At 38.8% G+C, this 57,671-nt stretch carries 37 protein-coding genes and 2 pseudogenes; 17 read left to right on the top strand and 22 right to left on the bottom strand.

Annotation, left to right across the window (positions count from 1 at the left end; translation table 11 throughout):
* Positions 1-302: 302 nt before the first annotated feature.
* A complete protein-coding gene (locus ACFIMA_RS02255; RefSeq protein ID WP_375632065.1) occupies positions 303-1,205 on the top strand; it encodes a polyprenyl synthetase family protein in 903 nt (300 codons plus the stop codon).
* Between the two features lie 1,668 nt (positions 1,206-2,873).
* On the opposite strand, the gene ACFIMA_RS02250 is transcribed toward ACFIMA_RS02255, so the two are convergent.
* The 3 genes from ACFIMA_RS02250 to ispG form a co-directional block, all read right to left on the bottom strand.
* Positions 2,874-3,473 (bottom strand): hypothetical protein, encoded by a 600-nt coding sequence (locus ACFIMA_RS02250; RefSeq protein ID WP_375632066.1) that lies wholly within the window; start codon positions 3,471-3,473, stop codon positions 2,874-2,876.
* Between the two features lie 791 nt (positions 3,474-4,264).
* The gene (locus ACFIMA_RS02245; protein WP_375693096.1) at positions 4,265-5,341 is read right to left on the bottom strand and encodes an MFS transporter; all 1,077 of its coding nucleotides are present in this window, start codon (positions 5,339-5,341) and stop codon (positions 4,265-4,267) included.
* A gap of 574 nt (positions 5,342-5,915) precedes the next feature.
* On the bottom strand, positions 5,916-7,157 hold the full coding sequence (ispG, locus tag ACFIMA_RS02240) for a flavodoxin-dependent (E)-4-hydroxy-3-methylbut-2-enyl-diphosphate synthase (protein ID WP_375632068.1): 1,242 nt from the start codon (positions 7,155-7,157) through the stop codon (positions 5,916-5,918).
* Positions 7,158-8,007: 850 nt separating this feature from the next.
* Here ispG and ACFIMA_RS02235 point away from each other — a divergent pair.
* Positions 8,008-8,292, top strand: a complete 285-nt coding sequence (locus ACFIMA_RS02235; RefSeq protein ID WP_375611728.1) for a hypothetical protein — start codon at positions 8,008-8,010, stop codon at positions 8,290-8,292.
* Positions 8,293-8,761: 469 nt separating this feature from the next.
* On the opposite strand, the gene ACFIMA_RS02230 is transcribed toward ACFIMA_RS02235, so the two are convergent.
* From ACFIMA_RS02230 to ACFIMA_RS02195, 8 genes are all read right to left on the bottom strand, one after another.
* Positions 8,762-9,769 (bottom strand): HlyD family secretion protein, encoded by a 1,008-nt coding sequence (locus ACFIMA_RS02230; RefSeq protein ID WP_375611727.1) that lies wholly within the window; start codon positions 9,767-9,769, stop codon positions 8,762-8,764.
* Positions 9,770-9,802: 33 nt separating this feature from the next.
* Entirely contained in the window at positions 9,803-11,431 is a 1,629-nt protein-coding gene (locus tag ACFIMA_RS02225; protein ID WP_375632069.1) for an MFS transporter, read from the bottom strand.
* Between the two features lie 22 nt (positions 11,432-11,453).
* Positions 11,454-11,870: an ATP synthase F1 subunit epsilon gene (gene atpC, locus ACFIMA_RS02220; protein WP_375611725.1), complete on the bottom strand. Its 417-nt coding sequence runs from the start codon at positions 11,868-11,870 to the stop codon at positions 11,454-11,456.
* 108 nt (positions 11,871-11,978) lie between these two features.
* Positions 11,979-13,604: a F0F1 ATP synthase subunit beta gene (gene atpD / locus ACFIMA_RS02215; RefSeq protein ID WP_375613176.1), complete on the bottom strand. Its 1,626-nt coding sequence runs from the start codon at positions 13,602-13,604 to the stop codon at positions 11,979-11,981.
* 19 nt (positions 13,605-13,623) lie between these two features.
* Complete coding sequence (locus ACFIMA_RS02210; protein ID WP_375693055.1) at positions 13,624-14,535, bottom strand: F0F1 ATP synthase subunit gamma; 912 nt, start codon at positions 14,533-14,535, stop codon at positions 13,624-13,626.
* A gap of 20 nt (positions 14,536-14,555) precedes the next feature.
* On the bottom strand, positions 14,556-16,091 hold the full coding sequence (gene atpA, locus ACFIMA_RS02205; protein ID WP_273790513.1) for a F0F1 ATP synthase subunit alpha: 1,536 nt from the start codon (positions 16,089-16,091) through the stop codon (positions 14,556-14,558).
* Positions 16,091-16,672: an ATP synthase F1 subunit delta gene (gene atpH, locus ACFIMA_RS02200; RefSeq protein ID WP_375613174.1), complete on the bottom strand. Its 582-nt coding sequence runs from the start codon at positions 16,670-16,672 to the stop codon at positions 16,091-16,093. The genes atpA and atpH overlap by 1 nt, the downstream gene beginning before the upstream one ends.
* Before the next feature lie 1,028 nt (positions 16,673-17,700).
* On the bottom strand, positions 17,701-19,896 hold the full coding sequence (locus ACFIMA_RS02195; protein ID WP_375693054.1) for a primosomal protein N': 2,196 nt from the start codon (positions 19,894-19,896) through the stop codon (positions 17,701-17,703).
* A gap of 1,150 nt (positions 19,897-21,046) precedes the next feature.
* Between ACFIMA_RS02195 and fsa the strand changes: the two genes are divergently transcribed.
* Positions 21,047-21,700, top strand: a complete 654-nt coding sequence (gene fsa / locus ACFIMA_RS02190) for a fructose-6-phosphate aldolase (RefSeq protein ID WP_375613172.1) — start codon at positions 21,047-21,049, stop codon at positions 21,698-21,700.
* On the opposite strand, the gene lptE is transcribed toward fsa, so the two are convergent.
* Entirely contained in the window at positions 21,697-22,305 is a 609-nt protein-coding gene (gene lptE / locus ACFIMA_RS02185) for an LPS assembly lipoprotein LptE (protein WP_375671754.1), read from the bottom strand. The genes fsa and lptE overlap by 4 nt on opposite strands.
* The gene (gene leuS, locus ACFIMA_RS02180; protein WP_375693095.1) at positions 22,292-24,934 is read right to left on the bottom strand and encodes a leucine--tRNA ligase; all 2,643 of its coding nucleotides are present in this window, start codon (positions 24,932-24,934) and stop codon (positions 22,292-22,294) included. Before leuS ends, lptE begins: the two co-directional genes overlap by 14 nt.
* Positions 24,935-25,099: 165 nt before the next feature.
* On the opposite strand from leuS, the gene ACFIMA_RS02175 reads away from it, so the two are divergent.
* From ACFIMA_RS02175 to ACFIMA_RS02155, 5 genes are all read left to right on the top strand, one after another.
* Positions 25,100-25,789, top strand: coding sequence for a YggS family pyridoxal phosphate-dependent enzyme (locus ACFIMA_RS02175; RefSeq protein ID WP_375693053.1), 690 nt, complete (start codon positions 25,100-25,102; stop codon positions 25,787-25,789).
* 1,782 nt (positions 25,790-27,571) lie between these two features.
* Positions 27,572-29,515, top strand: a complete 1,944-nt coding sequence (gene acs, locus ACFIMA_RS02170; RefSeq protein ID WP_375693052.1) for an acetate--CoA ligase — start codon at positions 27,572-27,574, stop codon at positions 29,513-29,515.
* A gap of 533 nt (positions 29,516-30,048) precedes the next feature.
* Complete coding sequence (gene ftsE / locus ACFIMA_RS02165) at positions 30,049-30,708, top strand: cell division ATP-binding protein FtsE (protein ID WP_273723097.1); 660 nt, start codon at positions 30,049-30,051, stop codon at positions 30,706-30,708.
* Complete coding sequence (locus tag ACFIMA_RS02160) at positions 30,701-31,654, top strand: cell division protein FtsX (RefSeq protein ID WP_375613168.1); 954 nt, start codon at positions 30,701-30,703, stop codon at positions 31,652-31,654. The genes ftsE and ACFIMA_RS02160 overlap by 8 nt, the downstream gene beginning before the upstream one ends.
* Positions 31,655-31,658: 4 nt before the next feature.
* Positions 31,659-32,327, top strand: a complete 669-nt coding sequence (locus tag ACFIMA_RS02155; protein ID WP_375677816.1) for a YdcF family protein — start codon at positions 31,659-31,661, stop codon at positions 32,325-32,327.
* Positions 32,328-33,663: 1,336 nt separating this feature from the next.
* Here the strand turns inward: ACFIMA_RS02155 and ACFIMA_RS02150 are convergent.
* Positions 33,664-38,622: a DEAD/DEAH box helicase gene (locus ACFIMA_RS02150; protein WP_375693051.1), complete on the bottom strand. Its 4,959-nt coding sequence runs from the start codon at positions 38,620-38,622 to the stop codon at positions 33,664-33,666.
* 729 nt (positions 38,623-39,351) lie between these two features.
* Here ACFIMA_RS02150 and ACFIMA_RS02145 point away from each other — a divergent pair.
* Positions 39,352-39,536 (top strand): annotated as a pseudogene (locus ACFIMA_RS02145) (integrase); the annotation flags it as partial.
* Positions 39,537-40,724: 1,188 nt separating this feature from the next.
* On the opposite strand, the gene ACFIMA_RS02140 reads toward ACFIMA_RS02145, so the two are convergent.
* The 7 genes and pseudogenes from ACFIMA_RS02140 to ACFIMA_RS02110 all read right to left on the bottom strand — a co-directional run bounded on the left by ACFIMA_RS02140 (position 40,725) and on the right by ACFIMA_RS02110 (position 50,483).
* The gene (locus ACFIMA_RS02140; RefSeq protein ID WP_375632079.1) at positions 40,725-42,713 is read right to left on the bottom strand and encodes a MacB family efflux pump subunit; all 1,989 of its coding nucleotides are present in this window, start codon (positions 42,711-42,713) and stop codon (positions 40,725-40,727) included.
* 3 nt (positions 42,714-42,716) lie between these two features.
* Positions 42,717-43,943, bottom strand: a complete 1,227-nt coding sequence (locus tag ACFIMA_RS02135; RefSeq protein WP_375678124.1) for an efflux RND transporter periplasmic adaptor subunit — start codon at positions 43,941-43,943, stop codon at positions 42,717-42,719.
* Positions 43,940-45,421 carry an efflux transporter outer membrane subunit gene (locus tag ACFIMA_RS02130; protein ID WP_375613163.1) on the bottom strand — a complete coding sequence of 494 codons (1,482 nt, stop codon included), beginning with the start codon at positions 45,419-45,421 and terminating at the stop codon, positions 43,940-43,942. The genes ACFIMA_RS02135 and ACFIMA_RS02130 overlap by 4 nt, the downstream gene beginning before the upstream one ends.
* A 61-nt stretch (positions 45,422-45,482) precedes the next feature.
* Positions 45,483-46,298, bottom strand: a complete 816-nt coding sequence (locus ACFIMA_RS02125) for an exodeoxyribonuclease III (protein WP_375611707.1) — start codon at positions 46,296-46,298, stop codon at positions 45,483-45,485.
* A gap of 33 nt (positions 46,299-46,331) precedes the next feature.
* A complete protein-coding gene (locus ACFIMA_RS02120) occupies positions 46,332-46,940 on the bottom strand; it encodes an outer membrane lipoprotein carrier protein LolA (RefSeq protein WP_375652470.1) in 609 nt (202 codons plus the stop codon).
* A gap of 121 nt (positions 46,941-47,061) precedes the next feature.
* Positions 47,062-47,318: pseudogene (locus ACFIMA_RS02115) on the bottom strand (DNA translocase FtsK); the annotation flags it as partial.
* Positions 47,319-48,041: 723 nt separating this feature from the next.
* A complete protein-coding gene (locus ACFIMA_RS02110; protein ID WP_375649746.1) occupies positions 48,042-50,483 on the bottom strand; it encodes a DNA translocase FtsK 4TM domain-containing protein in 2,442 nt (813 codons plus the stop codon).
* A 731-nt stretch (positions 50,484-51,214) separates the two neighbouring features.
* Here ACFIMA_RS02110 and ACFIMA_RS02105 point away from each other — a divergent pair.
* Entirely contained in the window at positions 51,215-52,492 is a 1,278-nt protein-coding gene (locus ACFIMA_RS02105) for a ubiquinone biosynthesis hydroxylase (protein WP_375613161.1), read from the top strand.
* 1,581 nt (positions 52,493-54,073) lie between these two features.
* On the opposite strand, the gene ACFIMA_RS02100 is transcribed toward ACFIMA_RS02105, so the two are convergent.
* Positions 54,074-54,361, bottom strand: a complete 288-nt coding sequence (locus ACFIMA_RS02100; RefSeq protein WP_015857007.1) for an H-NS family nucleoid-associated regulatory protein — start codon at positions 54,359-54,361, stop codon at positions 54,074-54,076.
* 128 nt (positions 54,362-54,489) lie between these two features.
* Between ACFIMA_RS02100 and ACFIMA_RS02095 the strand changes: the two genes are divergently transcribed.
* The 7 genes from ACFIMA_RS02095 to ACFIMA_RS02065 form a co-directional block, all read left to right on the top strand.
* Positions 54,490-55,104, top strand: coding sequence for a hypothetical protein (locus ACFIMA_RS02095; RefSeq protein WP_375693050.1), 615 nt, complete (start codon positions 54,490-54,492; stop codon positions 55,102-55,104).
* Positions 55,104-55,733 carry a TrwN protein gene (locus ACFIMA_RS02090; protein WP_375613159.1) on the top strand — a complete coding sequence of 210 codons (630 nt, stop codon included), beginning with the start codon at positions 55,104-55,106 and terminating at the stop codon, positions 55,731-55,733. Before ACFIMA_RS02095 ends, ACFIMA_RS02090 begins: the two co-directional genes overlap by 1 nt.
* A gap of 117 nt (positions 55,734-55,850) precedes the next feature.
* Positions 55,851-56,150 (top strand): KorA family transcriptional regulator, encoded by a 300-nt coding sequence (korA, locus tag ACFIMA_RS02085; RefSeq protein WP_015857010.1) that lies wholly within the window; start codon positions 55,851-55,853, stop codon positions 56,148-56,150.
* Positions 56,113-56,433, top strand: a complete 321-nt coding sequence (gene trwL, locus ACFIMA_RS02080) for a VirB2 family type IV secretion system major pilin TrwL (RefSeq protein WP_375693728.1) — start codon at positions 56,113-56,115, stop codon at positions 56,431-56,433. Before korA ends, trwL (ACFIMA_RS02080) begins: the two co-directional genes overlap by 38 nt.
* Positions 56,434-56,567: 134 nt before the next feature.
* Positions 56,568-56,885, top strand: a complete 318-nt coding sequence (gene trwL / locus ACFIMA_RS02075) for a VirB2 family type IV secretion system major pilin TrwL (RefSeq protein ID WP_375613156.1) — start codon at positions 56,568-56,570, stop codon at positions 56,883-56,885.
* Between the two features lie 145 nt (positions 56,886-57,030).
* A complete protein-coding gene (trwL, locus tag ACFIMA_RS02070; RefSeq protein ID WP_375613155.1) occupies positions 57,031-57,345 on the top strand; it encodes a VirB2 family type IV secretion system major pilin TrwL in 315 nt (104 codons plus the stop codon).
* A gap of 109 nt (positions 57,346-57,454) precedes the next feature.
* The coding region (locus ACFIMA_RS02065; RefSeq protein ID WP_375613154.1) for a TrbC/VirB2 family protein at positions 57,455-57,671 on the top strand (217 nt) is incomplete at its 3' end.

Raw genomic sequence — 57,671 nt, 5'->3', positions numbered from 1 at the left:
ATGATCCTCCTCTTACCAAAAATGACCTTCCTGTTATCAAAAATGGTGTCACAATAATCAAATGAATATCAAAAACATTGCAAAATTTAAGAATTTTATACACCAATGAAAGCTTTTTTATAAGCCCTTCATTCAATTTTTATTTGGTTTAAAAAGGGATTTGCGCATACAGTAGAGATACAGATAAAAAGAGAAGTTGATTTTTAATAAAAAACGACGCCAATTTATGAAAACAAGAAAAAGCAACAACCTTTCTCTTTAAACTTCATAATTTCATTTTTGTAAAAACAAAGGAAGCAAGAATGCACGAATTTACCACCCTTCTTGCAAAACATGGAAATACCGTTGAAAAGCGGCTTGATACCCTGTTAAGTGATCAAATCCAAACTGGTGAAATTTCACGCCCTAAAAATTTAATCAAAGCCATGCGCTATGGTGTGCTGAACGGTGGAAAACGCTTGCGTCCTTTTCTTGTAATTCAAAGTGCTGCACTTTTTGATGTCCCTGTAGAACATTCTCTTGATGTTGCGTGTGCCTTAGAATGTATCCATTGTTATTCGCTCATTCATGATGATCTTCCCGCTATGGATAACGATATACTCCGGCGTGGAAAACCCACTGTCCATGTAGCATTTGATGAAGCAACAGCAATTCTAGCAGGCAATGCCCTCTTAACATTTGCCTTTGAAATCATTGCCCATAAAGCTAGTAATCTATCTACAGATATTAGAATCAAGCTGATCACGTCTCTTGCACAATCGGCAGGACTTGGCGGTATGTTAGGTGGACAAATGCTGGACCTTGAAGCTGAAAAAAGACCGCAAGAAAGTACTGACATCATCACTCTACAACACATGAAAACAGCAGCCCTGATAAGCTTTGCTTGCCAAGCAGGTGCCATCATTGGCAATGCATCTAAAGAATTAACTGAAAAACTTACTGATTTTGGGACCTATCTTGGTTTAGCCTTTCAATTAACCGATGACCTTCTTGATGTCACTGCCAACACGCAAACCCTAGGAAAAACGGCTGGGAAAGATGAAACGGCACAAAAAGCCACTTTTGTTCATCTTTACGGCATTAAAGAAACCCAAAAAAAGCGAGATACACTCATCAGTAAAGCAGAAGCATTCTTACATCCTTTTGGCGCTAAAGCACTCCCCCTCCAACAAGCAGCACACTTTAGTGCAATACGCCAAAATTAAACTTCATCCACCCTATTGTACATAGTGTACACCGTCATATTTATTGAATGCATAATAGACTTTTCCAAGAAACATTACCATTAATCTCCATTATAGTCCTTATCATGAAATGGGTGCGACAAATCTTAAGAGGAATTTCATTAAAACAAGCCGCGTAAATTTATAACACAAATGCATTCTAGGTATCCTATTTTGCATGAAAAATGCCTTTCATTAAAGACTAAAAGAAACAAAATGTAAAACAATGCGTAATCACCATGTTTTAAAAGATATTACAGTGGATGCTTTAAAGCCGAATAAAAAACAACCGGAAAGAGGAAAACTCGTTTTCTCCTTTATGTCTTTAATCTTCTAACGATAAGGCAAAAATAAACAGAATAAGTATAAAACCAGGCATTTTATAAACCCGCAAAAAACAATAAGAGAAGTACAATGCCCTCAGTAGAGAGTCGTAATTTTTATGCCTTTCCACGCTATCTTGTTATAGAAGATCAAATATGGTTACATTCTGTAAATTCAGTCGTGTATTGCTTGCTCTCTAAAAACACTTTTACAAAAATGCTCGTTGTTTAGTTTAAGCATTATTTTTTTGAAGCTCGTATTTAAAATATCAGAAAAAAATGAATATAATGGCTATTTTGATTTTTATGCCACCCTCAAAGAACAAAGTCTTTTAATCCAATCTGCTCTGTAAACAGTCTAGTGTCCTACCGAGTAGGTTTCTCTCGTTTTCCACGCATGCGATTCACTTAAACTAAAGACGCAATAAACAAGACTTAAGAATATTCACCATGCAATTTTTAAAATATTTAATGTATCAAACAAGATACCTTCACCACCCCTCAAATGACAGTATGTTACGGCATAACAGGATAAATAAAGCCATTAATTTCAATAGAACGAAAGACCAAAAAAATATTATTACCGATCTCTCTTTTCTTAGCAAGAAATATATAATACATTGATTTATAATGATAATTTGCGGTTTTTAACTTGAATAAGAACCCTGAATACCGTAAGATTCTCTCATTTCAAATCTGTGTATATTGAATCAATAAAAATCACTTGCTTGCACATCACAAGCGGGAAAAGCCGTGTGGGGCAAAACATCAAAGAAAAGACTAAAAAATGCCTCTTATGAACCGTCTTAAAAACCAAGGGCAGTCCGCAACATTAGGGGCTAGCAAAGTGAATAATTGTGTCGGCATGCTCCTTCAAAAGCAGAAACATTTTTATTTACAAAAGTGTGTAATAACTTCAATTGAATAATAATCATGATCACTGTACAACTTTAATTCATCACGCTCTTTATCTCGTTTATTCAATTCATCACATAAAAAGAGAATTGATAAGATTAAACAGAGAATGATCATTGCAACAGAAAGATAAAAAAGGCCTTATTTTTAATATAATAGCGCAATTTAATTTATGATAAGTACTTTTTTCAAGCTAAGTGTAAATTTCCTCCTTTAAGTGAAATTTTCTTATTAAGATGAAAAGCATCATTGTAAGTGAACCTATGCCTGTTGTAAAAGCTGGAAAATATGTCCACCTTTTGAAGCCATAATAAAAAAACATGCAACATGGCCAAGAAAATGCCGCGATTATCAAGAGTATTATAGCCATTTAATATCCTTTGAGAGAATTTTTCTCATTATCCATTCAATGTCATTTGTAAATTCTTCTTGGTTTCATCATGTCATATATCGTGTTTAGCTCTATGCAAAAACGCGCTATTTGTTTAGTGTTGTCACCATGACCAGCTCTCATACTAGACACAAGGTCAATAATTTGTGTTGTTGGGCTGATGCCATTTCCGCTGGAAGAATTAAGAAATTTTTTCGCGTAATCAATCATGGGGTCGGTAGAATTCATAGACATATTATAGGCCCAAATAAAATCGCTTTCTCTCCAGTTATAGTCATTACGCAAACTGCTTATGACATTGAGTAACATATCTGCTGATATCCATTCATTATAATCACCACGCAATAAATTAACGAAGCGTCCACATAAAACAATCAGTATGTGACGATGCCGTATAATGTCAAACTTTGGTACGATATTCTGATAGCCATGGCTGTATACAAATTTTTTTGCTTGTTCATGCTTTTGAAAATGTTCAAAAGCGCCGTAATTTTCACTGATATATTTTTCGTAAAGTCTATCGTACTGTTCTAGACTATCCACGCGCGTACATCCCACCAATACAAATACAGAAAAAAGAGTTATCAATGTTACAACACGCGTTATGGATAACGATTTCATCGCTTTACCTTTTAATGACCATAATTTGTACGGCTTAACAGATTCCTATCAAATATATCAATATATGCTGTTTTCTTGTGGCTTATTTGTAGCAAATTGTACTCAACAATATTTCTGTACTTGGTTTTATTCCCTCTCAAAGAGGGGAGATATCATTCAAAGTTTCCATAGATAAGTTTATTATCTGGATAAGAGTATTTTCTAACATCAGAAAATACAGAGCTAACGCCACAATCAAAGAGAAAATACTCAAAAACGAGCCATAATGAGAATGAACAACGTAAAAAAATTATCTCAACAAGATGATTGATATTTTAAAGAAAACAGCAATAAAACGCGTTAAATATATCAACAATAAAATCCGTCATGAGGAAAGCCTATTTGAACAGGCTATAAATTGTCCGACTGCTTAAATTAGCTCTAATGAGATAAAGTGTTACCAGCAAGGAACCAATGAAAATGGGAAAACTGCTCCATCACCATTCCTTAATAAGCATATAATCTGGCACAATCATTTTCTTTATCAGCGTCCAATCTTATCAGCAACTCTTTGTGCAATATTCATGAGCAGCATTTTTATTTCCTTTTTAACGATTATTATGCCAAGCCCACTTATAATGTACAAGCAGATGACTTTGATTACTTCAACATACATAGATTTGAAATAAGAGTAACTGACACTATTCAGTCTTTCTCATTCAACATGCAAAAACAACGATGTGCCTTAATAAATAAAAGCCTTGCCCCACTATGAAACCCTATAAAACACGTATCGTAATAAGTTAATATTCTCACTGAACTTTTTTGAGAGTTCCTTCTAAAAAAAATACTGCTAACAAGTAAATCAATAAATAAATAGCAAAAATATAAACGAGTGAGAAAAAGCCAAATATATTGACCATATACGCACTCATGTAAAAAAATACCAATAAGCTAAATCTCCCAACAGTTGACAAGAAAGATTCATATGTAGCCCTGAAATAATCACTAATACTATCATGCAAAACAACTTCTACACGAAGATATGTATACTTAATGAGATAAAAAATCATACAGACTAAAATGACAGCCATTTCTTTTCTTGGTTCAAAGAAAGCAACGGTAAAAATCAGTGAAGCCGAAAGAAACAACAGTAAAATAAAATTCACTCTTTCACTTAGTTTTGTAAAGAGAAGACTAGCCAAGAGCTGAGAGAACAATATAAGTGAAAATGTCACACCAAGATCAAAATAAGTGACATTAATATTATGATCTTTAAATATCCACTGCCAATACTGCGAGAATATATTGAAAAAGATCAATGAAAAATAAAAGCATAAAGAGATATAAGGAACTCTAATAAAAATAGATAACATCTCTTTAGCATCATAAATAAGAGAATTCGCTTTATTTGGTTTTTTCTCTCCCTTCAGGTCATCAAGAAAAAACAAACCAAATAGTGTTGTCATCAACATTAAAAACGCCGCGATATACCATATATATTGGCTAGAATAATCAGCAAAATATGCCCCGATTAAACTGAATATAAACATGCCGATGTAATTATATTGAGAGCTGGAACCAAGCACTTTTTTAGTGGATGTCAATTTTTCTTTTGCATATTGAACAAGTAAAGCATTATAGGCTCCAGCAATTAATGTCAGCGATAAGGCATTAAAAGTTTCTGCCAAAAGAAAACCATAAAAGCTTGTAGAAAATCCCATGAGAAAGAGCCATGTGGCAGCAAAAGCCGCTGCCAAAACGATCGATATTTTATAACTTTTTCGATCAGCAAAATATCCCAGAGGAATATCGGTAACCATCATAATAAAAGCCTGAAACGACTTAATGACACCAATATCAATAAGCGTTAAGCCTTTTTCAAGCATATAAAAGACAATAAAGGCGCCAGTTAAAATCCTTATACCGTTAAATAAAAAGCCAAACGCTAATATACTTGTCATGCATTCCCCCAATAACGCCCAAAAAGGCACCCGTATACATCATTTTATATCAATATAAAAGCTTACATTTTACGACAAATAGGACTATAATCGCTATAAGGATTTCCAATCCTATCAATTTGATACCCCAAAAAATGCTGGGAAAATGCCTGAAAAATCAATAAACAATGTTCTTTCTATAATTTGATATTTGAAGAATCCGTTAAATATTTTACTGTCTCAAGAGCAGCCAAAAACCAGCAACAACATTTACGGATCCATTTAAAGTATTCATATCGTTTTGCTTAATAGTCTTAACACACTCAAACTCATTAATATCCTTCATAAGCTTCTGATTCTAAAACAGGCATATCATCTGGTTTTACCTAAAATAATAAGCAACCAACAACAGTATTGACCATAGCTAAAGCAGCATACAACAGCACCCTCTTCACATTGAAGACAGCTTGTTTAAAAAAACGACACACCCTTTTTACTTCAACCTTATGCGATTTTTACCTCAACCTTGCCCAAAGCGTGTATGAATATAATCACTCAAAAGCGCTTCAAATTCTTCAGCAATGTGATCACCCCGCAAAGTTTTTACCTTTTGTCCCTCAATAAAAACAGGTGCCGCTGGACTTTCCCCCACTCCAGGCAAAGAGATTCCAATATCCGCATGTTTTGACTCCCCCGGTCCATTGACGATACATCCCATCACAGCCACCTTCAAACTTTCAACGCCAGGGTATTTTTCACGCCAAACAGGCATATTTTTGTATAAATCTGCTTCAATTTTTTGCGCCAATTGTTGAAAGACCGTAGAAGTTGTGCGCCCACAACCAGGACAAGCCGCAACAACAGGCAAAAATTGGCGAAACCCCATCACTTGCAAAAGTTCTTGCCCCACCTTTACTTCTCGTGTCCGATCACCACCAGGTTTTGGTGTTAAGGAAATTCGTATCGTATCGCCAATCCCTTGCTGTAATAAAATACCCAAAGCCACCGAAGAAGCAACAATGCCCTTTGTTCCCATCCCAGCTTCCGTTAATCCCAAATGAAGAGCATAATCACAACGCGCCGCCAAGGTGGTATAGACAGCAATAAGATCTTGGACATCACTCACTTTAGCAGAAAGAATAATTTTATCACGCCCCAACCCTAACTCTTCTGCTAAAGTAGCCGAAAGCAAAGCCGACTGCACAACAGTTTCCCGCATCACTTCAGCCACAGATAAGGGTTTTTCTTGCTGTGCATTTTCATCCATAAGCCGTGTTAACAACGCATTATCAAGAGAGCCCCAATTCACGCCAATGCGAATAGGTTTATGATACCGACAAGCAATCTCAATAATTTCTGCAAATTGACGATCTTTTTTTGCGCCAAAACCAACATTTCCAGGATTGATGCGATATTTTGCAAGCGCCTCAGCACACGCAGGATGCTCAGATAAAAGCTTATGACCAATATAATGAAAATCCCCAACCAATGGTACAAAAAATCCTAACCTCTCCAATCGCTCCCGTATTTTTGGTACAGCCGCCGCCGCTTCATCGCGATCAACAGTAATTCGAACCAATTGTGAACCAGCTTGCCAAAGAGCAGCTACTTGAGAAACAGTTGCATCAACATCAGCGGTATCTGTATTGGTCATTGACTGTACAACTATCGGGCTCTGCCCCCCAATAATCACATCACCAACAGCAACACCAACAGATCGACGACGCTCAAGTGGTTTAGATAAAAAATAGGTCGTACTCATCAAGTCCTCAAATTTTTAAAACCTGCGCTATCAATCATTATTTACATTGACTTCCTCCGCGCTTCAAAGGACGAAAATTACACCGCCCACCAATCTTAACAGATTGCTCTCAAAAGGTTCTACCTACTAACACTGATGCAATACAATTCATAGGTGGATTCATTCTATAGACGCACCGGATAAGTTCTACTACTTCTGTTCAAGTTTATACTTCTACACTTGGTTGCTTCAAAAAGAAACTGAAACAAAACAGAGATAATACTGTATTTTTAAGTTGCCTGCCGATACCTTACATCAACGTCACCACAAAACAGTGTTTACAACACAACAGATAACGCCTAACAAAGCGCAATTTTTAAAAATGCATGAAAGACATCGCCAAATTAATCCAACATATTGATTTATAATAATCTATTTTTTACAAATTTGAATAGCAACCCCAAATATCGTAAGATTTCCTCATTTTAAATCTTCTTAATTGAATCAATCAATACCACTCCCTACAGCCACAAGAGAATAGATAGATAAAAACTCCTTATAAACTATTTCAAGTGCCAAAAGCTATCCCAACATTTTAAACAAACAAAAAAATGAAGACATCGCCCACCATCTTTATGAATGAATCTTACACCATTTTGTAAAAATTTTTACCTTACATCCTTAACAAACACCATCACGAAATGAACTCAAGCACATTAAGAAATGCCTCATTAAACCCAAACTCTTAACTCTCATCTCACCCACGCGCGGCATTATCAATGCAACCTTTCAATTTTCAAGCCGTTATAGCAAAACCCCAAACACCATCCCAACTGTCACACAACAATTTAACACATGAAGGAGTCAATAAATGTGTCTATTTTCACCCCATAGAAAAAATGCTAAAATTAAAAAACGTATAGCACAATTAAAAAGAGAGCTGGTCCCCGTAAATCATTGGAGTTTTCAAAATGATAGCTTTGAAAATATTTCTGAGCTGTTTAACACATGGAAACAAAAAGGCCGTCACGCACTTTATCACCTCAACGAACATGCTACAGAATTAAAGAAAAAAGCGAAAGAAAATCCTAAAAAAACCCTCGCATTAGCAGCAGGAGTCGTTTTAGTAAGCTTCTTACTGATCCGTAAAAATTAATAACACAACCAATAACCTTCCCTTTTAATGCCCGCCTCAAAACGGGCATTTTTATGGTTTACAAAATATAAACTTTACGTCTTTCTCCTAACTTTACGCCCTCACCTAAAAGGATAAGTTTCCCATCCGACCCAGTCTATAATCCAATTTTTTATCTGGCTTCCCCCTACCCCCATCTTCCAAACATGCGGTGACACCACACCTCAAAGGACAGTGTTGTGCAAAACCACAAGCAAAGCTTCCAATACTCCACCCCCCCTACTGAGTTAGTTCAAAAGAAATGGAAGTGAGTAAAGATGCATGCGCTTTAATATTCTAAGGAACATTATTTTACATCATGACATAAAAGTATAAGAAGCCTAAGAGCTTTAAAACATGTAGTATAGCAAACCAAACGAAATCTTCCAATGTAAACAACCACTTGCTATAAGTAAATGACGCAAAAATTAAACTGAAAAAACCCAAAATTTCATCCTCCAGAATCGACTCGCTGCGAAGTATCTACATAGGTAACTACGGACATGCCAGGAATGAGTTTTTCAATCCCTTCCTGCCCAGGATCTAAAGCAATCCGTACTGAAATACGTTGCGCAATTTTGATAAAATTACCAATTGTCGTATCCGTTTTTAACAATGAAAATTCTGAGCCTGTAGCAGGTGCAAAACGAACCACACGCCCTGTTAACTTTTTGTTGTTCAATGCATCAACAGAAAAAACAACCGGTTGTCCCACACGCATCTGAGAAAGTTGCGTTTCCTTATAATTAGCAATAATCCAAATATCATCAGAAATAACAGAGACCAATTGTGTCCCTGGCATAACATATTGCCCTACCCGCGCTCCAACTAATCCAATATAGCCTGTTCGAGGAGATAAAATCTTTGTGTGATCGAGATTAAGTTTTGCCAACTCAACACTCACCTTCGCTCCCGCAATTTCTGACTGTAAACTTTGCCGTTCAAGATCCAATTGTTTTTGCAATTGGCGTTTTGTTTCGAGAGCTGTCAAGAGTTGTGAAAGAGGACGAGAAACAGAACTTGCCGCATCACCAAAACCTAACTTTTTACTATCTGGAACAACATTGGAAAATGCTCGTGAACGCGCCAATTCCACCTCTGCTGTATTAATTTCGCCCTGCAAAAGCTGTGCTTGTAATTCAATACTTGCCAGTTTTGCATTTTTTGAATCGAGAACAGCCTGTGCCCGTGCAAGCTGCTGCCGAAAAAGAGAATCATCGAGCTCAAAAAGCAGCATTCCCTTTTCAACGCGTTGATAATCTTGCACATAAATCCGTGCGATTACCCCAGAGATCTGTGAACTAACCAGAGTAACATTGCCCTTAATAGAAGCATTATCCGTTATTTGAATGTTACTCACAAAAGGAGGAAGCCTCCAAGCCCACAAAATCAGCAAAACACCCGTAATGCCCGATAGGAATGCAACAATCGTAGCTTTTGACCGTAATTTTTTTATCATTTTTTTTTGCACCCCTCTTTTTATGACATTACTCTACTTTTCTAATGCACGCAAAGAGCATGACTTAACAATCATTGTGGCAAGAAAAATAACGAATACAACCATTGAAATATAAAAATAAAGCCGAAAAACGTCATCATAAGCAAAAATATTTGCTGTTAACTTAAATTTCTCTATCAACATAGAAGTACCCTGCTCACTTCTCAAGCCATTGGGAACAGAAACACCATAAGAAGGCGAAAATAAAGTATTCATCTCACCAGAAATAAGCGGATCAGTAATAATAATATTTTGTGTTAAGGACTCAAAGTTCTTATGGGCAAAATAAAACTGAAGGCTGCCAAAAAAAGCCGACCCCATCAATCCCCCTGTCACTTGCGTTAGCAAAAAAACAGCAATAAAACTTAAAACGTAACGCGGTCCTCGCTCACCAGCGATCACAAACCCTTTGAAAAGAGCAGGAGGCAAAAAAAGTGCATAACTAAAACTCACCAACCCTTGGCTCAACATCATATCTTGTGGGCGCGTTAAATGGTTTACATGACTATCTAAATAAGCTCCTAACGCCAAACAACCCAAAGACAACAAATAAAAATAATCCTCACGCCCCGCCCGTAAAAAAAAGACACAAACAGCCCCCCCTAACAGAATCCCTAATGTCACCGCAAGATACATGGGCGCCATCTCACGATTGAGCAAACCAAAAAGATTAAAAAACCCTACGGGCAAATTTGACCGCTCCAATAAAAAAACATGAAAAATAAATAAAATAAAAACAGATTGGACCATTTCTTTACTGAAAATCCAACGGAGATCAATCAACGGTTTTTCTCTATTAAGCTCAATAATAATAGCAATAGCCAACGATAAAATAGCAAGTGCGAGCCCCCAACCAATCCATGGTGCTTCATACCACCAATACAATATGCCAACAGACATGATCACAGCATTTAATCCAAGACCAAGAGCAATCAAACCATAGCTTATCCAATCTAATTTTTGAATAACCTTACTACGCACAACAGGAGTAAGAGGCAAAGTATAGATACAGACCAAGCTGATAAGAACCAACCCCATTTCCAGAGCGGAAAGACTGGAAAAACCACCATTTTCCAGCAAATCAGGAGAAATCAAACGTGATAAAGGTGCCGCTAAAGCCGCATTCATATAATTCAAACTAAGACCAACAGTAAACTTCTTTGCTGGAGCAAAAGCTTCCATCATATAAAGCAGCGCAAGCGAAGCCAAAGGAGCAGCAGCAATCCCAGCAAAAAAGCGAATAATCAATGCAGAACGCAAATCCGTAACAAAGAGCTGCAACACGCAAACCAAAACAAAGCCAAGAATTGATAATTCAGCAAAAGCGCGCAGCCCAAATTGATAGCGGATTTTGATCAACATAATCGCTACACTCACATTTGGCGCCATATAAGCCGCTACCAGCCATGTCGTCTCGGCCAAAGTTGCATGAAAATCACCCGTAAGATGGACAATGTTAGACTGAACAATATTAGCCCCTAAACCATAAGCCCATTGCAAAATAAGAGAAGCAAAAATATAAACAAAGCACTTTGGCAAAGGTCCTGCAAAGACACGACCAGGATGAGGAAAAGGTTTTGCACTCCTTTTAGCAGACACAACCGTACTCTTTTTTCCGCTCATGTCATCTTTTCCTGTAACTCTGCTACGCTTCTATCAACACAGCACCATCAGCTGACAACTGCTGGAAAAAAGCCTCTATTTTATGATTGTCCTCATCACTTGTCCCTCCTTCTAACGTCGCTTGAATCTGCAAAATCTGCTGTTCTAATACATCAAAAGAAAGATTCTCTACAGCCACAACGTGCTCTACCAATAAAGAGCAGCCTGAAAAGGTAATATTTGCAACACCCCCGCATACAACAAATAATTTTTCACCCACAGAGGTGCGAACACGAACACTGCCCAACACAATACTTGCCACCAATGGCGCATGATGCGCCATAACTGTCAAATAACCTGAGGCTGAAGGAAGAACAACAGACACGACCTGCTCTGAAAACACAATTTTTTCAGGCGATACAAGCTCAAATAAAAAATGCTCTTCTCTATTGTTTTCCACAAAAGTCTCCACAATACCCGATATAAGGACTCTCCGTTTTCTCCAACGACTCGTCCTTTTTAACGAAAAATACCCATGACAGTTTTTTCTTGAATAAGAAGCTTCTTACTAAGAAGCCTCTGCCATGAGACGCTTTCCTTTTTCAAGTGCTTCATCAATCGAACCAACCATATAAAAAGCAGCTTCTGGCAAATCATCATAATCGCCAGCACAAAGCCCCTTAAAGCCTTTGATTGTCTCTTCCAAAGGAACGAGTTTCCCCGGTGAACCAGTAAAGGCTTCCGCAACATGGAAAGGTTGCGAAAGGAAACGTTCAATTTTACGCGCCCGCCCCACCAGCAATTTGTCATCTTCAGAAAGTTCATCCATTCCAAGAATAGCAATAATATCCTGAAGCGCTCTATAACGTTGTAAAATGGTTTGCACTTGACAAGCAACCGTGTAATGCTCTTCCCCCACAATCAATGGATCCAACATACGCGAGAAAGAGTCAAGCGGATCAACCGCTGGATAAATCCCCTTTTCCGCAATAGAGCGCGAAAGAACAGTTGTTGCATCCAAATGAGCAAAAGACGCTGCCGGCGCCGGATCCGTCAAGTCATCTGCCGGAACATAAATTGCCTGAACGGAAGTAATAGAGCCTGTTTTTGTACTAGTAATACGTTCTTGCAACGCTCCCATATCTGTTGCCAAAGTTGGCTGATACCCCACAGCAGAAGGAATACGCCCTAAAAGAGCAGACACCTCAGCTCCTGCTTGCGTGAAACGGAAAATATTATCCACAAAGAAGAGAACATCTTGTCCTTCATCACGGAAACTTTCTGCAATTGTCAATCCTGAAAGAGCCACACGCGCACGCGCTCCTGGTGGTTCATTCATTTGCCCGTAAACAAGGGCACACTTTGACCCTTCCGTTGAACCATTATTCTCTTTTGGATTCACATTCACGCGGCTTTCGATCATTTCATAATAAAGATCATTTCCTTCACGTGTACGTTCTCCCACACCAGCAAATACAGAATAGCCACCATGTGCCTTTGCAATATTGTTTATAAGCTCCATAATGAGAACGGTTTTTCCAACACCAGCACCACCAAACAAGCCAATTTTACCTCCTTTAGAATAAGGGGCTAACAAATCCACGACTTTAATACCGGTGACAAGAATTTCCGAAACAGTCGATTGTTCAACATATTCAGGTGCCTCTTGGTGAATAGAACGTGTTTTGGTTGAAGCGATTGGTCCCACATTATCCACCGGTTCCCCAATCACATTCATAATACGTCCCAACGTTGCTTCTCCTACAGGAACGCTAATTTGTGTGCCTGTATCCACAACCTTTTGGCCCCGCATCAAACCATCAGTCGTATCCATAGCAATCGTACGTACGGTATTTTCACCCAAATGCTGCGCAACTTCTAATACCAAGCGATTGCCTAAATTCTCTGTTTCCAAAGCGTTGAGAATTTTTGGCAATTCACCTTCAAATTGCACATCAACGACAGCACCAATAATCTGCTTGATTTCACCAACAGCGCCTTTTGCATGCTCTTCTTTTTTTGCGGATGTATCTTTTTTTACAGGTGTATCTTTAGCTGCATCACGCGCAGGTACAGAGGAAGCCTTTACATCTACTTGAGATTTCGAAGCGGCTTTTTTCACGCTGGAACGAGCAGCTGGTTTCTTTTTTTCACCTTTTTCTGTTCCTTTGCTTGAGGTTACTGCTTTTACCATCAATCCTTACCTTCTCCATTTAAAGCGCTTCAGCGCCCGCAATAATTTCGATCAATTCTGTCGTAATCTGTGCTTGACGTTGACGATTATAAGCCACCGTCAATTTACTAATCATTTCACCCGCATTGCGCGATGCATTATCCATAGCTGTCATCTTGGCGCCCATTTCACCAGCAACATTTTCTAGCAAAGCCCGAAAGATTTGCACCGAAAGATTACGTGGTACAAGGGCCTCTAAAAGAGACGCAGCATCAGGTTCATATTCATAAACAATCGATTGTGAACCTTTGTTATGATCGGTTTGCTCCACAACATCTATTGCCCCAACAGTTGCTTTTGGAGCAACCATTGGAATCAAATCCAAAGCTGTTGGACGCTGATTAATTACGGAAACAAATTCAGAATAAAACAGCGTACAAACATCGAAAGCGCCTTCATTGAATAAATCAACAATCCGTTGACTAATCATCACTGCCTCTGCAAAACCAATTCGCTTTACAGCATGCAAATCGATATGATCAATTATCAAGCCTTTGTAATCACGCGATAAAATATCCGCGCCTTTTTTACCCACAGTGATAATTTTTACTATTTTATCAGCCGCCAACAATGCCTTAATCTGTTCACGTGCACGACGAGCAATTTGCACGTTAAAAGCACCACACAAACCGCGCTCAGCAGTACACACCACCAAAAGATGTACATCATCGCGCCCCGTACCACGCATAAGAGTAGGCGCATCAACACCATCTACATCAGCAGCAACACTGGTCAAAATATCAGCCATTCTCTTCGCATAAGGACGTGCAGACTGCGCTGCCTCTTGAGCACGATGCAACCTTGCCGCTGCAACCATTTGCATAGCTTTGGTAATCTTTTGTGTTGCTTTAACCGAAGCGATACGGTCTCTAAGATCTTTTAGTGAAGCCATTCAAGCATTCCATCAATTCATCACGAGAAATTTTTCGCATAAGTATCAAGAACAGTTATCAACTTATCTTTCAGCTCATCTGTTATTTGCTTTTGCTCAGCAATTGCCTTTAAGAGATCTTGATAATCACTACGCAACAGCACTAAAAGTCCCTGCTCAAACCGCGCAACATCAGAAACCGCCAAAGCATCAAGATAGCCATTCACACCCGCGAAAATAACCACCACCTGTTCTTCTGTTTTGAGTGGAGAAAATTGCGGCTGCTTCAACAGCTCTGTCAAACGCGCACCCCGATTTAACAGACGCTGGGTTGACGCATCCAAATCAGAGCCAAACTGCGCAAAAGCTGCCATTTCACGATATTGCGCCAATTCACCTTTAATCGAGCCAGCAACTTGCTTCATTGCCTTAATTTGTGCAGCAGAACCAACACGCGATACAGAAAGACCAACATTTACAGCAGGACGAATTCCTTGATAAAACAAATTAGTCTCTAGAAAAATTTGCCCATCAGTAATCGAAATCACATTTGTAGGAATATAGGCAGAAACATCATTTGCTTGCGTTTCAATAACTGGCAAAGCTGTCAACGACCCAGATCCATTTTCCGCATTCAACTTCGCAGCCCGCTCTAAAAGACGCGAGTGCAGATAGAAAACATCTCCCGGATAAGCTTCACGACCTGGAGGACGACGCAATAAAAGAGACATTTGACGATACGCCACCGCCTGTTTTGACAAGTCATCATAACCAATCAAAGCATGTTGCCCATTATCACGGAAATACTCACCCATAGCACACCCAGCAAGAGGTGCAATAAATTGCAGTGGTGCTGGATCAGAAGCAGTCGCTGCAACAATAATAGAATATTCCAGCGCTCCACGTTCTTCTAAAACTTTAACGAACTGTGCCACCGTCGAACGTTTTTGACCGATAGCCACATAAATACAATAAACTTTGTCTTGCTCTCGTCCAGCCCCTTTTTCATGAAAAGGTTTTTGGTTTAAAAATGTATCGAGCAAAATTGCTGTTTTTCCTGTTTGGCGATCACCAATCACCAATTCACGCTGCCCCCGTCCAATAGGGATGAGTGCGTCAATCGCTTTCAATCCGGTCGACATCGGTTCATGGACAGACTGACGCGGAATAATTCCAGGAGCCTTAACATCGACACGACGACGCTCTGTTGCTTTAATGGGACCCTTCCCATCGATAGGGTTTCCCAACGCATCAACCACACGCCCCAACAAAGCGGGACCCACAGGAACATCGACGATAGCGCCTAGCCGCTTTACACAATCACCTTCACGAATATCACGATCTGAGCCAAAAATGACCACACCAACATTATCAACTTCCAAATTGAGTGCCATACCACGCACACCGTTTGGAAAGGCGACCATTTCCCCTGCTTGGACATTATCCAAACCATAAACGCGAGCAATACCATCCCCTACAGAGAGAACCCAACCAATTTCTGAAACCTCAGCCTTTTGGTCAAAGTTTTTGATTTGCTCTTTTAGAATTTTTGAAATTTCAGATGGTCTAATATCCATCAGCTGACCTCTTTTTTCAATGCAAGCTTAAGTGAAGACAATTTTGTGAGAAGAGACGTATCAATTTGAGACGACCCCACACGAACGATTAATCCACCAAGAATTGTTGGATCCACAATGATGTGCAGCAAGACTTTTCCTCCAACAACACCTTCCAAAGCCTCACACAACTCTTGTCTTTGTTGAGAACTTAAAGGGCACGCAGAAACAATTTGCGCAGTAACCTGCCTACGAGCGCGTGCAACACAATGCTGAAAAGCACGTAAAATACCAAATACGGCACTAAGCCTACGATTTGTTGCAATAACACGTAAAAAATTACCAATGACCTGCCCTGCGTTTTTATCAGCAAATTTGATGTTTGCACAAACAGATTGCATTACCTTAATTTGCTCTTTAACTGAAAAGAATGGACTAAGCACAAAGCGTTTTAAATCCTTATGCTCCAAAACAAGCAAAAGATCCTCTACTGCCTTTTCAACCTTTTCAACGTTTCCGGCTTCTTGAACGCAATCAAAAAGCGCTTGCGCATAGCGTTGATCTACCAACGGCAGCGGTATGAGAGAAAATGAATCCGACACGAAATACCGCCTCTTTCCCTTGAGCGACTCTCTGATAGTTATCAGATGAAATGAAACAGACATTCTCAATCTTAAGAATCTTTTTCTTAAAACCTAGAACAAAAATCACTTGGTTTCTAGCATAGACATAGCCGACTCGCAACACCACAAATCGCTGCTTTTTAAAAATTTTAATAAAATATTCAAAATATTTTTGAAAAGCATTTTTTTTAGATATACAGGATGGCATCACAGTTTTTTTATGCCTCTTTTTGACATTCTCTGAGCGATTTTTTCACTCTCTTTGATTTTTCTTCAAATGCCCTTGCCACCATAATAAAACACTTCTTCTCCAAAAAACACTCCCTTTATCACCACAAGACCTTTAATGAGATGCAGCTGCGATTGAAAAAGTCTATTATTTCAAACTGATAAGAAAGAAAAAACAATGAATATCCTCCTAAAAATTAAAGAAAACATTGATCTTTTTTCTTCAAATACCCACTCCTTTTAAAAAATTTCACCAAGTAATATTTTCTTGTAAGCACACTCTTTAAATATACAAAACATTGATTTATAATGACAATATATCATTTTTCATACCGGATAAGCTTCAAATATCGACAAATTCTCTCTTTTCAAATTTTTTTATCAAAAACATGACCTTCATTAAGCCCACATAGCTTCACTTTATATATCACTATATTGCACTGATTTTAAAAAAAGCATAGATCGCTATCAATTTGAACTCGAATAGAATTGGATACTTTTGGTGTACAGCTAAGCATTTTCAGCCCTTATAAAAAGAATCCGCCTATCAAAAAGATACTGTCCCTCGTACAAAAAAGGAGTAAAAGCCGAAATGATAGTGCCCTCGAAGAAGAGAAGCGCTTCTGCTGGTTCTATAACAAAGATATTTTTTCCTGTGGCTCTACTTAATGCAATGGACATGTATCATATTTTGCTGCCTGGATGCTTATTCTGAATAATATAAGAATTCAAGTAAAGCACCTTAAGCAAAGAGACCTTCACTTTATGCGATACTGGTTTTAGAAAAAACTTTGCGGATCAATATCAATTTGAACCCGAACGGAACTGGGCATTTTGGGTGTACCGCTAAGCATTGCACGTATAAACCCTTGTATATCAAAAGAACGCTGTCCTTGCAGCAAAAGCCGAAAACGATAACGCCCCCGAACCAAAGCCAAAGGCGCTTCTGCTGGTCCCATAACCGAGATATTTTTTTCCCGTGGCGCTGCCTGACGCAATGCGCGCGCATAATGTTCTGCTGCTTGGCGCTGTTGTGCAGACACGATCAAAGAGGCAAGCCGCCCATAGGGAGGCAAATGATAATGCTGACGCGCTGCAATCTCACGTGTGTAAAAATCTTCTGGCTGGCATGCAAGTAAGGCTTTGATAACCGGATGATCTGGTTGATAAGTTTGCAATAATCCTAAACTTTTCAATCCCACACGCCCTGCTCTTCCGGTAACTTGAGAAAGCAGCTGATAGGTACGTTCACTTGCGCGTAAATCGCCATTGGCAAGACCAAGATCAGCATCAATAACACCAACCAGAGAGAGCTTGGGAAAATGATGTCCTTTAGCGACCAACTGTGTTCCAATAATAATGTCCACATCGCCATTTGCAATGGCTTGTAATTCGCTTCGCAACTTCCCAATCCCTCCTTTGAGATCTGTTGAAAGGATCAATGATCGCGCTTGAGGAAAAAGCATTTGTGTTTCTTCGGCAATTCTTTCCACACCCGGTCCACAAGCCACGAGATGATCTAATGTCCCGCATTCAGGACAGGCTTGAGGAAGTGGTTCATGATATCCACAATGATGACATTTCAGTTGCCCTTGCGCACGATGTTCGACCAACCAACTTGAACAATCGGTACAATGAAAACGATGTCCGCAAATTCGGCATAAAGTTAAAGGTGCATAACCACGACGATTAAGAAAAAGAAGAGCTTGTTCGCCCTTATCAAGCGTTTGTTTTAAAGCCCTTTCAAGAGCAAAGGAAATAAAGCGCCCCTTTTGCACCCCTCCTTGGCGCATATCAACCACCCGCAACTGTGGAAGTGCAGCTTCTTTAAAACGGGAAGGTAAATGCACCTTTTGATAACGCCCTTTTAAAACATTGGCTTGGCTTTCAATCGACGGTGTGGCTGAAGATAAAATAACAGGAAAATGCTCAAAAGAGCCCCGTGCAACAGCCATATCACGCGCATGATAAAAAATGCGCTCTTCTTGTTTATAAGCGCTATCGTGCTCTTCATCGACAACAATCAAGCCAAGCTCATGAAAGGGAAGAAAAAGTGCCGAACGAGCCCCCGCAACGACACGCACCCGCCCTTCTGCAACTTGTCGCCAGACGCGTTCTCTACGACGTGGCGTCAAATCAGAATGCCATTCTGCTGCCACAGCGCCAAAACGTGCATAAAAACGATCTAAAAACTGCTGTGTTAAAGCAATTTCCGGCAATAAAATTAAAACCTGCTTGCCCCCTTTGAAAGCTTGAGCGACCGCTTCAAAATAAACTTCTGTCTTTCCTGATCCCGTAACACCATCAAGCAAAAAAACTTGAAACTGAGAAGATAAAACACCTTCCCGCAATAATGTTGCTGCTTCACTTTGCGCTCCCTGCAACTGAGGGGGACAAAAATCAGGATCAGGCATTGCCACAAGATCAGGAGCAGGAACTATAACATCTTCAAAAACCCCTAACGCTTTTAAACCTTCAACAACAGAAACCGAAGTTCCAGCCGCATGTGCCAGACCAGAACGTGTCCATATCTTCTCATTACGCACCAATTCCAAAATCCGTGATCGCGCTGGTGTGAGACGTTCTACATTTCCACCACAATATCGCAAACCCAGCATCTGCGCTTCCGGCTCTAAAGCAGCCGGTACCGACAAAACCAATCGTGCTACAAGACCAAAAGGCGCCATTGTATAGCGACTAACAAAACGCAAAAATGTGATCATTTCTGCTTTTAATGGGGGACAATCAAAAACATGAAGAAGAAAGCGTAATTTTTCACGCGCCACCGAAGCAGACTTTTGCCCATCGGCTATCTTCTCTCCAACATCTACAACAAAACCGCAAAGCTCACGCCCCATCAACGGAACCCGAACAAAGGAACCAACGTTCACCTCCATAGAAGATGGAACTTTATAACTATAAGCGTGAGCAACAGGAAGAGAAACCAATACGGATACAATCTTTTCCTCTATCATGTTTGAATTCATCTTTTAAACCAATCTACGACCTATTGAGCACCAACAGGCCTAAACCTTAATCTTTAAACACTCTTATAAAATTCATTGCAGGATTCAATCCCCCCGATTACAACACTTTTCTAACAAAAATTCTTTTTAATACTCATTTCATCACCAAAGTGCCAGTAAAAGAACCAATCTCATCGTCTATAACAAAAAACTCTATAGCAAAAAAACCTGCGCCATTCTTCTGTGTAAATAAAGCGCATCACTATTAAGCATTCAACATGCTATCGGTTAAGTGCATCCTTCAACAAAGCGATCCCATAGTGTGACCTCTTCCCAACACACACGTTTATTTTTTTACCGCCTCATATCTCAATTTATCTTCAACAAACTGATTTATAAAGATATAATCATCATTTTACCTATTGTAATAAAACCCTCAATACGATGAATTTTTCTCATTTCAACCCCATCGAGGAACATTTGTAAATCCTTATTGATGAAAGAGTATCCCATGATTTTAATTATAGGGAGAATAATATTGCAAATGGAGCCGTTACAATATTCACCTTGGCTTTGTGCCAAAACGTGAAAACACGTGTATACATCTTTCAGCTTGATTGAGAATCAAGCAACAATACAAGCAGCACAAAAGCGTATTGTTGAAGAATGGAGAACACAGAATAAATCAATGTAATTGACCATAAAAAAACCCTTCATGCGTAAAATTTTACAGGCGTTCTTCAACAGTGTTTTACGACAAAATAAATCCATCCGCTTTCATCAAAAACAAAGTTAAACATACCCCCTAAAAAAGGAAGGTATCTTATGATGCACTCTCAAATATCAAGAGCAATCGCAAATAGGAAATGAGCAAAGTGTTTGATAATGCTAGCTTATTTCCATAAATATAAAAACACCGCTACGCAAAGATGCCAATACGCAAAAATGTTGGTACGCAATGAATTCTATACCTTATCACGAGTAACACTATGAAATGGGTGTGGAAACGATAAATCATATTTCTTTACCGAAAACGGGTACATGATTAACACCATAGCATTCTTGTTCTTTACACAGATATTAATTCTTTCTCTTGCTTTTGCAGTCAACAATAGCGCATAACAAAAAATAGGATAAAGCTAAAAAGAAGAGGTTAGAGATGAAATTTTTTGTGGATAGCGCCAATATTGAAGAAATTCAAGAGTTACAGAATTTAAGCCTTGTTGATGGTGTTACCACCAATCCCTCTCTTATCCTAAAATCAGGACGCAATATTCTTGATGTTACAAAAGAAATTTGTGCTCTCGTTAGCGGACCTGTTTCTGCTGAAGTTGCAGCAACGGAATTTGAAAGCATCATGAAAGAAGCAGCTGTTTTAGCAAAGATTGCCGACAATATTTGTATCAAGCTTCCTTTAACACTCGATGGATTAAAAGCCTGTAAAGCCCTCACAGCAGCAGGACTAAAAACAAATCTCACACTTTGTTTTTCTGCCAATCAAGCCTTATTAGCCGCCAAAGCAGGTGCAACATTCGTTTCACCTTTTATTGGTAGACTTGATGATTGTGGAAATGATGGAAGTGAACTGCTTCATGAAATTCGCACAATTTATGATAACTATAACTTTGAAACACAAATCCTAGCCGCTTCAATCCGCACCGTTAATCATGTCAAAGAAGCAGCACTAAGCGGTGCTGACATTGCAACAGTTCCACCAGCAATCTTAAAAGCACTGGTCAAACACCCTCTCACCGACAAAGGGTTGCAAATATTCCTCGACGACTGGAAAAAAACAGGACAAAATATTGCTTAATATCTAGAATTTTTATTGGAAAGATCTTTTGAAAGTAACAAAAAGATCTGTTCAGCCAACTCTTCCGCAACACGTTTTTTTGCATCTTCTTCTGCTTGCAGCGTTGCATATTCTTGACGAAGTCGCTCAAAAGATGCATTCATCATTGCTGTTCCTTTTGCAACAAGAGTATTTTTCATATCCTGCAAAGTGTAAGAAGCTCTGCTCATAACAGTTCCAACAGAAGGTCGTCCCTTTCTCTTTTTCTCGAAATCAACCTCTATCTGCATAGATTCTCTTGTAAAGACGGATATCTGTAATGCCAATTGATAAGCAGGTAGAGAAGGTTTAGCACCATTTCCATACAAAAGAAAAAGCAGATGGTTGCGCACCATTTGACCAAAACGATCCGAAGGTTCTTCCACAACAATAGAAGCAAGCTTTTGCGCTAATCCCAAAGAAGCTTGTCCAGAAGGGTATCCAGAAGCAGAATTCCCATAAGAAGCAGAATCCATTGTCATTGCACTCTGCAACTCTTGACGGTAAAGCGGTTTAACTTTGCATCCACACAACAGTGTGAATACACCAGCTAAAATGACAAGAATAGAACTTCTAAAAAACGACATTCACAATCCTTTTTGGAACAACAATGATTTTTTTCACAGGCTTTTCAACCAGCTGCGCCTTTACAAAATCTAACGCCAAAACCGCTTCTTTAATCATCACCTCATCAGCAGTTGCTGCAACGCTCACCTCACCGCGTTTTTTACCATTAATTTGTACTGGCAAAGTATAGCATTCCGCAACGGTTAACGTAGGATCATAAATAGGCCAAGCAAGCGCAGATATTAAATTTTTTCCCCCTAAAGCAGCATGACATTCTTCTGCTAAATGGGGCATCATGGGTGCAATCATAGCAAGAAAAAAATCCATGGCTTGACGTAAAGAAGCTTTCATTTCATCGTCAACACTTTCTATCCTATTTAACCACGGTGCCATAATATTCAAGAATTCATAAAGGCGTGCAATAGCCCGATTAAAAGCGAATTTTTCCAAATCATCTTCTACAGCGCAAAGCGTGCGATGTGCGACCTTTGAGAGTTCCAAAGCCGCTCCCTGATGCCCTGCACAAGGCGCCACATCCTTTAAAATAGAAGCACTCACAGCCACATGGCGCCAAACACGCTGTACAAAGCGATGTGCACCTTCAACACCAGATTCTGTCCAAATGACATCCCGCTCGGGAGGAGAATCTGACAACACAAACCAACGCACAGTATCAGCGCCATAAGATGCAATAATATCATCAGGATCAACGACATTCTTTTTTGATTTTGACATTTTCTCAATCAAACCAATCGTCACTTCACTTTGATCGGTTAATTTATAAGCACACCGCTTTCCATCTTTTTCAACAATCGAAATTTCTGCTGGAGAAACCCACCCTTTATCATCTCGATAGGTTTCATGCACCACCATACCTTGGGTAAAAAGCCCCTTAAAAGGCTCATCTACCGTCACATGACCGACCAATTTCATAGCACGCATAAAAAAGCGTGCATAAAGAAGATGCAAAATGGCATGCTCAATTCCACCAATATATTGTTGCACAGGCAACCATTCAGCTGTTGCTTGTTTGTCAACAGGTCCCTGCGCAAAAGGAGCCGTAAAGCGTGCATAATACCAAGAAGAGTCAACAAATGTATCCATGGTATCGGTTTCGCGTTTGGCAGGTTGACCACAGGAAGGACAAGTAACATTCTGCCATGTTTCATGTCGTGCAAGAGGATTTCCTGGTTGATCAAAAGTAACATCATCAGGCAACACAACCGGTAAATTGGCACGTGGAACAGGAACAACCCCACAAGTTGTACAATGGATCATCGGAATGGGGCACCCCCAATAACGTTGACGCGAAATCCCCCAATCACGCAAACGAAATTGCACTGTTTTCTTCCCTTGCGGTTGCCCATTGAGCATTTGTTTTTCAAGCTTTTTAGCAGCTTCTTCAAAAGCTTGTCGGGGTGTCAAACCATCCAAAAAACTAGAATTGATCATCACCCCATCACCCGTATAAGGTGTTTCAGGTGTGACAAAATCTTCTGCTTGCTCTCCTTTTGGTAAAACCACCGGTTTTATTGGAAGATCATATTTACGCGCAAAATCGAAATCTCTCTGATCATGAGCTGGACAACCAAAAACAACCCCTGTTCCATAGTCCATAAGCACAAAATTCGCGATATAAACGGGAATATGTACTGTTGAATCGAAAGGATGAACAGCCAAAAGGGGCGTGAGAAACCCTTGTTTTTCAGCTGTTTCAAGTGCTGCCGTTGTCGTTCCACCACACCGACAATTTTCAATAAAAGCACTCAACGCTTTGTCTTTTTTTACCAAAGCTTGTGCAATAGGATGATCAACAGACAGAGCCAAAAAGGAGGCACCAAACAGTGTATCAGGACGCGTTGAATAACAAACAACCTCATCAAATTTCTCACAAACATCACCAGCATCACCCGCCGACTTTAAAGCCCAACGAATCAGCAAACCTTGTGATTTTCCAATCCAGTTTTTTTGCATGGTGCGAACTTTTTCCGGCCATTGGTTCAGCTCTTCAAGCCCTGCCAAGAGATCTTCACTAAAGTCGCTAATTTTGAAAAACCACTGCGTCAACTCACGTTGTTCAACCAACGCACCAGAACGCCATCCCCGCCCATCAACAACCTGTTCATTGGCCAAAACAGTATGATCAACAGGATCCCAATTCACCTTAGCCACTTTACGTGCTACCAACCCCTTTTGATAGAAATCAAGGAACAACATTTGTTGTCGGTGGTAATATTCCTCATCACAAGTCGCAAATTCCCGAGTCCAATCTATCGAGAGCCCTAATTGTTTTAATTGCCCACGCATCACCGCAATATTTTGATAGGTCCAAGTTTTAGGGTGCACTTTATTTTGCATAGCGGCATTTTCAGCCGGCATCCCAAAAGCATCCCACCCCATGGGATGAAGCACATTAAACCCCTTGGCGCGTTTATAGCGTGCAACCACATCCCCCATGGCATAATTGCGCACATGCCCCATGTGAATACGGCCAGAAGGATAAGGAAACATTTCTAAAACATAATATTTTTCACGAGCATCTTCTTGAAGAGTCTGAAAAATTTTCTTTTCATCCCAAATTTCTTGCCATTTTTTTTCTCTCGCACGTGGATTATAGCGTTCGCCTATATTATAATGTCCAATTGTCATTCCCATTATACTCTTTTAATAAAACAGAACCAAAAACTTGTTTTATTATGCTTGACCATGGATTAACCTCATCGTCAACATTTTCGTGAAATATTTCCCTAAGTATTTTATAAAACTTTAAAAAAAACGACCAACTCTTGAACAAAAAAGGTAAAGCACAAAAACATGAATACACAAACGCCCCTCGATGCCCCTTCCATTGAAGCATGGCAAAACCTTCAAAAAGACATTGCTGAAACATGTCAAGAGTTACAACGCCCTGTAGAAGAAATTGAACTTATCGCTGTTTCAAAAACTGTTTCTGCTATTGATATACGACCCCTTTTGCAAGCAGGCCAATCTTTATTTGCAGAAAACCGCGTACAAGAAGCAGCACAAAAATGGCCTGCTTTACGTCAACAATTTGAAAATATTAAACTCCATCTCATCGGTCCCCTACAATCAAATAAAGCCGCTGAAGCTGTCAAAATTTTTGATGTTATTCAAACGGTTGATCGTGAAAAAATAGCCAAAGTTTTGATGGAAGAAATGCAAAAGCAAAAAAAGAATCTCCCCTGCTATGTTCAAGTCAACATTGGGTTAGAACCGCAAAAAAGTGGTGTTGCACCCCAAGAAGTGATCCCTTTTGTTTCTCAATGCAAAAACAACTATGGACTCGATATCATCGGACTTATGGGCATCCCCCCTGTCGACGAAAACCCCGGTCCCTATTTCGCTCTTCTAGCAAAATTAGCAAAACAAGCAGGTCTTCCAAAGCTTTCCATGGGTATGTCCAGTGATTTCAAAACCGCTCTACAGTTTGGCTCTAATGTCCTTCGCATTGGCTCCGCTTTATTTGGAAAACGCCCTGTGTAAAGCAATTTCCCCTCATATAAATCTATTCCCCCTTCAATAAATTCCCATTGAAGATTCTACGAACAAGCCAAAAACAGCAGAAATGAGAAAAATATTTCCTTCAATCTCAATAAAGGAGCAATTCTAGCAAAAAAGATTCCAGTCCCTCTTTCATCCTGTTAGCAAAATAAGCAAAAAAGCTGGTCTTCTCAAATTTCTCACCGGCACATCCACAACACGTACAATAGCTTCAAAATAGCATTACAATTTGGCTCTCATATTCTCGCATATTGGCTCTACTTTACTCCCCTCTGAACGCCTCTCCAGCAAAAGCAACATAAAAAATAAATCCTTATATAAAAGCAAAATAATAAGAGGGGCGTTGAGCATGAATGAAAAAACTGTCGCAAAATCACTAATAGCAAAAGAATATTGAATACGATTATCGCAATGATTTTCATTGAAAATCACGCATTCTCTTAACTTCTCCAACATGCGTAAACAATTTCCCCACATACCAATGGCATAAAGCAGACAAAAAGAGGTTTATGGTTGCATAATACAGTAACAAAACTCTTTCATGTAAGTCACTTGAGCAAAATAAACATCTCAAATACCCAATAGAGCACCAAGAGCCGCGCTAAACAACATGCTAGCAATCTATAAGATCAACGATAGCATAGAGGCTTTCCATGCTCTACAAAGCATAACATACGGTCAATATTCGCCTGAAAAATAAAAGAACGAATCCCATGCATGTGCGCATAATACATGCAAGAAAAACAATGGCAATGAGACCGATTTCAATAACGATATTTCTTTATCTTTCTCGTAAACAAAGAGAAAAACTTCAACTTTTCATATGCGCAATTTTTCTGATTTTAAACTTTAATTAAGAAAAACCATGGGGTATTTCTTATATTTTAAAATATTATAAATAATATTATTATCTTTTTAAGAAAAAAATTAATATATACATAACATATATATGATTTATATAGTATTTTTATTTCCATTTTTAAAATTTATCTTTGACAATGATCTAAAATACGTAATAACCATTTGAAATGTATCATTGTGATACTACTTTTAATGTGGATAATTAAGGAGAATTAATATGTTTGGTTCATTCAACACATTCGGTCATATGGCGACAAAGATATCTCTGAAGTTAAATAATTTTGTAAGTATATTTGTAAGAATATACCAAAATTAAATATCTACATCTGTGCATAAAATAATTTTCAGAGATATCTATTGTGGATCACATCTTATAATCAGGATTTTTTTATAATGAATATTTGTTATGAAATCGTAAGAATGTTTTGTATTCTCATTGTCTTTATCCCTATATATGCTATTGGTTTTTAAAAGTGGTAGTTACAGTTGGAAAGTAAATATAAAATAAACTTTATATACAGTAATTCTTTTCATTATTTCTGATATTTTGGTTTAATTAATTATTAATAAACTTATTCTTTTTTAAATAAGGGAATACAAAATAAAAAACATTTAAAGCGATAATCAATAAAGCACCTTCATCTCCCTTTTTATATGATATTTTTTAGTGCCTTTGTGCGTTTATAAAAAGCTCTATACCGCAATAGTCTTTGCCATATTTGAATATCCTAAAAGCATAAAATACCTTTTTAAGAAAAACGTATCAGATTTAAAAATTGACTATTCTAATCTTTGTCATTTAGTCTAACCTCATAATGAAAAGCTTTTGGGAAAACTCTGCCACAAATATAACCATACAAAAATACAGAGGCAGATTTTTCCAAACAATAAAAAGAGGGAAACATGACTGAAAAAATTTATCCAATATCAGAAGAGATCAAAAAAAATACTTTACTCGATGAGGAAACTTATCAACAATGGTATCGAGAAAGCATCAATGATCCAGAAAGCTTCTGGGCCAAACATGGTCAACGCATTGAATGGTTTAAACCTTTTACAAAAGTAAAAAACACTTCTTTTAACGGAGATGTCTCCATTCAATGGTACGAAGATGGGATAACAAATGTTACCTATAATTGCATTGATCGCCACCTGAAAACCCATGGAGACAAAATCGCGCTCATTTGGGAAGGAGATAATCCTTATCATGATAAAAAAATAACCTATAACGAGCTTTATGAACATGTTTGTCGTTTTGCTAATCTTTTGAAAAGTCGTGGCATTAAGAAAGGCGATAAAGTAACCATTTATCTTCCTATGATTCCCGAAGCAGCCTATGCTATGCTTGCTTGTGCTCGCATTGGAGCCATTCATTCGGTTATTTTTGCAGGCTTTTCTGCTGAAGCAATAGCAGGACGCCTTGTTGACTGTGAATCAACCTTTATGATTACCGCTGATCACGGCTTGCGTGGCGGCAAACGGATCAACTTAAAAGACAATGTTGATCATGCTATTGAGATAGCAGCACGCCAAAACGTGCATGTGGACCAAGTCATGGTTATACGGCGGACTTGTGGACCCATTCAATGGGTAGAGGGGCGTGATTTTTGGTACCACGAAGAGATAGCTCATGCCAAAACAGCTTGTCCAGCAGAACCCATGAATGCTGAAGATCCGCTTTTTATTCTTTATACTTCAGGCTCCACCGGCAAACCTAAAGGTGTTTTGCATACCACAGCAGGCTATCTTGTTTTTGCCTCGATGACTCACCAATATGTTTTTGATTACCACCCCGATGAAGTTTACTGGTGTACGGCTGATATTGGTTGGATAACCGGCCATTCTTACTTGGTTTATGGACCTTTATGTAATGGTGCGACCACTTTAATGTTTGAAGGCACACCAACCTTTCCTGACAAAGGCAGATTCTGGGAAATTGTCGACAAGCATCAAGTCAATACACTCTACACCGCACCAACAGCTATCCGCGCCTTAATGGGAGCAGGAAATTCGTTTGTTGAACACTCAGACAGAACATCGTTGCGTCTTTTAGGCACAGTAGGAGAACCTATTAACCCAGAAGCATGGGAATGGTTTTATCATATAATTGGAAATGACCGTTGTCCGATTCTCGATACATGGTGGCAAACGGAAACAGGAGGGCATATGATCACACCCTTGCCTGGTGCAACCCCCCTCAAAGCAGGATCGGCCACACGTCCTTTCTTTGGTGTTCAACCCCAAATTGTTGATGCCCAAGGCAATGTTTTAGAAGGTGAAGCAGAAGGCACTCTTTGTATCAGTGATTCATGGCCCGGACAAATGCGCACACTTTATAAAGATCATGAACGCTTTATTCAAACTTATTTTTCCTCCTATAAAGGAAAATATTTTTCAGGCGATAGCTGTAGGCGCGATAGCGACGGTTATTATTGGATCACAGGACGGGTTGATGACATTCTCAATGTCTCGGGGCACAGGTTAGGAACCGCTGAAATTGAATCAGCTCTTGTTTCTCATCCCGCTGTATCAGAAGCAGCTATTGTGGGTTACCCGCATCCCATTAAAGGACAAGGAATTTATAGTTTTGTGACTCTCATGGAAGGAACAGCGCCAAGTGAAGAATTGCAAAAAGACCTTATCAAGCATGTGAGACAAGAAATAGGCTCTATTGCCATATTGGATAAAATTCAGTTTGCTCCGCAGCTTCCCAAAACGCGATCAGGGAAAATTATGAGACGTATTTTACGAAAAATCGCTGAAAACGATTTTGATACTCTCGGAGATATTTCAACTCTTGCCGAACCACAAGTTGTTGAAGATCTGATTGCCAACCGACAAAACTAAAAAACACGACGAAATACAACATACGGTGGTTTTTGTTTTTTGCTAAAATTATCTCAGCATTATTACGAAAACCACCGAGGATAATAAAAAACAAAACAATTCATGAAAAGCTCAATCATTCTAACAACAAACGCTTTTCTTCATGAGAGGTAAGAAATAATTTAAGCCAAAACCTCAGGATTGGGATACGAACAAGAATAAGAAAGTAAGATAAAAAGAGCAACATAGCTTTTTAAAATCACCCAATGTCCACTCAGTGCAAAAAAAGCTTCTGAGTAAGAAGGAAAAATAGTTCTGATGTTTATGCTAGAATCCCTTTGAAATTCCTGCTAAAATCATAAATAAGGCTAAAAAAAGAAAGTATAAGTGATAATATTCTTGAGCAAAAATATTTATCTATAACGAGGGTGTATAAAAAATATTGAAAACCATGAAATCTAAAATAAACAAGCTTACAACAAAAATCTAAAGCAATGAAAGTAAGAGTTTTTAGAATAAATGATGCAATATAAAATCAGGAGTAATAATAAAAAGTGATTCATTTTGAAAATGTCGGCCTACGCTATGGAATGGGCCCTGAGGTCCTTCGTGATATTAGCTTTCATATTCCTCCTGGATCATTTCAATTTCTCACAGGTGCCTCTGGAGCAGGGAAAACGTCGCTGATGCGTCTTATGTTTTTGGCACTCAAACCCACCCGCGGTCATATTGATCTCTTTGGAACAGACACAGCATTACTCAAACGACAAGAGCTCCCTGCGCTGCGACAACGTATCGGGGTGGTTTTTCAAGATTTTCGTTTACTCGACCACATGACCACTTATGAAAATGTCTCCTTACCTTTACGCATTAAAGGACAAGAAGAAGCAACCTATCGCAGTGAAGTGGAAGATCTTCTCTGTTGGGTAGGTCTTGGAGATCATATTCATGTTTTACCACCGGTTCTTTCCGGTGGGGAAAAACAAAGGGTAGCCATTGCACGCGCACTCATTGATCAACCTGAAATTCTACTTGCCGATGAACCCACCGGAAATGTCGATCCGCCCTTGGCAAAACGCCTCCTCCGTTTGTTTATTGAATTAAACCGTTTTGGAACGGCTGTTATCATTGCCACCCATGATATTGCCTTAATGGAACAAGTTGCAGCACGGCGTATGCTTCTCCATAACGGACGGATGACGATTCATGAATAAATCTTTCCCCATTTTTACAAGCAATAAAAAAAATACAACAGCGATTATTCCCAGTGGTAATATTTCTGGAAAAGCATTAGTTGCCGTGATTGCTATTATGACATTTCTTTCAAGCCTCACCTTAATCGGTGTTGATTTGGTCCAACGTGCCGCCCAAAATTGGAGTAATCAGATTAGCTATGAAGCAACAATACAAATACGCCCCATTGACAATGTTGATATCAACAAAGCACTCCGTGATGCCGTACAATTGGTTAAAACATTTTCTGGTGTACAAGATGCAAAAATTGTTGACCAAAAAGCTACAGAAAAGTTACTGGAGCCATGGCTTGGAACAGGCTTCAATGTCAATGAACTACCCCTTCCCCGCCTCATCATTGTGACCCTGAATGGGGATGAAAAAATCAATTTTGCAGCCATTAATCACGCCATTAAAACCCAAATTCCAGGAGGTCAATTTGATGATCACCGTGTTTGGGTTCATCGTTTTGCGACCATGGCACACACCACTGTTTTCATTGGTTTTTCAATTTTAGCATTGGTTTTAGGCTCTCTTATCCTCACCATCATTTTTGCCACCCGCAATGCATTGGCAGAAAATACACATATTATCAATGTCTTATATTTCCTTGGTACTGAAACTCTTTTCATTGCTCGCCAATTTGACTGGCATTTTTTTAAAACTGCGCTGCGTGGTGCTTTATATGGTGGTCTCACAAGCATATTTCTATTTTCAGCCTTTTGTCTCTGGACGAATTATAACTTGGGAAGAGTAGAAGCTAGCCAAGTAACAGCTTTGTTTGGACATCTTTCCATAAGTTCCATCCCCTACGGAAAAATCATTTTTCTTATTATTTTCGTTTCTTTTCTTACCACCCTTACAAACCGCATGACTATTTTAGCGCAACTGAAAAAAATTGATCAATGTGAAAACGGTTTATTTTAATTTTATGACTTACAATACTTTCAACTCATTGACGCAAAACAATTTAGAACGTCCTCTTCCAAAACGGACCCACTATAATAATTGGTCTCCCTGCTTTTTATTTCGCTATTTTCCACCGACAACCCTTACTCTTTCAATCATTGTTTTAATTTTCTGGGGCGGTTTTATTATTTTTTCTGAAAAAACTGAACGACTTTCTCCCCCAACACCTCTCCCCAAAGCGGATGCCATTATCGTGCTTACAGGCGGAGAAAACCGAATAGAGACAGGACTTAATCTCTTACAAAGGGGGTTTGGTTCACGTCTCCTCATCAGTGGCGTAAACACCACAACCAATCTGAAAAGTCTCATGCACAACATGCATATTACCCCACGGCTTATCTCCTGTTGTATTGACATCGGGCATCAAGCGATTAACACCAGAGGAAATGCTAAAGAAAGCGCCGATTGGATCAAAAAACACCACTATAAAACCCTTTATATCGTCACCCATGATTACCATGTGTGGCGCTCAATGCGAGAACTTAAATATTTAATGCCTGATATCCATTTCATTGCCTATCCTGTTAAAAAGAACAATGCTGAAAGCGCAATACAACAGATCAATCAAATCCGCATTCTTATATTCCAATATATTAAAACGCTCCAAGTCTATATCAGAACCGCATTCTAATCTTTATCCTTCTGACTTTTTAAAAACCTTGCCACCCACGAACCGCTTCATACCTTTCTTTCATACCCTTCCACACGAGTTGCCTCTATAAAAACTCGACAGAGCTTACCCTCATACAACGCAGAACATCCCAATGCACGTGTCACTGTATTTGCACGTTCACCCAAAACATCTCTTACATCCCAAACATATCTCACAGCGCGGATCTGTACATGCCATCCCAATATATAAGCTCTTGTAAATAGAGCCCCCAGACAGCCATAAGATCTCCAGACTTGTCATAAAAATCTATTTACACCACTGTCTTACCCTTCATAAAAAATGCAAACCGCCCCACCCTATATTTTACCACCCCCCAAGTATTACGATAGCTCTTAAACCTCTTGGGATAATTGGTAAGAGGCATGCATTACGCCTTTCTTAAACACGAACATACCAACCTCATATGACATGCAAAGAAGTAATTTTAATAGATTTAAAATAAGAAAATTTATAATACTTAGATTTCTCATTTAACAGAGAGAACATTAAACTATCATTATAAGTCAATATATTAGTAACAATCTCTTATTCTAAAAAGCATCTTCATAAGAGCATTTTAGATCACAGATAGGAATAAGCTCAAAACGCACACCGCGACAAATACCCTACATTTTTTATCGCAATCTTTTTTGAAATCATTTCGCTCTCTAAGATCACTTTTTGTCTGGTTTCCTCTCCCAAAAAGAACGAAAATTTTTAAACTCTATTGATCTGTAAACAATAATAACTCAGCTTCTTGTCTAACGCGTTCCACCTGCTCACTTCAATATCAGAACATCTCAAAAGACAGATTTCATGAGAATTGTCATTTCCTCTCAACATCTCAAAAGGCGACGATTCTTATTAGCAACGATTTGTAAACAATCCACTTTCTCTGGACAGGTTCCACTCAGCTTCTCCATTTATATGGTTTACTCACATAAAGCTCGATAAGAAAACCCTGCCTGAGAATATTCATCACTGCCGCTAAAGCTCATGCGTCATAATTTTAGCGACCTCACTGCCTAAGGTGCTTTATCACATACAATATATTGATTTATAATGAAATTTATTACGCTTCAACTTGAATGAGAGCTCTCAATATCATCAGATTCTCTCATTTCAAATCTGTTCTCTATTGAATCAATCAAAACCATTTTCTTGCACATCACAAAGGAAGAGAGCCTGCGCAGCGTAAAACTGTACAAGAAAGACATGCCTCTTATGGACGTGTCTCAAGTGCCAAGGGCTGTCGCAATACCCACGAGCTGACAAGGTGTGTGATAGTGCCAGTTTGTTACGACACAGCGCTATTTTACCGCACAATGGATAATTTAACCTTTTCAGTTTCTCTCACTTCCAATTTTGGCAGGTTGCGCACAATTTTCATTGTTTCCAAGCTTACAGTAATAACCCGCTGAAACAATTCCAATGGATAAGCTGGATTACCCACCGTTTCAACAGCATAGCGATTGGCATCATTCACAATCCCACTCGCTTTATCCGTTTTGACAACCTGCCGCTCCATAACCCATTCAAGAGCAGGCCTGCCATTGATCACATACTCATAAGCTTCAAGAGGAATATTCTGCATCGTGATATTCGCATTATAAATCACTGTGCTTTTATCAATAGCACCACGCTTACCAGCAAATTTCATCGCTTCAACACGATAGAAACTCTTCTCATCAGAAATCACCCAAGTTCTTGGATCTCCCTGTTTATAGGTAACGGGATAGGGTTCAATCTCTTCATAATTCATATGCAAATCACCAAGCTTGCGCCCCGCTGTAACAAAAGCCCAAAAATCCTCTACCTTTTTAACTGTTGGAATACGCGGCAATTGTTTAGATAAATTATGCGCATAACGAGCACGATAATCTTCAGAATGCAAAATCCCGTAAACATAATAAAACAAATCATCCTTTGTTATCATTTCACCAGGATAAGCTGCCTTAAAATAAGCCAACCCTTCATCCGTAAGAGCATCACGCCGCTCTAAACCAGTTTCTTTACTTTCCTCTGCAAAATTTGCAAACAAATGAACCTGATCCCCCTCCTTATTTTTCAAGGACACAGCATCTTCATAAACATACCGTGGAAAACATTGATTTTTCTCCATTGCATCCAAACTGGGTAAATTCTTAGTCATCAGAACAGAAAAACCACTCCTTGCTCCTCTGCCTGTAACTTGTATTACCTTATTTTCAACCGCTTTTTCTAATGGAAATATACGCGGCATTTGTAAAACTCTATGGTTAAAAATACGATTATAATAGAGCCATTGCTGTGTAAAAGGACGATAAAGACTTTGAACTAAGCAATTACTTTCAAATTCAGAAAACTTTCCTCTTACCAATTCCTCTTTAAGACTACTGCTCCAACTGATTTTTTGGGTATCTGTATCAACAAAATCGTTCACAGCATTCGCACGCGCCTTGCGATCAGCGTGTATGTAGGCATTATTAAAACGCTCTACTTCACTGTTATAAAAAGTAATCATATTGCTCATATTTTTTGCTAAAGCTTTACGACTAAAATTATATGTCCACGCATCACGACTAGTTTGTATCCCACCAGAAAAATTTTCAAAGAGCTTTTTATCACTGCCTTTCTTATCACCTAAGGCCAGAAATTTTTTAAAATCACTGTTGCGCTGATTCAGCCAATCGCCATATTCATCTGGCGTAATCATCTGCCAGCCGTGTTCACGCTTGATACCACCAACACTACCCAACCGCTGAAGTTGAGATAATTTCTCCTTTGTCGTGAGATTATCACCAATGTCATAATAGTAAATTTCACACTGCTCAGTGACATTTGGATTTTTGATAAACACTGTCACAGCAATGCCTGTCATGCTTCCACTTCCGAAAACATTTTGTCCTTCTTGAGCAAGCCCTTTGCTCAACATATTTTTGCGAATATCACCACGTAAATTGAGAACATAAATGCTCGAAAATTCCTCATTCAAATTTTTTCTGAGACCATCCATTGCTAATTTTTCAACATAACCCGAACCAGTCACAAAACCAATAACACCACAGTCTTTTATGCGATCACTTGCCCAACGAATGGCACGAATATAACTGTCATAAAGTCCATTAACATTGCTTGCTTTAGATTGAGCGGCATAGGTTTCACGAATGCGACGATCCAATTTAGGATAGCCAATATTCTGCGCATTGTCGTTTTCACTTTTTTGTCCAGAAGAATAAGGGGGGTTGCCAACAATAACACGAATATCCAGTTCCTTCTGGTGCGCCCGACGTGTACTGTTATCCACCAGCAAATCACTGATCAGGTCTTTTTCTTGCTCATAAAGCTGGAATGTATCGGTTAAACAAATTCCCTCAAACGGAACATAATCGCCCCCCATCAGACCATGATAGGTCGTCTCAATATTAATGGCTGCAATATAATAGGCTAAAAGCACGATTTCATTGGCATGAATTTCACGACAAAATTTGTGTTTCACTTCTTCTGGCTTTATCAGGCCCGATTGTAAAAGCCGCGTGATAAAAGTACCCGTTCCAGTAAAAGGATCCATGATGTGCACACCCGGTGAGCCAAGCGTTTGCCCAAATTCTTGCTCTAAGACATCATTGACAGAGTGCAAAATAAAATCCACAACCTCGACGGGGGTATAAACAATGCCTAGTTTTTCTACAGTGCGTGGAAAAGCATAACGAAAAAACTTATCATAAAGCTCTACAATCAACCTCTGTTTTGCTTTTGGATCCGTAATGCCACTGGCTCGTAATTTTACACTTGCGTAAAATTTTTCCAGATCTTTGGATTCCTTATCAAGATTTGCCTCATCAAGCACATCAAGCATACGCTGCATAGCACGCGAGACAGGATTCTCACGTGTGAACTGATAGCCTTCAAACAACACCTGAAAGACAGGACGCGTGATAATATGCTGTGCCAACATCTCAATCGCATCAGCTTCTGTAACAGCATCATTTAAGTCATCACGCAGTTCTGCCACAAACCTGTCAAAGGCTTGACGCGCCTCAGTATTTGGCTCTGCCAGAATGCCTGTTAAGCGCGTGATATGATTCTTAGCAATTTCAGCAATATTGCTCGCCCAATCCTCCCAATAATCACGTGTCCCACATTTCTTAACGATCTTTGCCAAAATCGCACGAGAAAGTTCATCTACGCAGAAAGAAAACTCCTCGTTTACCTGCTCTGTAAGAAAGCAATCATGCTCCAGACTTCCAATTCCCGCTCGTGCAGGCTGTGAGCGAACCGGAAGATTGTCTACAACAGCCGTAACAGCCTGTAACTCAGTGCTCTGCGTGACACCAATAATCTCAATCACATTGCTGATATCTTGCCCGAGGGATGCCTTATTAATCGTCGCATCAAAACGATCATCATGCGCACGCAAAGCATTTAAAATTTGCCAGATAACCCGATATTTATCATTGTTGTTCAAAGCCTGTTCCACTGGAGTATCAGGAGGAATACCAATTGGCAAAATGACATATCCCATCTTTTTACCTTCAGAGCGACGCATCACCCGCCCAACCGCTTGCACAACATCAATCTGGCTTTTGCGTGGATTTAAAAACATGATCGCATCAAGAGCCGGAACATCCACCCCCTCAGACAAACACCGAGCATTGGTCAAAATACGACAAACATCATCCCCACTATCAGCTTTCAACCAGTCAAGTAATGCACCACGATCCTTCGCATTGAAAGTGCCATCAACATGCTCAATTTCACACTTCAGAAAATGCTCATTTTCTGTATCCTCTTTTGTATAATCAAGATATTCTCTAACAACCGCAGAAAACTCATCACGCACAAGTTCAGAACTTTTAATAGTTTTACAAAACGCTAAAGCACGATGCATAGGATATAAATCCGTACCAACATCAGCCTTCATATTTTGTTTTGTCAAAGCCTTATAACAGCCAATAATCTTTGTTGCATCATCAAGAATAAGCTCAGAATCGCTATCACTAAGGCGCTTCTGAACAGCGGAACTGACCAATTTTTCGTCCATTGCTAAGACAATAACCTTATAATCTGTTAAAAGATCATTTTGTACTGCCCATGAAAAACCCCGATAAAAAAGTGTTTTACCAAAAAGCTTTTCATCATCCATAGAAGCAAGAACAGCATTAACTTCATTCGCGCGACTTTTTGCGTTATCACCAAAAATACGTGGTGTCGCTGTCATATAAAGGCGTTTCTTGGCACGAATAACATCATTGGAATGCACCTTAACAAAATTGGATTCATCCTCGCCCACCAGCGTTGCCCCTGTTGTACGGTGCGCTTCATCACAAATGATAAGATCAAATGTTGGCAAACCATAGTTTTTCTGAGCATCAGCAATCACCTGAATAGATTGATAGGTTGCAAACACCACGGTCATCTTATCTGCAACACTCTTCGCCACCTGTTCTGCAAGTTTAGCAGCATCGGTTGTCGCCGGAAAAGCAAGATCAAACACATCAATTTCAGCAACATCATCACTATTTTTACGACGCTTTCCCACTTGTGTATCGGAACAAACAGCAAAAGATCTCAATCCGATTCCTGCATCTGTTGTCCATTCACGAACCGTCTGTGACATCAGTGCCAAGGAAGGAACAAGAAACAAAACAAACTTGCCTTCACCCGCCAAATCCTCAGCAATTTTAAGACTGGTAAATGTCTTACCAGTACCACAAGCCATAATAAGCTTCCCCCGATCTGCTTGAGCAAGCCCAGAACGCACATCACGCAATGCTTCCAATTGATGTGGACGCAACTTCTTTTTATCCTCCAAAACAACTTTGCCCTGGGCTGCAAAAGTTTCCCAACGGATCGGACTTTGTTGTATATCGGAAAGATTAATCCGTATAACAGGAATATCCTGCCCCCGTATCATTGTTTCAGCGTTATCACTCCAAGTACTTTCAGTACTATCTATAATAACACGCCGCTTGAATGGAGCTTTCCCTGATGCCGAAATAAAACTATCAATATCTGCTTTTCTAATCCGATAGGCTGCATCATAAAATTTACATTGGATTGCTGCAAATCCCTCTTCATCACGAAGCTTTGCCACAAGATCAATACCGGTATCCCGACCATCCCAAGCATTTTCACGAGCCCAATCTTTAAAGGTTTGAACCTTCTCATAACACCCAGACTGAAGAGGATCATGTATCAGATAAGCAAGAGCAAAACGCTCAAAATATGTACCTTTATCTCGTTCGGTACGCGCTTCATCACGATATGTCTGTAAAAGCGATTGCAGCGTCATGCTTCTCCCCAATGAAAAATACCTTCAACTATCGAATCTAAACCAATTCGTCAATGCCTCTTGTTCTACCCAAAAAACTTAAAAAAGCTTAAAATTGCTTGATTTTAAGACATTTCTTCTATGCTTAATTAAATCAACAAGAGAGAATCTTTTGATCTTTTTGAGTATCCCCCAAATCATATGATGCATTTATTGATGTCTATATCCCTATGGAAATAAACGGTAAGGCGTGATGATTTTGAAAATATTTTTTGCCTTTTGTTAAGAATACACAATAAAGTGCGCAATAATTTTAGGATTTAGCTTAAGAATGAGAGGAGGAAATGGATAAGACACCTGCGAACACACAAGATACCAAGGAAGAAACTCCACACACAAAACAGCGCATTTTACGAACGATCATGCATATAATTTCACTATAAATACGCAAAATATTAGTTGTGATATTCAAAATATTGATTTTTGAATATTTTTTTGTCTTTTGTTCTTTCGTAGATTAATTATTCGCTTCTTATACTTTATAGCGGGTGGTTTTAGAATTCTTTTTTATATGTACAATATATTGATTTATAATGATAATATAGCGTCATTCATATTAAATTAGAACTCTGAATAACGTAAGATTTTCTCATTTCAAATCTGTTTATCTTGAATCAATCAAAACCACCCGCTTGCACATCACAAGCGGGATGAGTGTGTGGAGAAAAACTGTACAAGAAATGACTAAAAATGGCTCTTATGAACCGTCTTAATGCAAGGTCTATCAGCAACACCCACGAGCTGGCAAATATAATGATGGTGCCGGCTTATTACTTCATAAGCGTAAAGATGGAGGTGCCCAATAGATTTACCATGAACAGCGTCGCAAAATAGGCTTGGATACCTTGAGAAATGTTTCTTTAAAACAAGAGTGTTAATGTGCAACACAATGGCGCTCCGTATCGAACTTGTAGCAGGAGGAAGAATACCATACCAACTAGACATACCATTGCTCATCACTAGCGGCCATTATGTTCTTTAGCAGCATAATTGCAGCTTGGTATTACGATGTTCTCTTACTTCATCTCACATCTGCTGAATATGAGCTTATTCTTTTTCAATAAATGAAAGCCCCTTTCATTCATACATCATTCAAAATAAGAAGCTATCCGCCTCTCAAACTTTTTGTCTTCCTCACCAAACTCATGAAATCAAACCCGCATCTCACGGTATTAGTTCTTAAGATCACGCCCCCTACCGAGTATCTGACGGCATCCTTACCCTAGAAACTCAAATGGCTTGTTTATCCTTCAGCTCAAAAATCATGAGATAAGGCAGAAAAAAGCGATGCCTTAAACAAAATATTCTAAAGAAAGCTAAGTTACTCGCATAAAGGAACAGAAAATGGCTGTGTCTTAGGTCACATTTTAAAACTTGAGCACGATCATAATTTATTTGCATAAACCTAAACACCTATAATTTGCACCACCTTCTGCAAAACTAAAAGTGAGAAATCCTCATAACCTCTTTTCCGAAAATCTTAAAAAGACTAAACGAAACCTCTTAAACTGCTCAACTATCTCGATACCAGTTCATTTTTTTGGAAGAACGGAGGTTTAAGCTGTTTTTGGCATCAACCTTCTTTTTTGTTCTTTTGTTTGTTAGCAGATATACTATTCACTTCCCCCGCCTCTTTTTAGGTTAAATCTTAAGAATCGTCGCGCAGTATATTTTATTTGTCCTCCTCTTCACATCTCAGAAGACGAGAATTTTTAACAAAATTCAGTCTGCAAGCAATCTCATTCTAACGGGTTCTATTTAATTTCTCCTTAATAGGATTTACTTCCATAAGACTCGACAAGAAAGATTTAAAATATTCATCATGCATTCTCAAAACATTTAATGCCTCAAGAAGGCTTATATGCCTTATATGCCTACCATATCTCACATGATGGGGTGCCCTATAAAACGTTCACCTCTAGTGGTACACTCCATTAATGAACAAAGCGTTTTCTAAAATAGAGCAGCAAATAATGCTAAACTTTTTCCATTCATGTTTCGCTTCATAAATGCTTCATCCAAGTGGAAAGCATCACGAACAAACATGCCCCAATTGATAAAGCTTAATCGCGTGAAAGAGCGACAACAGGGTCAAGCCGTGAAGCTTGCCGCGCTGGAGAAAAGCCAAAACATATTCCTATGAGGGTTGAAAAAGTAAGAGACATAATGATCGATTCAATAGTATAAACCAAATGAATAGGTGCCTTAAACAGAAGAAACAAGCCACCGATAGAAAGTCCAAGCAAGATCCCCAAACCACCACCAATCACACAAACCAAAATCGCTTCAATGAGAAATTGCTGTAAAATATCACTTTGCCGTGCACCAACTGCCATACGCACGCCGATTTCATTGATCCGCTCAGAAACTGTGACCAACATAATATTCATCACCCCTATACCCCCCACAACCAGGGAAATAGCTGCAATTGAAGAAATTAAAAGTGTTAAAATATTTGTACTCTCCATAACACGTTCACGGAAAAATTCAGAATTTCTAATGAAAAAATCCTCCCCGCCATGCCGCATAATGAGAAAACGTTTTATCATGGTCTCCGCTAAATATGAATCAATATCATCAGCAATCCTAACAATAATTGCACGAACTTCTGTTGTACCAAGAAAACGCGTCTGCACTGTTGTATAGGGTAAATAAAGCTGTAAAGTATTTGATGTATCTCCACTTGCATTATTTTGCGAATCAACAACACCAATAATACGCGCAGGAACATTACCCACATTCACCACCTTTCCAAGGGGGCTTTCATGGCTATGGGGGAAAAGAACAGACAATGCTTCTTTCTCGATCACGAGATCAACCGCCCGATCATGGACACTTTTTTGATCAAAAAACTGTCCTTTGAAAACTTTGAGCCCCTGTGTCTGAAAAAATTGTTCTCCCACCCCCGCAATAATGGCATTGACTTCAACTGCACCAAAACGCACTTTCGAGCTTGCTGAAATCTGTGGTGTCACACCAGAAACATAAGGTAATCCAGACAAGGCTTCTGCATCAGCTTCAACCAAACTGGTTATTTTTTCTGCTTGTGGATCAGAAAAACTTTTACCAGGAAAAATGGTTAATGTATTAGTACCCAAACTTTTAAAATTTTCCAGAATTTTCTCTCGTGTACCATTCCCTAAAGCCACCATAGCAATAATCGCCCCAATACCGATAATCACCCCAAGCATTGTTAGAAAAGTCCGCATGCGATGTGCATTCATTGCCAACAGAGCCATCACAAACGCCTCACGGAATCGCTCAACAAAAGAACGAAAAAAGCCCAGTTTTTGTTGGCCTTTTAGATTTTGTTGTTCCTGAAAAGATTTTCCACCAACTTTTGTTTTTGCAACCCTTGACCGTTTATCAGCAATAATTTCCCCATCACTGATTTCGATAATACGCTCTGCTCTTTCAGCCACCTGCATATCATGGGTTACAATGATAATGGTACGCCCCTCTTGATGAAGTTCATCCAAAATATGCAATACTTCTTGCCCACTCTTTTTGTCCAATGCACCAGTTGGTTCATCTGCAAGAATGACCTCCGCATTATTCATGAGCGCCCGAGCAATAGAAACACGTTGTTGCTGACCACCGGAAAGCTGATTTGGACGATGATTTATCCGATCACCCATGCCCAAACGCGTTAAAAGATCCTGTGCCCGCTTTTTCCTTGCTTCCACGGCACATCCCGCATAAATAGCCGGAATTTCAACATTACCAAGAGCTGTCAATTCATTCAACAAATGGTAACGCTGAAAAATAAAACCAAAATGATTACGTCGCAAAGCCGACAATTCATCCGCAGAAAGGGAAGCTGTTTCTTTACCAGAGATCCAATAACGACCAGAAGTTGGACGATCAAGACAGCCTAAAATATTCATCAAGGTCGATTTACCTGAACCGGAAGCACCTACAATTGCCACCATTTCACCACGTTTAATGGTAAGATTGATGTTTTTCAAAACGGTAACAAACGCTTCGCCCGCAGGAAATTTGCGCACAATATTTTCCAAGACGAAGACAGCATCTGCTTGATTTGTGCTCATGCTTTAACTCTCGTCTTCGCTATGCATGTGAGAAGACTCTGGCATCACTCCATCAGACGAACTGGTGACGACGACATCACCCTCGTTAAGTCCTGAAATAATCTCTGCCATAACCTTATTATTCAACCCAACGCTCACCTGTTTAGTAACCACCTTATTTTCCCCCACCAAAACAGAAACCCATGCTTTACGCTCTCTTGTCTCATCGCGTAAAGCATCACTTGGAACCAACAAGACATTCTGCGCGTGCCCTAAGATAATATGAACTTGAGCAGTCATATAGGTTCGCAAAAAATTGTCCGCATTATCAACATGTAGAATTCCATTGTAATAGATAGCCGATGATATTAAAGCACTAGAACCACTCACCATACCAGGATTAATACTCACATCAGCACGAATTGCTTCAGGAGCCGGCTCTACTTTTTCTAAAACGCCTTCATAACGACGCTGTGAATTACCTAGAACTGTAAAATAAAGTGGTTGTCCAGCTCGGACTTTAAGAACATCTGCTTCTGAGATTTGCGCCTTGATCGTCATCTTTGATAAATCACCCAAAATAACAATCGTTGGCGCCGACTGAACCGCATTCACATTCTGCCCTTCTTCCACAACTGTTGCCAAAACCGTTCCCGCTGAAGGGGCAGTGATGCGTGTATAACCTAAATTAACCTCTGCACTCTCCACATCAATTTGTGCTTGCACAATCTGCTGACGAAGTTGTTCAATTTGCGCCTCGCGTATTTTCACCTGTGTCGTAGCCTCATCGAGGTTCGCACGTGAAACCGCACGTGTTTCAATCATTTTTTTCTGACGCTCTAAATTTTTCTGTGCAAGAGAAAGATAGGCTTCTTGTTCTACCAAACTCGCATAATAATGCGATAATGCTGCTTTTTTTCTTTTTAAATCATTTTCCTGATCTGTAGGATCAATTTCTGCCAAGAGATCGCCTTCTTTCACAACACTCCCAGGGGAAACATGCATTGACACCACACGCCCTGTTGCTCGCGCACCAACAGCCACCAACCGGTAAGGACGTACAAGACCAGAAGCTAAAACACTTTCCTCAATATCCCCACGTTTCACCACCGCTGTTATATAAGTTGGAGCAGATGTTCCAAAAAAAACAGAACGTAACCATAACAACAAGAGAATGAGAAATATAGCAGTTAAAAAGAAGGAAAGTTTTTTGTGTTTTGTAATGAAATTTTTGAGTAAGTTTTTTTTCATTTCCCTACCTTTGCACGCGAACGAGGTGCATTATCAACGACTTCTGGACGCGATACATCAACAACGCCATCCCAGCCCCCCCCCAATGCTTTCATCAACGTGATATATTGCGTAACCAAAGAAACACGGCTATCTTTAAGCGCCATTTGTGCAGAATAATAAGAGCGATCAGCATTTAACAATTCAAGAAAACTGGTATTTCCATTCTCAAAAAGGTTCCGTGAAAGTTTTAAGGAATGAAGAGAAGCTTTATTCGCAACGATTAGCTTTTCTAAGCGTTGATGCTCCTTCGTTAATCTTACAAGCGCATTTTCTACATCTTCTAAAGCTTCCAACACAGCAGCTCGATAAGTAATAAAAGCTTGATCACGCTGCGCGCGCGCTACCGCAATAGAAGCCTCGACCTGACCTCCATTAAAAAGAGGAAAACGAAGACCAGGTCCAAAAGACCAGCCAATCGTTGAATTTTTCCATAATTGATCAATTGCCGTTGCTGCTGTCGAAATATTGCCTGTTAAAGTAAGTGATGGATAACGATCTGCTTCACGTTGACCAATCCGTGCTGTCGCTTGCGCATATTGACGCTCTGCCCGTCGTAAATCTGGACGTGTTAACAAAATATCGGCTGGAATTCCTGCTGGTATCGGCCAGCGTGGTTGTGGAATCTTTGCATGCTTAGCATTTTTTTGTAAAAGATCCTTCAATGCCGTAGGCACACGACCAGTTAAGACAGAAAGGCGATGAACGCTCATTGCTAAATTCGCTTCCATCTGTGATATATCTGCTTCTGTATTTGCCATTTGTGCTTGCGCATTTGAAACATCAAGCTCAGAAACATCACCAGCTGTTAATCTAGCGCGCATCAGTTCATAAGTTTTACGTTGTGATACAGCAATTTGCCGCACAATAAACAACTTTTGTTGCCAACCACGCATTTGCACATAATTTGTTGCCACATCTCCTAGTAATGTCACCATGGTAGCGCGCATATCTTCCACAGCCGCATCAAGGCCATAACGCGCCGCTTCAACCGCACGTTTATGCCCACCAAAAAAATCAAGCTCCCAGCTTGCATCAAAACCACTACTATACTGGTTGAACAATGCATCAGACTGTCCAGAACGACTACGGGTTCCTGAAATTGAATTGGACACATTTGGCAAAAGAGTTCCCACAACCTGTCCTAAACCCGCACGCGCCTCACGTACCCGAGCTTTGGCAACAGCAACATTATTATTTCCAGAAATCGCGTAATCCATTAACGCATCTAGAACAGGATCATTCAAATGCCGCCACCATCCGGCAAGCGCAACGGGCTGCCCAGCAGTCTGTGCAGATTTTTCTCCCCAAACTGCTGGAACACGAAAAGATGTTTTCTGGTAATTAGGACCAACCATACATCCTGACAAAAGCAAACACAACAAGACACTAAAAAATAATCCACGAGAAGCGCCCCATTTGAGATTTCTGATATACATCCAGTCTCCCGCATTCTTTCAGAATCATTATTTAATATTAATACTTTATTTACCTCTTATTTCAAACTTGACGTGAAAAATCAAATACAGTTTGCACAGGAATATGATCTGAAGGACGTTCCCATCCGCGCGCATCACGAAAAATCGAAAGATCTACAACAAAAGGGGCTAAATCTTGAGAAGACCAAACATGGTCAAGCCGCCGCCCATAATCGGTAAATGCCCAATCGCGAGCACGATAACTCCACCATGTGTAAAGCTTGGTAGGAACAGGAATATGCAACCGCATCAGATCAACCCATCCACCTTGACAACACAAATCCTGTAAACGCTCGGTTTCAATGGGAGTATGGCTTACAACCTTCAACAATTGCTGATGAGACCAAACATCCTCTGCCAAAGGAGCAATATTTAAATCTCCCACCAAAAGAGAAGAAAGACCATCGCCTTGATCCGCACGAATGGAGGACATTTCTTCTAAAAAATCAAGCTTATGACGAAACTTTTCATTCACATCAGCATCAGGGATATCTCCCCCAGCAGGAACATAAAAATTATGAATCCGCAAGCTTCTCCCATGGGCTTCCACAATAACTGAGATATAACGGCAATCTTGGTTTTGGCAAAAAAAACGCTTTTCTACCTTTTTAAAAGGCAAACGAGAAACAATAGCCACCCCGTTATAAGATTTTTGTCCACTCAATGCGATATGCTTATAACCCGCTGCTTCAAAAGCCTCCACTGGAAATAAAGCATCTGGACATTTTGTTTCCTGTAGACACAAAACATCTGCGGAAAAGAGTTCCAAATACTGAAAAACCTGTGCAAGACGCAAACGAATAGAATTAATATTCCAAGTCGCAATACGAAAGAACATTTGTTTTAATCCCAATGACGTAACACTCTTTCTTCATTTCTTCGAAGGAAGCGTGAACATCCCATTAGCGAACCGGACGTCTGTCCGCACATTCATAATCTGCACAGTAGTTTCCAAATTTTGTTGGTCAACAATTGTCCACTGTCGCAAAGCAGAGCCTTTAGAATCAAAAACCATCCTTATTTGCCCTGCCCCAATCGTTTTATCACGCAGAACAATCGTTACAGCCCCTGGATCTTCGCGAAATGCGAACAAGCGCCCAGAAGATACATCAATTTTATCATCCAACAAAAACTTCATTGGCGTTTGCGAAAGTTGTGAAAAGTTCCAAGTATTCAAAGCCCGATTGTTAATACCCACAAATTGGCCATCTGAAATAATCTGTAAAGGCATTTTTTTGTAAATGAAACGAATTTTCCCTGGGCGCTCTAAATAAAATGTCCCCTGAGACATTTTTCCCTTTGGACTAAACTGAATAAAATCACCTGTCATTGTTTTGATTGCCGCAAAGTGATTCACAACATTTTGCGCCTTTATCACTTTATTAGATGCTTGCGAAAAAACAGGAAAAGTTAAACACCAAAAGATAATAATTCCCACCAACCCAAAGATTCTTCTTTGCGGTAAAAAAGACGTTTTCATAAAAAATGCTCCCAAGCAATACTTAATTGACTTTATAATTCATAACTTAAGTGATCAACGACGAATAAATACCCTTCTTTATAAGATAAAGATATTGTTTGAAAAAAATATCAAAAGATTTTTAAAAGTATTCTTCTTCGACAGTCTCCAAAATTTTTCGCTTACCCATATCATTAGCTGGACTAATGATGCCTTCTTCTTCTATCCTTTCGATCAATGTGGCGGCACAGTTATAACCAATGCCTAAACGACATTGAATATAAGAAGTTGAAGCCTTACGATCACGAAGCATAATAGCAACAGCTTGACAATAGGAATCATCTGCTAAAGAAACATCCCTCTATTTCTTGCGATCTCTTTCGGTATCGTTTCCAAATAACCAGTCTGCGTTTATGTTTCCGAAATCATCAAATTTTCCTGCTTATCTGCTGATTTTCTAAACGCATAATATATTCTTTCCCACCCCTAATCTATGAAGCAACATAAATTATAGTCAATACATAATGGATTAAGGACTAAACATATTACTCGCGAACATGAAAGCTCTTTTAAGTATCAAAAATGCTTTTTTGACTTCCTTCCCACCCAAAAGAATAAAAATCTTCATCCGAACCACTCTGTAAACAGTTTGGAGTTTAGCAAATTTCACTTAGCTTCCCACCCCATATAATTCATTTATATTAAGACTCGACAGATCAGCCTTGCCCTAAATATTTAGAGCGCACTTAAAAAGACACTTAAATACCAAACCTTACATGCTTTTACCCCCCTCTACACTCGCAATGACATTATTTTATACCAAGATATTGATTTATAATAATTTATCTTTTTAACTTAAATCATAACGCCAAAGACAATAAGATTCTCTCATCACATACTCTCTCATATTGAATCAATTCAAATCATTTGCTTGCACGTTACAAGCAAGGTTGGTGTATGGATAAAAGTTATATAAGATAAAGAATCCCCTTATAAGGAGTCTCAAGTACCAAGGAGCTATCGCAAATTGAGAGCTGGTATATGAAAATGCAGAATTTCTACGATACAATAGGATAAACACTTGTTTTACAAGGTATTATAAAAAACAACTATAAAGATTTTTCAAAAGCGCTCTTCTTCAGCAGGCACTAAAATTTCTCGTTTCCCTGCGTGATTTGCTGGACTAATAATACCTTCTTCTTCCATCCTCTCAATCAATGTCGCAGCGCGGTTATAACCAATGCCTAAACGGCGTTGAATATAAGAGGTCGAAGCCTTACGATCACGAAGCACAATAGCAACAGCTTGACTATAGGGATCATCTTCTGAAGGAGAAGACAAAGAAACATCAGCACCATCCTCTTCAACTTCTTGCGTAATTGTTTCTAAATAATCCGGTCGTGCTTGCGCTTTGAGATGCGCAACAACCTGCTCCACTTCATCATCCGCAACAAAAGGCCCATGCACACGCTGAATACGTCCTCCTCCCATCATAAAGAGCATATCTCCTTGTCCCAATAATTGCTCGGCCCCCTGTTCGCCTAAAATTGTTCGGCTATCAATTTTTGAACTCACAGAAAAAGAAATACGTGTAGGAAAATTGGCTTTGATCGTCCCAGTAATAACATCGACAGAAGGACGCTGTGTCGCCATAATTACATGGATACCGGCAGCACGTGCCATTTGTGCTAAACGTTGAACCGCTCCTTCAATATCTTTACCAGCAACCATCATCAAATCAGCCATTTCATCAATAATGACAACAATATAGGGCATAGGACTAAAATCAAGTGTTTCCGTTTCATAAAGAGGCTCACCAGTCTCGCGATCAAATCCAACTTGAATTGTCCGCACCATTGTCTCTCCCTGACTTGCAGCTTCCCTAAGACGTGCATTAAACCCATCAATATTACGAACACCTAGTTTTGACATTTTACTATAGCGTTCTTCCATTTCACGAACAGCCCACTTTAAAGCAATCACGGCTTTTTTAGGATCTGTCACCACGGGTGTTAATAAATGGGGAATGCCATCATAAACCGAAAGCTCAAGCATTTTCGGGTCCACCATAATGAGACGACATTGTTCAGGTGTCATACGATAAAGCAATGATAAAATCATTGTATTGATAGCAACAGACTTTCCCGATCCTGTTGTACCAGCAACCAAAAGATGGGGCATTTTTGCTAAATCTGCAACAACAGCTTCCCCCCCGATTGTCTTACCCAAAGCAAGTCCTAGCTTGGCTTTGCTGTCAATAAATTCTTGCGCCTGCAACATTTCTCGTAAATAAACCATCTCACGCTTTGCATTGGGCAATTCTATTCCAATAACATTACGTCCTGGAACCACCGCAACACGCGCCGAAATCGCACGCATCGAGCGTGCAATATCATCTGCCAAACCAATGATACGGGAAGACTTAATGCCTGCAGCCGGTTCAAATTCATACAAAGTTACCACCGGTCCAGGACAAGCATCTATAATTTTTCCTTTGACCCCAAAATCTAACAAAACCCCTTCAAGCTCCTGAGAATTTGCTCTTAAAACAGCAGGAGAAAGTTTTGCATCCTTAACAGACGGTGGTGGAACCGAAAGATAATCTACAAGAGGAAGAACAAAACCACCCTTTGAAGAAGCTGTTAAAGACTTTCGATTTTTAACAGGAGAAACATAGGCTTTATTTTGATTTTCCTCACACTTTACTTTTTCACCTAAAAAAGTTGGCTCAATCCGATCAAATGGCTTTCCTTGCCCTTTACTCTGAAAACGCCTTTTGAAACAGAATAAACGAAAAAAACGCGCTTGTAAAAAATAAAAAAGATGCAAAAGAGCGCCACAAGTTGTCGCAAAAAAACCATGATTTTCACGATCCTCCTCTGCGGCATATTCCGTATCTTCTTCCAACTCAAAGACTGGATTAACGATTTCGTCTTTTGGAATGCTTTTTTCTTTTCTTTTCTTTGTTCGACGCCGCCATATCACATTACCAGCAAAAGCAGCGGTGAAAAAACCTAAAAGAATAAAAACAACACTGAAAAACACCGTGTAAGGAGGAGAAAGAAAAAGAGGAAAGACTGAAGAAGCAACACTTAAAACTTTATCTCCTAAAACCCCTCCCAATCCCATTGGCAATGGCCAATAAGTAAAAGAAGCAACAGGTGACATAAGGGCAAAAGCAATTAAAAAACAAATCGTTGATAGCACCCATAAAAAAAAGCGCAAAGTCAAATTGTAGATATTCTTTTGCGCCAACAAGAGAAAAGACCAAAATAACGGTGGCAACAAAACAGAAAGACTTGCCAAGCCAAAAAACTGCATAATAAAATCTGAAAAAATTGCCCCCATCCACCCCATAAGGTTTGTAACCTCATTTGTACTTGCATGGGTTAAAGATGGATCCGCAACATTCCACGTCGCCAAAGCAAACACACAAAAAATAATAAAGCCCAAAAGCCCGAGCCCAATAAATACTCCTATCTGACGTAAAAACATCTCAATAAGACGCGAACCTTGAGAATTTCGCACTTCTAATGAATCATAAGGAGAAGAACTTCGGTGCATCTATCAATTCCAAATACAAAACTTTCATATTTTAAAGAGTTATAACTCCCTCTCTCTCTAAAAAAAGCATGAAGCTTAAACTCTGTGCCGATTTGTAAACAAATAGCCTGTAAACAATCCGACTTCTTATCTAGCGCGTTCTACCTTCTAACCACTTCATATCATTCATATACCACCACCCTAAGAGACAATCCTTCATAAGGCGCACAAAAAGCTCTCCCTGAATATTTATCAAACGATCAACCAAAAAACACCTCATGTGTAAAGTGTTACATGGGTGCTATAGGCACCTTCCTAAACAAATAATATTTTTTACGCTACACCATGATAACGGCAAAATATGAATACTGTTTTAACCATCACGAATGACCACAATTTTTATCTATCATACTAACGAAATGGCCCCTTTCAGGACAAGCATACTGAAGCAACTCACACAACTAAAAAAATACACAACCATCTTTGTTTATTTTTAGTTTTCTTTTTTATCAACCAAGTGTAAAAAGAATTGAAGAAGATATTTAAAAAAGCTTATCCGATAAATCTGTAAGATGAATCACATAAATGATTAAGCAGAAAAACTCTGAAAAACCAATCTGTCATCAGATTGGCGCTAAAAAGAAACCTCGTTTTTGTAAAGCAGAGAGAAAAGTAAAGGTTAAGATATTTTAGCAATGTAAAAAGATATTCTTTTTAAAAGAAAGCAAACTATAAACAATGGAAGAAGTATTGTGTGTTCTAATCGCAATAAAAATGTACAACCCAATAAAAAAATTAAATCTCATAAAACTAAACAATGTGATCTGCTCATTGCAGGGGGGGCAGCTGTCGGTTTAACCCTAGCGATAGCACTCAAGCAAACAGCCCCTAATCTGAAAATAAAAATCGTTGATGCTGCTCCACAAGGAGATCCCGCTGCTTCTAACATACGAACCATTGCCCTTGCTGCTGCTTCTATTCGTATGTTAAAACAATTACAATGTTGGGAATCTATAAAACTCTATGCGCAACCCATTCATTCAATGATCATCACAGATACAAGCACAAATGATCCTGTCAAACCCACTCTTTTAACCTTTGAAGGCGACATTAATCCCGGCGAGCCCTTTGCTGCTATGGTAGAGCATAGAGAACTCATCAACACTTTAAAAAAACGTGTCAAAGGTCTCAATATCCCTGTTATTACAAACACCCGTGTCATTGATTTTCATCAAGAAGATCAACATACAACCGTCACTTTAAATAATGAAGAGGTTTGGCAAACAAAATTGCTTATTGCAGCTGACGGAGCCCATTCGAAATTACGCCAAAAAGCTGGTCTGAAAAATTTTTCTCATCCCTATAAACAAACAGCAATCATCTGCACAGTTGAACATGAAAAACCCCATAATGGTCAAGCAATTCAACATTTTTTACCTGCCGGTCCTTTTGCTCTTCTCCCTCTCAAAGGCAACCGATCCGCCATTGTGTGGAATGAAGATCATAAAACTGCGCAATATTATCTCAAAGCTGATACACTTATTTTTGAAACAGAACTCGAAAGACGCATTGGCCATCGATTAGGCAAACTCTCTTGGGATGGCGAACGTCAAGCTTTTCCTTTGAGTCTTTCTTTAACACGTCAATGCGTTAAACCACGTTTTGCTCTCGTTGGCGATGCCGCCCATACCATCCACCCCATTGCAGGACAAGGACTCAATTTAGGATTACGCGATAGCGCTGCGCTGGCTGAAGTGATTATTGAAACAGCACGACTAGGTCTTGACATTGGCTCCCTCACGGCTTTAGAGCGCTATCAAAGCTGGAGACGTTTTGAAATTGTCCGTATGGCTTTAAGCAATGATTGGCTTAATAAACTCTTTTCTAATGATAGCCTTCTTTTACGGATGCTCCGCGATACCGGCCTTGGAATCATTAATCAAGCACCAAAAATAAAAAAATACTTCATTCAAGAAGCTGCCGGACTCTCTCCAAATGCCCCACGTCTTCTACGCGGCTTCCCACTTTAAGCAAAAATTCATACTATTTCACTTTTTTTACAACCTTTGCCTTCCTCCTTCAAAGAACAAAAAATTCCTATCTCATCCAATCTGTTTACAAACCGGATTCCTGTCGAGTAATTTTTTCTTGACTTCCTCCTCCCATATTTCACTTAACATTAAACTCGACAAGCAAGCTACATTCTAAGAATATTCACCATACACTGAAAAAACGTTTAATATCTCAGAGAGGTTGTTGCTTTATATCACCACACCTTAAAAGAAGCCATTTCACGGCATAATAAAATAAACAAGACTTTTTAGCACACAACACTTTTATTTATAATAATAAGTTCATTGTTCTCATATTGAGTGAGAAATCTAAAGATCATAAAATACCCTTATTTCAAATCTCTCTCATGTTGAAGCAATCAAAATCATTCGCTTGCACATCACAAGCGAAAGTGTCGTATAAATAAAACAATTAAACAAAGCGACAAAAGCCTCCCTCTCTCAAGAACTAAGGACTTTAGCAATATTGGAGGCGAGTAAAGTGTATAAGGACGCCGGCTTATACTTTTTATTGAAGTAAAAATGGTGGTGTACAATGAATTTTATATGATCATAGGGGCTTTTACGTTATACTATTCATGAGAAGCGCCATAAAATAAGCTTAGTTGCATTGAAAAATTTTCTTTTAAAAAAGCGCGTAAATTGGAAACATAAATGTATTCCGTTTGGGGCATTCTGCTTCTCAGACAAACTCTTTAACTTATTGTGGAATACCACACGACTTTAGAAAAAATATTCCAATATATAACAAAGTATTCCGTACTCTATACCATCACACACAATTGTAAACCTGCATACCCCCCTATTTCACACCATAAAAGAAGATAAACCGCAATAGAAATGATCCAATCCTTTTATTTTCAAATACACTCTTTATTCATTATTCATAAACGCTCATAAATGAATTTTAATCACAAACGCTCATAAATATGTCATAAATTCTATAAAACCCATAACAGCCATAGAAATTTTCCATTTTTCTACACACTCACTCATCTCAACTAAACGAACGATAAATAAAGTAAATGCCTCATATATAATCTTACAGAAAAAAGACCAAACAAAATCTATAACATCAGGCTTGTTCTACAGAAAAGTATTTCAAAAATATAAGTATGCTAATTTATTAACATATTAATTGATAAAATTATCATTTTACATATTGAGTTAAAATCCCTATGCAATAAATTATTCTCATTTCGACCATTTTTGTAAATAAACAATAAAACTATTTATTTACATAGACTAAAAAGAGCAACGTTAATGAAACGATAAAAAGAAGTAAAATATCCCCCCTCTCTCACATGCCAAAAGCAATTACAATATTCCAATCTGGCATCATCATTATGCTTGCCAGATTATGACAACAAGACCTTTTGCATTTAAATAAATTGTTCACGCTCCCTATCATTGTATTTGGTAACTCAATACTTTAATATATTCGTTCAGTATATTTATACAATTAAATTACCCAAAAGAGCATACTTCTTGCATTTACATTCCTTGGTATTCCCTTATCTTGTAAAGATCGCACACGTGTTACGTTACTTCGAGTTCATCAAGTGTATACCCATTCTCCAACCACTCTTTAATCCACTTAGGTCTACGTCCACGCCCATTCCATAATTCCCATTGGTTATTGGGATTTCTATAATGGCGCTCTTTACTCACAAGATCAGCGATATCAATTCCATGGGCATTAGCAATTTCAAGAATTTTTCGTCGCGCATTTTGCTTTTCCTTTGCTTGCCGTTTTTTTAATTCCACATCGATTTGTGTACGCATCTCTTGTAGTTCATCAAAATTCATATTTTTGAGATCATTCACCTTAATTACTCCCCATGCAAAAAAGAATCTTTTCTTGCCATATTTTAAACACAATTATAGACAATTTCTGTCTATTTATTATCGAAATTAAAATTACGATACATATATCACTTTGACGGAGATGTGCTTTGGACCACAAAGAGCTGTTTATTGGTATATCAATTACCACCACTGCATCTTTTTTCAGTTCAATTGCTGGAACTACTAAATGCAGTGCTCAAACACCATCACACCTCTCTGACTCTCATGAATCAGTAGTCAAAAGTAAATATAAATCGTCACTCTATAAATTATGGCAATACGCAACAAAGAACAAGCCCTCTCTGTATAATGATAGTGTAGTTCATTATAACAGTAAAACCTCCCCTTACACACAACGGCTTTTTACTTCGTATAAATTTTTTTTGAAAAGATTTTTGCAACTAGAGGATTATATAAAACAAGCAGCTTCAATACAGTATCAAAGATTATTATTTTTTAAAAGCAGCGCCTTTCTTCGTGATTCGAATAATATTGGTTGGCGCAATGTGCTCTATTTTATTCCACACTTTTATCTTGTTGGTTGGATATTCGCATATATTAGAAATATTCTTAGAAGAAAACAAAGCAATAATCACAAGGAATATTCTAAGCTAAACAATCTCATTCTGCAAATTTATAAAATCAAAAGACAACGAGAAAAAGCACAACACAGAATTAGCATTTGTATTAATAAAATTCTTCGTAATAAGGTGTATTGCTAATGATTGTTCCAGATTTCACATTTTTTGCTGCTGCATACATATCCAATACGCCCCCCATAGCATTTTCAGTTATCGCCAAACAAGAAGCGCGGGACAATGTCTATGTAACAGATGATAAAGATAACTTCTTCTATCAATCATCTCAGCTTAAGGAAACAATCGCAACAGCTGAACAGAGTGAACATAATTTTAACATAATTTTAGGGCAAATTGGTGTTGGAAATGTGAAATTGTTTTCTCTTTTTGATGCATTTGATTTTTGCAGAAATCTTACAGCTGCACAAAGCGCTTTAACTTACTGCTATGAACAAACAACATCAAAGTGCGTCTTTGAAAAAGCGACTTTGCAGTCTGTGCTGAATTTTTACAATACAGAAAACTCAAGCCACACCCGTATGCAAAAAGTTACTTCATATATTGGAGTAAAAGCTGCTGTACGAGGAAATGAAGACTTGCAGGAGCCTGTAAAGCTTAAAAAAGAAGAACCAGAACAGACAACTAAAGTAGATTCTCTTTCTCTCTCTTCAAAAGGAGAAGAAGATGCATTTACACATAAAGAAAGTAGCGCCAGAGATGCTTTTTCAGCTGAAGATTTTTCTTCATCGAGAAGATCACTGAGTGATGACTGATATTTTCACGAAAACCTAGAATTTTGATAGGATATTATAATGAAAGGTAGATAAGAAAATGTTAAAGCTCTAATTAGTAAGATTGAACAAAATCTCTTCTAATTGAGGGCAAAGATAATGAAAATGATAGAACAAAACAGCGTTGATATAGCATTTAGTCAAAAAGCAGCACGTGAGATTACAGTCGTGATGCTTTCAGAAAGAGAATGGTATTTCACATTTATTTCTGATGATCCAATTACCGGAAAGCCAAATAAATATACATTACTTACACAAAGAGGAAAACTAAGAACTTGGGCTGATCCAAAATATCTCTTTAAGTTTCTTCATGAAAGAGGGGTCATTTGTGGGAGTTTTAATCTTAATCAGGATAAAGAACATGAAACAATTAAATATTCTTCACACAACAGCTCGTAATAAAATTGCTGCGTTTTCTGCAGCTTTAACTGTATTTTTTATGACCAATCCTGTATCCGCCCAAACAGCGGGTTTAGCTCCTGCAAAAAAAGCTTTAGAGGGACTCCAAACAGATTTAAAAACGATTATCCCCATTGCTGCTGCCGTGATACTTTTGTGCTTAGCAATTGGTTATGCAGGGCGCTACATCGGAAAAGACACATTTGTACGGTGGGCAATCGGTGTTGTTATCGCTGGTTCAGCAGCTGAACTTGCCAATTTATTATTTAAATCCAACGGATAAATCTATTTAAACATAAAATGTTTCTTTCATGAAATAAGAAACTTAGATTTCTGTATTTTTATTTAGCACAATAAAAACTATATCGAAAAAAGAGTTTATTTATACTAACTGTAATCTAAATTGGAATAAGCAATATGAAACAATTAAAAACTCTTCAAACAATAATTTGGAATAAAACTACTAAAGCCTCTGCAGCTTTAACTGTATTTTTTATGGCCAATCCTGTGTTAGCCCAAGCAGTAGTTTTAACTCCTGCAGACAACGCTTTAAAAGCGCTCCAAAAAGACTTGAAAGATATTATCCCCATTGCTGCTGCCGTTATACTTTTGTGCTTAGCAATTGGTTATGCAGGGCGCTATATCGGAAAAGATACATTTGTACGGTGGGCAATTGGTGTCGTTATCGCTGGTTCAGCAGCTGAGCTTGCTAATTTGTTATTTAAAAACACCTGATAAATCCTATTAAACACGAAGTATTTCTTTCATGAAAAAAGAATTTTAGACTTTAATACTTTTATTCCACATTAATTCAATGAAATTATCCCTATTTCATGGAAAAACTACTTGCGCCAAATACAATTTGATAAGGTTGAACAATATGAAACAATCAAAAATTCTTCAAACAATAATTTGGAATAAAGCTACTAAAGCCTCTGCAGCTTTAACTGTATTTTTTATGAGCAATTCTGCGTATGCTCAAGCAAAATTAACAAATGCAAAAACTGCTTTAGAGGGACTCCAAACAGACTTAAAAACGATTATCCCCATTGCTGCTGCCGTGATACTTTTGTGCTTAGCAATTGGTTATGCAGGGCGCTACATCGAAAAAGATACATTCGTACGGTGGGCAATTGGTGTCGTTATCGCTGGTTCAGCAGCTGAACTTGCCGGTTTATTATTTAAAACTGCATAAATTTTCATGAAAGAAAATTTAGATTTCAGTATTTTCATTGTATTCAATAAAAAACATATTGAAGAAAAGAGATTACTCATACCAATGTGATATAAATTGAGATAAAAATATGAAACAATTAAATATCCTTCAAAGAATAATTCATAATAAAACTATTAAAAACTTTGCAGTTTCAGCTGTATTTTTTATCGCTAATCCTGTGTTAGCCCAAGCAGTAGTTTTAGAGCCTGCAAACAAAGCTTTAACTGCACTCCAAACAGACTTAAAAACGATTATCCCCATTGCTGCTGCCGTGATACTTTTGTGCTTAGCAATTGGTTATGCAG

It is taken from the genome of Bartonella sp. AP88HLJMH (assembly GCF_042195605.1).
Classification (GTDB): domain Bacteria; phylum Pseudomonadota; class Alphaproteobacteria; order Rhizobiales; family Rhizobiaceae; genus Bartonella.
This window is presented reverse-complemented; position numbering and strand designations above follow the sequence as displayed.

Coding starts and splice junctions, on each gene's coding strand:
- ACFIMA_RS02255 (WP_375632065.1), top strand. CDS start 303: ATGCACGAATTTACCACCCTTCTTGCAAAACATGGAAATACCGTTGAA.
- ACFIMA_RS02250 (WP_375632066.1), bottom strand. CDS start 3,473: ATGAAATCGTTATCCATAACGCGTGTTGTAACATTGATAACTCTTTTT.
- ACFIMA_RS02245 (WP_375693096.1), bottom strand. CDS start 5,341: ATGCTTGAAAAAGGCTTAACGCTTATTGATATTGGTGTCATTAAGTCG.
- ispG (WP_375632068.1), bottom strand. CDS start 7,157: ATGAGTACGACCTATTTTTTATCTAAACCACTTGAGCGTCGTCGATCT.
- ACFIMA_RS02235 (WP_375611728.1), top strand. CDS start 8,008: ATGTGTCTATTTTCACCCCATAGAAAAAATGCTAAAATTAAAAAACGT.
- ACFIMA_RS02230 (WP_375611727.1), bottom strand. CDS start 9,769: ATGATAAAAAAATTACGGTCAAAAGCTACGATTGTTGCATTCCTATCG.
- ACFIMA_RS02225 (WP_375632069.1), bottom strand. CDS start 11,431: ATGAGCGGAAAAAAGAGTACGGTTGTGTCTGCTAAAAGGAGTGCAAAA.
- atpD (WP_375613176.1), bottom strand. CDS start 13,604: ATGGTAAAAGCAGTAACCTCAAGCAAAGGAACAGAAAAAGGTGAAAAA.
- ACFIMA_RS02210 (WP_375693055.1), bottom strand. CDS start 14,535: ATGGCTTCACTAAAAGATCTTAGAGACCGTATCGCTTCGGTTAAAGCA.
- atpA (WP_273790513.1), bottom strand. CDS start 16,091: ATGGATATTAGACCATCTGAAATTTCAAAAATTCTAAAAGAGCAAATC.
- ACFIMA_RS02195 (WP_375693054.1), bottom strand. CDS start 19,896: ATGATAGAGGAAAAGATTGTATCCGTATTGGTTTCTCTTCCTGTTGCT.
- fsa (WP_375613172.1), top strand. CDS start 21,047: ATGAAATTTTTTGTGGATAGCGCCAATATTGAAGAAATTCAAGAGTTA.
- lptE (WP_375671754.1), bottom strand. CDS start 22,305: ATGTCGTTTTTTAGAAGTTCTATTCTTGTCATTTTAGCTGGTGTATTC.
- leuS (WP_375693095.1), bottom strand. CDS start 24,934: ATGACAATTGGACATTATAATATAGGCGAACGCTATAATCCACGTGCG.
- ACFIMA_RS02175 (WP_375693053.1), top strand. CDS start 25,100: ATGAATACACAAACGCCCCTCGATGCCCCTTCCATTGAAGCATGGCAA.
- acs (WP_375693052.1), top strand. CDS start 27,572: ATGACTGAAAAAATTTATCCAATATCAGAAGAGATCAAAAAAAATACT.
- ACFIMA_RS02160 (WP_375613168.1), top strand. CDS start 30,701: ATGAATAAATCTTTCCCCATTTTTACAAGCAATAAAAAAAATACAACA.
- ACFIMA_RS02155 (WP_375677816.1), top strand. CDS start 31,659: ATGACTTACAATACTTTCAACTCATTGACGCAAAACAATTTAGAACGT.
- ACFIMA_RS02150 (WP_375693051.1), bottom strand. CDS start 38,622: ATGACGCTGCAATCGCTTTTACAGACATATCGTGATGAAGCGCGTACC.
- ACFIMA_RS02140 (WP_375632079.1), bottom strand. CDS start 42,713: ATGAGCACAAATCAAGCAGATGCTGTCTTCGTCTTGGAAAATATTGTG.
- ACFIMA_RS02135 (WP_375678124.1), bottom strand. CDS start 43,943: ATGAAAAAAAACTTACTCAAAAATTTCATTACAAAACACAAAAAACTT.
- ACFIMA_RS02130 (WP_375613163.1), bottom strand. CDS start 45,421: ATGTATATCAGAAATCTCAAATGGGGCGCTTCTCGTGGATTATTTTTT.
- ACFIMA_RS02125 (WP_375611707.1), bottom strand. CDS start 46,298: ATGTTCTTTCGTATTGCGACTTGGAATATTAATTCTATTCGTTTGCGT.
- ACFIMA_RS02120 (WP_375652470.1), bottom strand. CDS start 46,940: ATGAAAACGTCTTTTTTACCGCAAAGAAGAATCTTTGGGTTGGTGGGA.
- ACFIMA_RS02110 (WP_375649746.1), bottom strand. CDS start 50,483: ATGCACCGAAGTTCTTCTCCTTATGATTCATTAGAAGTGCGAAATTCT.
- ACFIMA_RS02090 (WP_375613159.1), top strand. CDS start 55,104: ATGATTGTTCCAGATTTCACATTTTTTGCTGCTGCATACATATCCAAT.
- korA (WP_015857010.1), top strand. CDS start 55,851: ATGAAAATGATAGAACAAAACAGCGTTGATATAGCATTTAGTCAAAAA.
- trwL (WP_375693728.1), top strand. CDS start 56,113: ATGAAACAATTAAATATTCTTCACACAACAGCTCGTAATAAAATTGCT.
- trwL (WP_375613156.1), top strand. CDS start 56,568: ATGAAACAATTAAAAACTCTTCAAACAATAATTTGGAATAAAACTACT.
- trwL (WP_375613155.1), top strand. CDS start 57,031: ATGAAACAATCAAAAATTCTTCAAACAATAATTTGGAATAAAGCTACT.